General features: G+C 29.4%; 42 protein-coding genes, 5 tRNA genes and 1 pseudogene (1 of these 48 running past the window's edge). 32 read left to right on the top strand and 16 right to left on the bottom strand.

Annotated features, from left to right (window positions below; translation table 11 throughout):
* Positions 1-122 precede the first annotated feature (122 nt).
* Entirely contained in the window at positions 123-599 is a 477-nt protein-coding gene (gene ruvC / locus EL235_RS07845) for a crossover junction endodeoxyribonuclease RuvC (protein WP_039619511.1), read from the top strand.
* A gap of 2 nt (positions 600-601) precedes the next feature.
* Here ruvC and EL235_RS07840 read toward each other — a convergent pair whose 3' ends face one another.
* Positions 602-1,234, bottom strand: coding sequence for a hypothetical protein (locus EL235_RS07840; protein ID WP_039627286.1), 633 nt, complete (start codon positions 1,232-1,234; stop codon positions 602-604).
* Positions 1,235-1,354: 120 nt separating this feature from the next.
* Between EL235_RS07840 and EL235_RS07835 the strand changes: the two genes are divergently transcribed.
* From EL235_RS07835 to EL235_RS07810, 6 genes are all read left to right on the top strand, one after another.
* A complete protein-coding gene (locus EL235_RS07835; RefSeq protein ID WP_047208734.1) occupies positions 1,355-1,975 on the top strand; it encodes a DUF305 domain-containing protein in 621 nt (206 codons plus the stop codon).
* Positions 1,976-2,428: 453 nt separating this feature from the next.
* Positions 2,429-3,595 (top strand): DNA cytosine methyltransferase, encoded by a 1,167-nt coding sequence (locus EL235_RS07830; protein ID WP_114640748.1) that lies wholly within the window; start codon positions 2,429-2,431, stop codon positions 3,593-3,595.
* Positions 3,596-3,607: 12 nt separating this feature from the next.
* Entirely contained in the window at positions 3,608-5,077 is a 1,470-nt protein-coding gene (locus tag EL235_RS07825; protein ID WP_126341181.1) for a DNA cytosine methyltransferase, read from the top strand.
* A 55-nt stretch (positions 5,078-5,132) separates the two neighbouring features.
* Positions 5,133-5,759, top strand: coding sequence for a hypothetical protein (locus EL235_RS07820; protein ID WP_114640746.1), 627 nt, complete (start codon positions 5,133-5,135; stop codon positions 5,757-5,759).
* A complete protein-coding gene (locus EL235_RS07815) occupies positions 5,756-7,015 on the top strand; it encodes an McrB family protein (RefSeq protein ID WP_232017390.1) in 1,260 nt (419 codons plus the stop codon). The genes EL235_RS07820 and EL235_RS07815 overlap by 4 nt, the downstream gene beginning before the upstream one ends.
* A complete protein-coding gene (locus EL235_RS07810; RefSeq protein WP_126341180.1) occupies positions 7,008-8,213 on the top strand; it encodes an LlaJI family restriction endonuclease in 1,206 nt (401 codons plus the stop codon). Before EL235_RS07815 ends, EL235_RS07810 begins: the two co-directional genes overlap by 8 nt.
* Here the strand turns inward: EL235_RS07810 and EL235_RS07805 are convergent.
* The 4 genes from EL235_RS07805 to EL235_RS07790 form a co-directional block, all read right to left on the bottom strand.
* A complete protein-coding gene (locus EL235_RS07805; protein ID WP_232017389.1) occupies positions 8,194-8,331 on the bottom strand; it encodes a hypothetical protein in 138 nt (45 codons plus the stop codon). The genes EL235_RS07810 and EL235_RS07805 overlap by 20 nt on opposite strands.
* A 173-nt stretch (positions 8,332-8,504) precedes the next feature.
* Positions 8,505-8,580, bottom strand: a tRNA-Val gene (locus EL235_RS07800).
* A 45-nt stretch (positions 8,581-8,625) separates the two neighbouring features.
* Complete coding sequence (locus EL235_RS07795) at positions 8,626-9,816, bottom strand: replication-associated recombination protein A (protein WP_126341179.1); 1,191 nt, start codon at positions 9,814-9,816, stop codon at positions 8,626-8,628.
* Complete coding sequence (locus EL235_RS07790) at positions 9,813-10,988, bottom strand: YdgA family protein (RefSeq protein ID WP_126341178.1); 1,176 nt, start codon at positions 10,986-10,988, stop codon at positions 9,813-9,815. The genes EL235_RS07795 and EL235_RS07790 overlap by 4 nt, the downstream gene beginning before the upstream one ends.
* A gap of 131 nt (positions 10,989-11,119) precedes the next feature.
* Here EL235_RS07790 and glmM point away from each other — a divergent pair, with 131 nt between their 5' ends.
* The 3 genes from glmM to hemJ are packed head-to-tail and all read left to right on the top strand — an operon-like array spanning position 11,120 to position 13,348.
* Complete coding sequence (gene glmM, locus EL235_RS07785) at positions 11,120-12,457, top strand: phosphoglucosamine mutase (protein ID WP_114640743.1); 1,338 nt, start codon at positions 11,120-11,122, stop codon at positions 12,455-12,457.
* On the top strand, positions 12,450-12,905 hold the full coding sequence (lspA, locus tag EL235_RS07780) for a signal peptidase II (protein ID WP_114640742.1): 456 nt from the start codon (positions 12,450-12,452) through the stop codon (positions 12,903-12,905). The genes glmM and lspA overlap by 8 nt, the downstream gene beginning before the upstream one ends.
* Positions 12,899-13,348 (top strand): protoporphyrinogen oxidase HemJ, encoded by a 450-nt coding sequence (gene hemJ, locus EL235_RS07775; protein WP_039627278.1) that lies wholly within the window; start codon positions 12,899-12,901, stop codon positions 13,346-13,348. The genes lspA and hemJ overlap by 7 nt, the downstream gene beginning before the upstream one ends.
* Positions 13,349-13,372: 24 nt before the next feature.
* On the opposite strand, the gene EL235_RS07770 is transcribed toward hemJ, so the two are convergent.
* The gene (locus tag EL235_RS07770) at positions 13,373-14,710 is read right to left on the bottom strand and encodes a coproporphyrinogen III oxidase family protein (RefSeq protein ID WP_039627277.1); all 1,338 of its coding nucleotides are present in this window, start codon (positions 14,708-14,710) and stop codon (positions 13,373-13,375) included.
* Positions 14,711-14,784: 74 nt separating this feature from the next.
* Here EL235_RS07770 and EL235_RS07765 point away from each other — a divergent pair, with 74 nt between their 5' ends.
* A complete protein-coding gene (locus EL235_RS07765) occupies positions 14,785-14,976 on the top strand; it encodes a mini-MOMP protein (protein WP_039627274.1) in 192 nt (63 codons plus the stop codon).
* 16 nt (positions 14,977-14,992) lie between these two features.
* On the opposite strand, the gene EL235_RS07760 is transcribed toward EL235_RS07765, so the two are convergent.
* The 5 genes from EL235_RS07760 to ccoG form a co-directional block, all read right to left on the bottom strand.
* Entirely contained in the window at positions 14,993-16,435 is a 1,443-nt protein-coding gene (locus EL235_RS07760; protein ID WP_039627272.1) for a multidrug efflux system CmeABC, outer membrane lipoprotein CmeC, read from the bottom strand.
* On the bottom strand, positions 16,428-19,550 hold the full coding sequence (locus tag EL235_RS07755) for an efflux RND transporter permease subunit (protein ID WP_114640740.1): 3,123 nt from the start codon (positions 19,548-19,550) through the stop codon (positions 16,428-16,430). The genes EL235_RS07760 and EL235_RS07755 overlap by 8 nt, the downstream gene beginning before the upstream one ends.
* Entirely contained in the window at positions 19,550-20,647 is a 1,098-nt protein-coding gene (locus EL235_RS07750) for an efflux RND transporter periplasmic adaptor subunit (protein ID WP_039627268.1), read from the bottom strand. Before EL235_RS07750 ends, EL235_RS07755 begins: the two co-directional genes overlap by 1 nt.
* An 87-nt stretch (positions 20,648-20,734) precedes the next feature.
* Positions 20,735-21,358, bottom strand: coding sequence for a TetR/AcrR family transcriptional regulator (locus tag EL235_RS07745; RefSeq protein ID WP_039627266.1), 624 nt, complete (start codon positions 21,356-21,358; stop codon positions 20,735-20,737).
* A gap of 2 nt (positions 21,359-21,360) precedes the next feature.
* Positions 21,361-22,734: a cytochrome c oxidase accessory protein CcoG gene (ccoG, locus tag EL235_RS07740; RefSeq protein ID WP_039627264.1), complete on the bottom strand. Its 1,374-nt coding sequence runs from the start codon at positions 22,732-22,734 to the stop codon at positions 21,361-21,363.
* Between the two features lie 184 nt (positions 22,735-22,918).
* Here ccoG and rpsU point away from each other — a divergent pair, with 184 nt between their 5' ends.
* From rpsU to EL235_RS07695, 9 genes are all read left to right on the top strand, one after another.
* The gene (gene rpsU, locus EL235_RS07735; RefSeq protein WP_002780697.1) at positions 22,919-23,131 is read left to right on the top strand and encodes a 30S ribosomal protein S21; all 213 of its coding nucleotides are present in this window, start codon (positions 22,919-22,921) and stop codon (positions 23,129-23,131) included.
* A 43-nt stretch (positions 23,132-23,174) separates the two neighbouring features.
* On the top strand, positions 23,175-23,780 hold the full coding sequence (locus tag EL235_RS07730; RefSeq protein ID WP_126341177.1) for a LysE family transporter: 606 nt from the start codon (positions 23,175-23,177) through the stop codon (positions 23,778-23,780).
* A 75-nt stretch (positions 23,781-23,855) separates the two neighbouring features.
* A complete protein-coding gene (locus EL235_RS07725; RefSeq protein ID WP_039619476.1) occupies positions 23,856-24,473 on the top strand; it encodes a UPF0323 family lipoprotein in 618 nt (205 codons plus the stop codon).
* Positions 24,474-24,482: 9 nt separating this feature from the next.
* On the top strand, positions 24,483-25,655 hold the full coding sequence (locus EL235_RS07720; RefSeq protein WP_126341176.1) for a glutathionylspermidine synthase family protein: 1,173 nt from the start codon (positions 24,483-24,485) through the stop codon (positions 25,653-25,655).
* Positions 25,655-26,587 carry a D-2-hydroxyacid dehydrogenase gene (locus EL235_RS07715; protein WP_039627256.1) on the top strand — a complete coding sequence of 311 codons (933 nt, stop codon included), beginning with the start codon at positions 25,655-25,657 and terminating at the stop codon, positions 26,585-26,587. The genes EL235_RS07720 and EL235_RS07715 overlap by 1 nt, the downstream gene beginning before the upstream one ends.
* Positions 26,577-27,068, top strand: a complete 492-nt coding sequence (locus tag EL235_RS07710) for a YajQ family cyclic di-GMP-binding protein (RefSeq protein ID WP_039627253.1) — start codon at positions 26,577-26,579, stop codon at positions 27,066-27,068. Before EL235_RS07715 ends, EL235_RS07710 begins: the two co-directional genes overlap by 11 nt.
* Positions 27,065-27,544 carry a hypothetical protein gene (locus EL235_RS07705; RefSeq protein WP_039627252.1) on the top strand — a complete coding sequence of 160 codons (480 nt, stop codon included), beginning with the start codon at positions 27,065-27,067 and terminating at the stop codon, positions 27,542-27,544. Before EL235_RS07710 ends, EL235_RS07705 begins: the two co-directional genes overlap by 4 nt.
* Positions 27,545-27,552: 8 nt before the next feature.
* Positions 27,553-29,265, top strand: coding sequence for an ATP-binding protein (locus EL235_RS07700; protein WP_114640734.1), 1,713 nt, complete (start codon positions 27,553-27,555; stop codon positions 29,263-29,265).
* A gap of 62 nt (positions 29,266-29,327) precedes the next feature.
* Entirely contained in the window at positions 29,328-29,747 is a 420-nt protein-coding gene (locus EL235_RS07695) for a PepSY-like domain-containing protein (protein WP_126341175.1), read from the top strand.
* Between the two features lie 54 nt (positions 29,748-29,801).
* On the opposite strand, the gene EL235_RS08165 is transcribed toward EL235_RS07695, so the two are convergent.
* On the bottom strand, positions 29,802-30,242 hold the full coding sequence (locus tag EL235_RS08165; RefSeq protein WP_373994190.1) for a methyl-accepting chemotaxis protein: 441 nt from the start codon (positions 30,240-30,242) through the stop codon (positions 29,802-29,804).
* 705 nt (positions 30,243-30,947) lie between these two features.
* A pseudogene (locus tag EL235_RS08160) lies at positions 30,948-31,748 on the bottom strand (cache domain-containing protein); the annotation flags it as partial.
* A gap of 202 nt (positions 31,749-31,950) precedes the next feature.
* On the opposite strand from EL235_RS08160, the gene EL235_RS07685 reads away from it, so the two are divergent.
* The 4 genes from EL235_RS07685 (at position 31,951) to EL235_RS07670 (ending at position 32,334) form a co-directional block, all read left to right on the top strand.
* Positions 31,951-32,025: transfer RNA gene (locus EL235_RS07685), tRNA-Gly, on the top strand.
* 9 nt (positions 32,026-32,034) lie between these two features.
* Positions 32,035-32,123, top strand: a tRNA-Leu gene (locus EL235_RS07680).
* 16 nt (positions 32,124-32,139) lie between these two features.
* Positions 32,140-32,213: transfer RNA gene (locus EL235_RS07675), tRNA-Cys, on the top strand.
* Positions 32,214-32,246: 33 nt separating this feature from the next.
* Positions 32,247-32,334 (top strand) — tRNA-Ser (locus EL235_RS07670).
* Between the two features lie 75 nt (positions 32,335-32,409).
* Here EL235_RS07670 and ilvD read toward each other — a convergent pair.
* Positions 32,410-34,086 carry a dihydroxy-acid dehydratase gene (ilvD, locus tag EL235_RS07665; RefSeq protein ID WP_126341174.1) on the bottom strand — a complete coding sequence of 559 codons (1,677 nt, stop codon included), beginning with the start codon at positions 34,084-34,086 and terminating at the stop codon, positions 32,410-32,412.
* Between the two features lie 134 nt (positions 34,087-34,220).
* On the opposite strand from ilvD, the gene EL235_RS07660 reads away from it, so the two are divergent.
* The gene (locus EL235_RS07660) at positions 34,221-35,573 is read left to right on the top strand and encodes a Na+/H+ antiporter NhaC family protein (protein WP_126341173.1); all 1,353 of its coding nucleotides are present in this window, start codon (positions 34,221-34,223) and stop codon (positions 35,571-35,573) included.
* A gap of 207 nt (positions 35,574-35,780) precedes the next feature.
* Here EL235_RS07660 and EL235_RS07655 read toward each other — a convergent pair whose 3' ends face one another.
* Positions 35,781-36,383: a molybdenum cofactor guanylyltransferase gene (locus EL235_RS07655; protein WP_126341172.1), complete on the bottom strand. Its 603-nt coding sequence runs from the start codon at positions 36,381-36,383 to the stop codon at positions 35,781-35,783.
* 41 nt (positions 36,384-36,424) lie between these two features.
* Between EL235_RS07655 and EL235_RS07650 the strand changes: the two genes are divergently transcribed.
* The 7 genes from EL235_RS07650 to EL235_RS07620 are packed head-to-tail and all read left to right on the top strand — an operon-like array spanning position 36,425 to position 42,826.
* Positions 36,425-37,729: an NFACT RNA binding domain-containing protein gene (locus EL235_RS07650; RefSeq protein WP_126341171.1), complete on the top strand. Its 1,305-nt coding sequence runs from the start codon at positions 36,425-36,427 to the stop codon at positions 37,727-37,729.
* A gap of 2 nt (positions 37,730-37,731) precedes the next feature.
* Positions 37,732-38,052, top strand: a complete 321-nt coding sequence (locus tag EL235_RS07645) for a hypothetical protein (RefSeq protein ID WP_039627242.1) — start codon at positions 37,732-37,734, stop codon at positions 38,050-38,052.
* Between the two features lie 11 nt (positions 38,053-38,063).
* The gene (locus EL235_RS07640; RefSeq protein WP_114640729.1) at positions 38,064-38,792 is read left to right on the top strand and encodes a phosphatidate cytidylyltransferase; all 729 of its coding nucleotides are present in this window, start codon (positions 38,064-38,066) and stop codon (positions 38,790-38,792) included.
* Positions 38,789-39,868 (top strand): 1-deoxy-D-xylulose-5-phosphate reductoisomerase, encoded by a 1,080-nt coding sequence (dxr, locus tag EL235_RS07635; protein ID WP_039627238.1) that lies wholly within the window; start codon positions 38,789-38,791, stop codon positions 39,866-39,868. Before EL235_RS07640 ends, dxr begins: the two co-directional genes overlap by 4 nt.
* On the top strand, positions 39,865-41,253 hold the full coding sequence (gene pgp1, locus EL235_RS07630) for a peptidoglycan D,L-carboxypeptidase Pgp1 (RefSeq protein ID WP_126341170.1): 1,389 nt from the start codon (positions 39,865-39,867) through the stop codon (positions 41,251-41,253). Before dxr ends, pgp1 begins: the two co-directional genes overlap by 4 nt.
* Complete coding sequence (gene tsaD, locus EL235_RS07625) at positions 41,250-42,257, top strand: tRNA (adenosine(37)-N6)-threonylcarbamoyltransferase complex transferase subunit TsaD (RefSeq protein WP_126341169.1); 1,008 nt, start codon at positions 41,250-41,252, stop codon at positions 42,255-42,257. The genes pgp1 and tsaD overlap by 4 nt, the downstream gene beginning before the upstream one ends.
* On the top strand, positions 42,254-42,826 hold the full coding sequence (locus EL235_RS07620; protein ID WP_126341168.1) for a type II secretion system protein: 573 nt from the start codon (positions 42,254-42,256) through the stop codon (positions 42,824-42,826). Before tsaD ends, EL235_RS07620 begins: the two co-directional genes overlap by 4 nt.
* Here EL235_RS07620 and EL235_RS07615 read toward each other — a convergent pair.
* Positions 42,823-43,418, bottom strand: partial view of a ShlB/FhaC/HecB family hemolysin secretion/activation protein gene (locus EL235_RS07615; RefSeq protein WP_126341167.1) — the 3' end only. The gene runs 1,315 nt beyond the window's last position; only the last 596 of its 1,911 coding nucleotides appear in the window; its start codon lies off the right edge, out of view; it ends in the stop codon at positions 42,823-42,825. The two genes, EL235_RS07620 and EL235_RS07615, sit on opposite strands and share 4 nt — an antisense overlap.

The following is a 43,418-nucleotide window of genomic DNA, read 5'->3' as shown; positions in this document are numbered from 1 at the left end:
TATTTTTCTTATAAATTATGATGTAAAACTTAAAATTCTAGCTTATTTTTTATAAAAAATGGTTAAAATTATTCACATAAAAATTTAAATTTCACATCTATGTGAATAAAAAGGTGAAAAGTTTGAAAGTTTTAGGGATAGATCCTGGTTCTAGGTATTGTGGATATGCTATTGTAGAAAGGATTAATAATAAAAATCAACTCATAGAAGCAGGGCTTATCAAAATCAAACCTAATGATTTACAGTATCAAATCACAGAATTATGTGAAGGACTTGATCTAATCTTTAAAAATCATCAATTTGATGAGGTAGCTATAGAAGATATATTTTTTGCTTATAATCCAAAAACGGTTTTAAAGTTAGCACAATTTCGTGGAGCTTTGAGTTTAAAAATCTTACAAACTCATGGAGAATTTGCAGAATACACACCTTTGCAAGTAAAAAAAACCGTAACAGGTAAAGCAAAAGCTACTAAAGAACAAGTAGCTTTTATGGTGAAAAGATTGCTTGGAATTTCAAAAGATATTAAGCCACTTGATATTACTGATGCTATTGCGGTGGCTTTGACACATTTAGCAAATTTGAGAGTAAAAAAGTAATTTTATTTTCCACTACCTATGAAATAAATTTCAACATCATGTAAAAGTTTTTCACATACAGCTGAATCAGTGTTTTTTTCTACTACTAGGTTGATGTGATTTTTAGTATCTCTAAAGCTACCTGCAGATTTTGAATTTTTTAATTCTAATTTTTGATTATCTTTTAAATATTTGATAGTGATTACAAACTTATGTGCTGCACTTGCTTCGCCTAGATTAGTTTCTATTAAAACATTCATATTTGATGCTTTTGCTAGAGTTGCTTGGGTTTTATTGATCACTTCTTTCATTCTTCTATTGAGTTCTAAAATTCTTGAAATGAATTTATTATCTATACTTTCAAATGCGATTTTTAGTTTATTCATTATTTCTTGATTGGTTGGTTTATCAGGAGCTACATACACCATATAAAGGCCGTTTTTAATATCTACTTTAGTACTTTTTGTATCACGCCCACTACCAAAAATTTTAATATAAATGGCATTATCAAGATATACTCTATCTATCATAGGCCCATAAATTTCATATTCTCTTTTTCTTACGATTACTTCTCTTGCGGCTACTTGAATTTTTACTGAACAATCATGAATTATAGGTTCCATTTCTTTTTTTATCTCAAGTAGTTCTCTAAGCATTTTCCATCCTTGTGTATTTTTAAATAAATTATAACAAAAAAAAATTGAATTTTTTTGTTAATTTTAGTTTGTGATATTTTTATATATTTTTGATTTTAAATTAAAAATTTAAGGAAAAAAATGAAAATAAAAACTATAGTTTCAAGTTTAGTTTTAGCAAGTGCTTTATTTGCTGCAAATTCTCATCATGCTCATCATGGAGCTTCTGGAAGTATTTCATCACAAATCATGATGAGTATGCATGAACCTATGATGAAAAATCCTTTAGTACAAAGCAATGACATAGAAAGAGATTTTTTAGCTAATATGATCCCACATCATCAAGGTGCTATTGATTCATCTAAGCTTTTATTAGAGCATACAAAAAGTGAAGAGATGAAAAAAATCGCTCAAAATATCATCAAAGCTCAAGAAAAAGAAATCCAAGAATTTCAAGAAATTTTAGATAAAAATCTTTATACAAAAACTCAAATTGATGAAGAAACTTATAAAAAATTCGTTCAAGAAGAAAAAGAGTTAATGCAAAAAATGATGATTTTAATGAGCTCGGTTAAAGAAAGCAAAAACATCAATAAAGACTTTTTAGAAGCGATGATAGCACATCATCAAGGTGCGGTAGATGCTTCAAAACAAATTTTATTTTACTCTAAAGACAAAACTATCACTGATATTGCTAAAAAAATCATTTTAGACCAAGAAAAAGAAATTCAGGAATTTACAAATTTGTTAAAGTATATGTAAAAATAGGTAGTTTGGTAAAACTACCTAGATATCATTTTGCATTTTCATAGATCATATTAAACATTGTATTTGCTATTTTGTCTTTGAAATTATTAATTTAAATAACTTTTATAATAGTTTTCAATTAATTGATAATTACAAAACAAATAAATTATAAAATTGATATAATATAATAAATTTATATAGTTTATATTTTTTTATGATTTGTAATGTATAATCACAAAATAATAAAATATAAAATTTGAAATTAGCACAAATTATTTATAAAATTCATAAGTGTATTAAAGTAAGAGAACTAAAAATATTATAAAAAAATTGCAGAAAGTTTATATAGAGTATTTAGAGAAATTTATGAGTCACTTACTATGAAAGTGGTTTGATATATTATCATAATTAAAAGATGATGATATATTGCAAATTATTAAAGAATGAATAAATGGTAAGAATATAATAATGAAAAAAAGAACTTTTATAGATTTATTCGCGGGTGCTGGTGGAATGGCAGAGGGTTTTTATCAAGAGGGTTACACGGCTCTTACTCATATAGAATCTGATAAATATGCTTGTTTAACACTACAAGAAAGAATGAGATATTATGGATATTCTCAAAATGAAATTAATAAAATACAACCTACTGATATAACAGATAAAAATATTATAGAAATAATAGAGAATAATATCAATAAAACTACTGGTGTTGATATAATTGTAGGTGGTCCACCTTGTCAATCTTTTTCATCACAAGGCAAGGCAAGAGATCCATTTGGCATGAAAAAAGATCCAAGAAATTATTTATATGAAAATTATCTAAATATATTAAATTACTTTAAACCAAAATTTTTTGTATTTGAAAATGTTAGTGGTATATTATCTACGAAAATTAAAGGTAATTCTATAATAGAAAGCATATTTAATGGTATGAAAGAAAACTATAGAATTATTGAAGATAAAGATGTGATTTTGTTAAATGCAGTTGATTTTGGTGTTCCACAAGATAGAAAAAGAGTTATTATTATAGGTGCAAGAAAAGATTTAAATATTGAACCCAAGAATATTTATGATGATCTTAAAAAAATTACAAAAAAAATAGATAAGACAACTGTGAGAGATGCTATATCTGATTTACCAAAATTAAAACCATCAGAGGGAAAGAAAACTATAGTTTATAATCCAGTAAAAAAATCAAATTATTTAAAGTTAATTAGAACAAATGATTATAAACTCTTGCACGGACATATTGCTAGAAGTAATAATGAATTAGATAGAAAAAGATATCGCCTTATGGCAAAAAACAAATGGAATTTATTAGAATTATATGAAAATGAGCCAAATTTAGTACATACAAAAAAAAGGTTATTTAATAATAGTTATTGTGTTCAATATTATGATGCTCCATCAAAAACAATTATTGCACACTTGCATAAGGATGGTCATCAGTTTATTCATCCTGACTATACACAAGAGAGAAGTCTTACTCCAAGAGAAGCTGCAAGATTGCAGAGTTTTCCCGATGATTTTATTTTTCCATGTTCTATTACACAACAATTTAAACAAATTGGTAATGCCGTTCCACCTTTAATGTCTAAATATATAGCTATGATTTTAAAAAAATATTTATAAATGAGGTAAAAAATGTTTTTTAAAAATGTTGCAAACTTAAAAACAGCTCAAGAAAAAAAATATTTTTTGGAAAATATTGAAATAATTAACCGCTTTGCAGAAAAAACAAAAGAATTACATAATCTAAACACCATAGTATTAAAAAATGATGATATATATAAACAATTAGAATATATGGGAATTATCAAAGATGAATATGAAATTGATATTTTAAAAAAGATACTAAAAAAAGATTACAATAGATTGATGAGCAGTATTTCTATATATACAAGTAATAAAAACTTTTTTACAGATACTATTGATAAATTTTCAAACAAATATAGAAAATCTTTGCAGACAAAAAAAACAAATAAATCACCTGCAATTATTGATTTATTTTGCGGTGCAGGTGGTTTTAGTTATGGTTTTAGTAGAATGGGTTATAATATATTAATGGCAAATGATATTGATAAAGATGCTTTAAGAACTTATAGTTTTAATCATCCTGAAGTAAATTCATCTCGTATAATTAATGGTGATATAAGATTAATATCTCAAAATATACACAAATATGTAAAATCTCAAGTAGATATAATTATAGGTGGCCCACCTTGTCAATCTTTTAGTAGTGCTAATCAACAAAGAGTTATAGATGATCCTAGAAATGTTTTGTATAAATACTTTGCAAAATGTGTAAATAATTTAAAACCTAAATTTATAATAATGGAAAATGTGAAGGGTATGCTAAAAGTAGCAAATCAAGTAATAGAAGATTTCGACAAAATAGGTTATATGGTTAAATATAGGTTATATGATGCAACTAATTTTTCTGTTCCACAAAAAAGAATTAGGTTAATTTACATTGGTATTAACAAAGAGTATGCAAGAAAACAAAATTTAGATGTAGATATAATTATGAGTGATATTGAAAATGAAATAATAAAAAATAGAAAATTTGTCTTAAAGGATGCTTTGGATAATATCGATAGCTTGGTTTGTCCAGACAAAAAAAATCAAACAGAAACTGATGACGAATCTGGCTCAAAGATTTCTATTAATAGACATAAAAACAATGAATATTTAAATTTAATAAATGATAGTAATATTTGTTCATTTATATACAATCACAAGGCACGTTTTCAAAATGAAACAAATTTAAAGATATATTCACTATTAAAACAAGGGGAGGATTCTACAGCTGAAACAATAAAAGATATTATGCCTTATTCTATCAGAAGTCATATATTTAAGGACAAATATTTTAAACTGATAGAGAATGAGCCTAGTAGGACAATTACAGCACACTTAAAAATGGATTGTCACTCACACATCCATCCAACTCAGATTAGAGCTATTACACCACGAGAAGCTGCAAGAATTCAAAGTTTCCCTGATGATTATTTGTTTTTTGGACCATACCTAAAAACTTATATGCAAATAGGAAATGCCGTTCCCCCTTTAATGTCAAAGGTATTTGCAAAAGTATTTAAAAAGTATTTATAATAAAATAAGTGTTTTTTTATTAGAATACACAAAAATATATTTGTTTGGTTGACCGATGAATACACATTTTATTATTGCAACAAGACAATTAACTGGATATTCAGGTTCTGATTTATACATAAATCTTAGTTCTATAGATACAATTGAAAAGTTATTTAGCAAAGTAAGCAACTCTACAGCATTTACTATTAATGATAAAAAAACATCATATGATAGTAGAAATAGAATTGCATATTTTGAAATATTTGATCCAATTTTAGAAAAATATTTTCAAGTACACATAAAAGACAATAGACATAGAGATGGGCTATGGTTTAGATTAACTAATTATATAAAATATCAAAAAATCACACCAGGTCAATTTTTAGTATTAAGCCTAAATATTAATAAGTGTAATGCAGAAATATCAATATATAGTTTGGAGTTTTACAGATATATTCTTCAAAAACATGAAAAATACTATGTTTTAATGTCAGAAATAAATTCAAATGAAAATTATGATATAGTGGCTGAAAATTATTTAGCAAATTTTAATATATTAAGAACGGATACTTTTATAAATAAATGGCATGGCTCCTTTATTACTTATAAGGCTGATTCTTATTCAAAAAAATATATTGGCATTCCATATGATATTAATTTAAAATGCGATGAATTTAATGAGATTGGAGATATAATATGAATATATGGATTTATGCATTAAAGAATGACATAGAAATTAAAGATATAGAAAACTATAAAAATATTTTGGTAGGCGATATTATTTTTGGCTATATACAAATTATCGAAAGTGGAGGTTTTTTTATTGTAAAAAAACTTGTGAAGAAAGAAGATGGTCAAGTTGAAGAAAATGACATAGAATCAATCAAAGTAGATTTACCATATAGTATTATGTATTGTTGTAAGGGAGGTAGATTTTTATACAAACTACAGAAAAAAGAAATTAATTTCTTGTTAAATGAAAAAATACTTGATGATAGTAAAAATAAAGAAGAAATTGATGAAAACATAAGAGAAAAAGGTGGAGAAAATATCATCTTATATGGTGTGCCAGGTAGTGGTAAAAGTCATACTATAAAAACAAAGTATCCAAATAATGAGTATACCTTTGAAAAATTAGTTTTTCATCCTGACTATTCATATAGTGATTTCATAGGACAGATAATGCCTATTGTAAAAGATAAAATCGTAAGTTATGATTTTATACCTGGACCTTTTACAAATATTTTAAAAAAGGCATATAATGATCCAAGTGGAAAATATGTTTTAGTTATTGATGAAATAAATCGTGGCAACGCTCCTGCAATATTTGGTGAAGTTTTTCAACTACTTGATAGAGATAAGAATGGCAATAGCGATTATGCGATAAACAATGAAAATATAGCAAAGATAGTTTATGGTAAGGACAATATAGAAAAACCTATTAAAATCCCATCAAACTTATGGATAATTGCCACAATGAATACAAGTGATCAAAATGTCTTTACACTTGATACTGCTTTTCAGCGTAGATTTTCTATGCAGTTAGTTAAAAATTCTTTTGATAAAAAAATACAAGAGTTTGAAAGTGAAGAAAAATACAATGAATATAAAAATTTTATAGATAAGAAAATTTTAAATACTGATGTTTCTTGGCAAATATTCTGTAAAACCATAAATTCAGTAATCTCTGACAACGAAAATGATGTTAGCTCAATGGAAGACAAAAGACTTGGTGTATTTTTTGTAAGAAATGATGACCTAGAAAGTAAAGAAAAATTTGCTCACAAAGTTTTAAAATATCTTTGGGATGATGTTTTTAAATTTGACAAAGATAAACTTTTTAATAAAAATAAATACCACACACTAGAAGAAGTCATTGAAAGATTTGTTAATGAAGATGAAAAATCTCAATTTGATATTTTTATCGATGATGTTAAGGCTATGTTATATGTTTAATTTAAGGGAACATTGCTTTATGGACAATGAATTAGACGATAATTTTGTTGGTATTAGAAGTAAAGAAAATAAGCTTCAGATTTGCTTTCCACTAGGGATTAACTTAGATTGTGATGACAAGAATATAAGAACAGATATTAGAAAACTAATATCTGTTCTTATAAAATTTAACAAATCTCATACAAAATCTTATTTTGTAGATAATAAAAAAGAACAGATCGAGCAATCATTTCCACTTATTGCGTATAAAAATATCATAGAATATTTTCTTTCTCACGGTTACTATACCGAGCGAGAAAATATCTATCAAACCACTACAAAAGGTAAGATAAACTTTGCTAGAACGATTAATAAAAATCGCCCTAACATCCAAAATAATAATTCTGTAATTTATATGCAGTTTCAAGCTAAAAAAAATCAAGCCAATAAAAATGGGTTAATTACAGCTATAAATAGATATTGTGTTTATGAGGCATTTTGCAAATTTGGTTTTGCTTACAATTCATTTATGCCACCAAAATACAACTTACCAATAAATAAAAATCAATGTCTTTATGTTTTGCAAAGTAAATTAGATAATACATTTGATGATAAAAAACGATTACTTTTTAGTTCTATGAGAGATATGCTTTTACAAAGTGATAAATCTTTAAAAGAGAGCGAGTTTAAATTTGGAACAACGGCTTTTCATGCTATTTGGGAAAAGATGATAGATAGAGCATTTGGTACTACAGATAAGGATGAATATTTTCCAAAAACTCAGTGGAAATTAAAATATACAGATAATAAAGATAATAGCTCATTACAACCCGATATTATTATGATTAATGATGACAAAATTTATATATTAGATGCAAAATACTACAAATATGGTGTAAAATTAAAAGGATTGCCACAAAGTAGTGATATAATTAAACAGGTAGCTTATGGCGAATATGCAGAATATCGAACAAAAAATAAGAAAATATATAATGTTTTTTTGATGCCGTATAACAAACAAAATAATAATTTTGAAGTTAAAATAAATGGTATTTTTGAAAATATTGGAAAAGCTATTATGGAATGGAAAAACAGCAAAAGCTACACAGAAATTCAAGGCCTCTTAGTAGATACTAGATTTTTAATTTATAATTATGATAAGATTGGTTCTACACATAAAGAACAATTAATTACAGCAATTAGCGATATTGACCACTAGGATATACAAAAATATAAAGCTCTTTTGGATTACCTACAGCTTTTTTGTATCGTTTATCACTAGGTTTTAAATTTCTAATATCTTTATCTTGTAAGCTTTGTTTTGCTATGTTTGCCATTATTTTCCTTTAAAGAACCTTATTAGGTTTTAAGAACCCTAATAATGACCTTAATTAATTGAAAATAATTATAACACAAAAGAAATTAATTGAAATCAAAGATCGTTTAGTTTGTTTATATAGCATTTTGAAAGCATTTTTTGGAAATTAAAGAAATCGAAAGAAACAAAAAATGGTGGCTCCGATTGGACTTGAACCAACGACCACCACCATGTCAAGGTGGTGCTCTACCAACTGAGCTACGGAACCAAAAAATGAAAATTATATAAAAATATTTTTACATTGTGCTTAAAATCACTTTTTAACTTTTTTCATATCATTTAGCCATAAGTCTAGCTGCGCTTCAAAACCTATACCTTTGCTATGATAAAATTTCAAATCTTTTTCTAAGTATCTTTGCTTAACCCAGCCACCAAAATCGTGCGGATAAAGGTAGTTTTTTCTTTGAGGGTTGTTATTATCAAGATAAGGGAGTATTTTTAATGCGGGGTTGTTTTGCACATAATTTAGCGCTTCATTTATAGCAAGATAGCTTGAGTTTGACTTGGGCGAACTTGCTAAAAATACCACACATTGAGCTAAGATGATCCTAGCTTCAGGATAGCCTATGTTTTTTACTGCTATGAGTGTGCTTGTGGCTAGATTAAGTGCTTGTGGGTTTGCATTTGAGATATCTTCACTTGCAAATATCACTAATCTTCTAGCGATGAAATCCGCACTTTCTCCCCCATCAATCAACCTCGCAAGATAATACAAACTCGCATCTACATCACTCCCTCTTAAGCTTTTTATCATAGAACTAGCTAGTCTATAGTGTGTATCTTTACTTGAAGTGCCATCGCTTAAAACATTTGCTCTTAATTTTTTCAAAGTTTCAAGCGTGATATGAGTGCTATCTAAAGCCAAAGCAAACTCACATAAATTTAAAAAACTTCTTGCATCATTTGCACTAGAAGTGATTAAAAAGTCTTTAGCATCATCATCGATTTTGCATTGGAGTTTTTCTTGCACTTTTGTGGCAAGTTTTTCTAAGTCTTTATATTCTAAACCTTTAAATTCAAAAAGCATACTTCTGCTTCTTATGCCTGAAGTTAAAGTAAAATAAGGGTTTTCAGTGCTTGCACCTATGAAAAGGCATTTTTGATTTTCCAAAGGAATTAAAAGCATTTCTTGTTGGGTTTTTGAAAGCCTATGTACCTCATCGATAAAGATCAAAGGTTTGTATAAAGAATTTTCATAATTACTTAGTATTTTTCTAAGCTCTTCAAGTTTAAAATTTCCTCCATCAAACTCATAAAAGTCTAGTTTATACTCATACGCTATAGCCCTTGCAAAAGAAGTCTTTCCACAACCTGCTGGCCCAAAAAATACACTATGGGGGAGTTTTGAAACTTGTATGAATTTTTTAAAAATTTCTACTAAATTTTCTTGTCCTAAAACCTCATCTAAAGTTTTAGGACGAAAAGTTAAGCTTAAATTTGTCATTGTGGATTTATGGTAAGTCTTTCACCATTAATGATAGTTGTAACATCGCTTTTATTAGAATCATCATAGATAAAATCAAGCACATAAGAGCCATTATTATCTACAAAATAAGTATCAAAATTTGCAAAATCAGGCCAAATTTGACTAGGAAGAATTTCTGTGTTTGCATGTAATTGTGATTTTATATTATTTTCAGTGAAAATAGTTTGCCCATTTGCGTCAAATTTTTTACCTTCTTTTTCAAAGCTTAGGTTATTTAAGATGATTTGTGGGTTTGCTTTTAAAAACTGACTTGCTAAAAGCATCATAGAAAAAATATCAGTATTTGAGTTTTGCACTAAGCTATCATAAGCTTTTTTAGAAAGATTATTAAAATTCATATCTAAGTTAATATTATTTAGCATAAAGTTTTCATTTGCAAGGTTAAATTTAGCTAAATCTAGTTTTAAAACACTATCATAATCATTTTGAGCATTTTGAGCTGTTTTTGCAAAAATTTTTAATTTATCAAAGTTAAAAGCAATAGAACTTATAAAGTTAACACTATCAATGCTTATATTTTGCTCACTATTTCTGCTAGGACTAAAGATATCATTAAAACTTAATTTTTGTATAGGAAATTCAGAAATTTTGATATTTTTTGCTTCTAATTTTTCCTCATGAGATAGTTGTTCTAATAAAACATAACCTAGATTAAGCTCCATATTTTTTACAAATTCTTCAGAACCTGTAATCTTAAAAGATGTATTATTTAAAACTAAATTTGTATCATTGCGGGTGAAATTAATATCATTTATTTTTGCATTGATGTTAATGTCTCCACCTTTTGCACTAACTAAGATTTTAAAGATTTCTTCATTTGGGAAAATGCCTTTTAAGTCTTCATTTTCATTTAAAATAGAAATGATAGCATTATTGCTTGCAAAAAAATTATTAGAAAAATCCACATTCACTTTAAAACTATAAGGCAAGTCATTAAGTGTAGCTATAAAACTTCCTTTGGAGTTTAAAAGTCCTTTGGTATAGTTAGCATCTTCAACACTATAATATGCTGTATCTTGGCTCATTTGAGCAAATATTTTTCCATTGATTGAGTTAATGTAAGAAGCTGAGGTAAAAAATCCTATAACTAGTAAAACTACTACTACAACTCCTGCGATGATTTTTTTCATTCATTTTCCTTAAGTGAAATTTTAAAAATTATATATTTTTATTGCTAACTAATGCTTATAAAATTCTCACATTTATACATTACTTAACTTTTTTTCTTATAATTTCAATACTTAAAATCAAAGGTAAAAAAATGAAACTTTTTGGAACAGATGGAGTACGCGGTAAAGCGGGTGAATTTTTAGATTCATTTTTGGCTATGCGTTTGGCTATGGCTGCTGGAATTTATTTTAAAGACAAAGCTCTTACAAACAATATCTTAGTAGGAAAAGATACAAGAAGAAGCGGTTATATGATAGAAAATGCTATCGTTTCCGGACTTACTTCTATAGGTTATAATGTTATAGAAATAGGTCCTATGCCAACACCTGCTATTGCGTTTTTAACTGAAGATATGCGTTGTGATGCAGGGATTATGATATCAGCTTCACATAATCCTTACTATGATAATGGTATTAAATTTTTTGATGCCCATGGAAATAAACTTGATGAACAAGCAGAAGCGAAAATAGAAGAAATTTATTTTAACGATAAACTCATAGAAGAAGCAAGAACAACAAAATCACAAATCGGTCAGGCAAAAAGAATTGATGATGTGATAGGAAGATATATTGTTTCTATAAAAAATTCTTTTCCTAAAGAGCTGACTTTAAAATCTTTGCGCGTTGTTTTAGATGTGGCTCATGGAGCTTCTTATAAGGTAGCACCTACGGTTTTTAAAGAACTTGGTGCAGATGTGATTGTGATCAATGATAAACCAAATGGTTTAAATATCAATGAAAATTGCGGGGCTTTACATCCTTTAAATTTAGCTTTGGAAGTAAAGAAATTTAGAGCAGATGTGGGCTTTGCTTTTGATGGAGATGCGGATCGTTTGGTTGTTGTGGATGAAAAAGGCGAAGTAGCTCATGGAGATAGTCTTTTAGGTGTTTTAGCTTTATTTTTAAAAAAACAAGGCAAGCTAAAATCAAGCGTAGTTAGCACTATAATGAGTAATGGTGCTTTAAAAGAGTTTTTAACCAAACATAAAATCACACATGAAACTTGTAATGTAGGTGATAAATACGTACTTGAAAAACTCAAAGAATGTGGTGGAAATTTTGGTGGAGAGCAAAGTGGGCATATTATCTTTAGTGACTATGCAAAAACTGGAGATGGTTTGGTAGCTGCTTTACAATTTAGTGCTTTAATGCTTAGTGAGGCAAAAAGTGCAAGTGAAATTTTAAATCAAGTCAAGCCTTATCCACAACTTTTACATAATCTTAAAATTTCAGAGAAAAAAGACTTAAGTAAGCTTGCAGGCTTAGATGAATTGAAAAAAGATTTAGAAAAAAAAGGAATTGCTAGTTTGTTTAGGTATTCAGGTACAGAAAATTTAATACGCTTATTACTTGAAGCAAAAGACATTAAGCTTTTAGAAAAAGAAATGAAAGTTGTTGAAAGTTTTTTCATGAAAGCATTGAATGCTTAAAATCCTGTCTTTAAAATTTTGGCTTGTTTTTACTTTAGTCTTTATACTAGATCAAGCAAGCAAGTATTTGTTTTTACAAGGACTTGAGTATAAGGGTGAATTTTTTGATTTAGTTTTAACCTATAATACCGGTGTAGCCTTTTCGATGTTTGCATTTTTAGGAGAGTATTTAAAATATATACAGCTTGTTTTTATTTTGGCTTTGTTTGGGTATTTGCTTTATCAAAAAGACTTTTTTAAAACGCATTTGATTGCTTTTGCTATTATGCTATCTGCTGGGTGTTCTAATTTACTTGATCGCTTTGTGCATATAGGTGTAGTGGATTTTGTATTTTGGCATAAGTGGTTTGAATTTGCTGTGTTTAATTTAGCTGATGTGATGATAAACATTAGCGTAGCTTTGATTTTAATAAAAGAAATTTTTAATAAAAAAGGAGAAATATGTTAGATTTTTTGAATGAATGGTATTTATGGATTAAAATGGTACATTATTTGGCTTTTGTTTCATGGATGGCTGGAATGTTTTATTTACCAAGACTTTTTGTCTATCATACAGAACATAAAGACAATAAAGGCTTTGTGGAAGTGGTAAAAATTCAAGAAAGAAAATTGTATTTTTATATCCAAACTCCTGCTATGATAGCTACTGCAATTACTGGAAGCTTGATGATGATGGCCAATAAAGATGTATTAATGGTAGGTGGATATATGCATGCTAAATTAACTTGTGCTTTGCTTTTGATTATTTATCATTTGCAAAATTATTATTATTATAGACAACTTCAAAACGACACTTGTCAAAAAAGTGGGAAATTCTTTAGAGCTTATAATGAAATTCCAACGATATTATTTATAATCATCGCTATTATGATGGTGGTAAGACCATTTTAATAGAAAGCCTTTAAAAAAGGCTTTCTATCCTTTAAATTCCATACTTTTAAAATCAAGCGGATCAACATTTTCTTGCATGATATTAATGTGTTCTTTATCTTGTAAGCGTTTATCATCTCTAAATACAGCACGCACTAAATCCATACCTGTATAAAAATCTTTCATCAATACCATAAACAAATAACGTCCAAATTCACTTGTATATAAAGTATTGCCTTCTTTTTTTATAGCTCCGCTTAATTTAAGCCCTAAAAGCTCTATAAAAAGATCTTTTTCTAGATTACATTCTAAGGTTTTGTTAAATTTATCGATCTCGATTTTACCAGCAAACATTTCGGTTAAAAAGACATATTTGATGATTTCTTTTTTACTAAAATTAGCTTTAGCAATATTTGCATTTTGTTTTTCCTTGATGAGCTTAGAATAATCATTTAAATTAAAAGCATTAATTAAAAGCTCTCCATCTAAAAAGCTAAAAGCCCCACTTCCTACACCCAAATACTCATGATGGCTGCTTACATACTCATCATTAAAACTACTTTTTTCTAAAGAAAACGACCATGCATTATTTCTTTCATAATCTTTGAAAAAATCTATAATGATTTTATAAAATTCAAATTCATTATCTTTAAAACTTACTCCTAAGGTTTTTGCGATATTATCTTTAGTTAGATTTGATTTCATTAAAGGATAAGTTGTGATTTGTTGAGGTTTTAAACTTTTGGCTATTTCTAAATCATTGAGTAATTGCTCTTTGGTTTGAGAAGGAAAATTAAAAATCAAATCAATACTCATAATAGGAAGTACACCTATGGCTTTAGAAAGCTTTTCTTGAAGTTCTTTGCTTGAACCAAATTTATGATATCTTGCTACTTTTTTTAAGATATCATCATCAAAGCTTTGTATACCACAACTTAAACGATCTATAAGTCCTTTAAACATTTCTAACTTTTTAGGATTAATGTGATTTGGATCGGTTTCACAAGAAATTTCTTTGATGCTAAATAATTTTTTGCAAAGTTCTAAGGTTTTAGCAAGTTCTTCTTCGTTGATTAAAGTAGTACCACCACCTACATACATAGAAGTAAAATCAAACCCCTTGTCTTTAATTTGTTTGATTTCTTCCCTTAAACTTTCAAAATACCTTTTTGCTAAATCTTCATTGTAGTAGTATTTATGAAAACTGCAGTATGGGCAAAAAGTATGACAAAATGGTATATGAGCATATAGCATATAAGATTTTTTTGAATTAACTTTTTTTTCTTGTCCTTCTTTTAAAAGTTTAACATTAAAGCCATTTTCTAAAGATTTTTGCATAGCCTTGTGTGAGTAAGAAAGAGCTAGTTTTTGTAAAAAATTCATATTTTTCCTAAATTTTCATTTTGTAGTTATTTAAAAAGACTATAATTGTATCATATTTTTACAAAGGCTTTACAATGAAAAAGATTTTTATAGCATTTTTTGTATTTTTATTAGGACTTATAAGCGTATCAAATTCTGCACCTTTAGATGAAATTTTTCAAGATGTTAATGTTTCAGGCAGTATGCGTTATCGTTTTGAGCATAACAGTCCAAAAGATAGAGGAAATAATAATTTTAACCAAAGAATTCAAATTCAAATGCATTAACAACTAAGTTTTAAACTTAGTTGTTATAAAAGTTTTCCTTTAAGTTTTCTTCCATAGCTTTGATGTTTTCTTTTGATTCTTCTTTGGCATTAAATCCTCCACCAAAAGCTTTCATAACATCCACGATAGAATTTGCAAGCTCATAAGATGAGTTAGTATAAGAAAGTTTAGCATTTAAGTAATTTCTTTGATCTTGTAAAAAATCAGCTAAATTAATCACACCATTTTCATATCTTAAGGTAGAAATTTCATAAATTTTACTTTGAGCTAGAAATAAATTTTTATAATTTTGCTCATTTTCATAATAGCTTTGGCGGTTAAATAAAGCAAGTCTTATTTCCCCAAAAGCCGTTTTTAAGGTATTTTCATATTGCAAAAACGCTTCATCTTTGGTAAGTTTTGCAATATTAACATTATTCATAATCTCACCCCAATGAAAAATCGGCATTGCAAAATTTCCAGCTATATTCCAAGTATTGCTTCCATGTTTGACTAAAAGATCTAAATCATTACTTTGAAAACCCAAAAGTCCTGTTAAAGAAAGGTTTGGTAAAAATGCAGTTCTAGCTACTCCAACAAGATAATTTTTTTCTTCTAAAATTTTTAAACTAGCTTGCACATCAGGTCTTTGAAGTAAAATTTCACTGCCAATGCCCTCAGGTATGCTAAGTTCGTATTGTCCTATTTTTTTATACTCTATGCTATTATAAAGTATATCATCAATATCATTTGAAGTTAAGATTTTTAAAGCTTTGGTATTAGCTTCTTTTTGAATTTTAGCATTTGTGAGTAAAACTCTTGAATTTTCAAGCTCAGCTTTAAATTTGTTAAGCTCATACTCACTAATTACTCCAAGTTTAAAATGCTCTAACTTTAACTCATAAGTTTTTTGATAACTTTGGGTTGTTTCTTCTAAAATTTTTACTTGCTCGCTTAAGCTTGCTAGATTAAAATAAGTTTTTACTACATTAGAAATTAAACTTATTCTTGCGCTTTCGTAGTCAAACTCACTAGCTTGCAATTTTGCTTTTGAGGCACCATAAGTATCTCTGTATTTACCCCATAAATCTATTTCATAGCTTAAATTTAAACCCATATTAAAATCGTTACCATAAGCAAACTCATTGCTTTTATTGCTTGGAGCATTAATGCTAGTTTTTCCTCTTGCTCCACTAGCACTTGCATCAAGCTTAGGAAGCAAATCGCTTCTTGCTATACCTAAAGTTTCATAAGCTTTTTGTAAATTCATATATACAATTTGCAAGTCATTATTGTTTTTTAAAGCTTGATCGACTAAGGTATTTAAATAATTATCATCAAAAGCTTTCCACCATTGTTTATTAATGCTAATGTTTTGATCTAAACTTTTGGTGTAATTTACATCTTTGATTTCTAAATTTGGTTTTAAACTACAAGCTGTTATTAAAAAACAACTTGCAAAAATTATTAACTTATACATGTTTCTTACCTCTTTTTTTATCAAGCCATTGATTAAAACTTTCTAGTAAATAGAAAAATAAAGGTACAAAGAAAATAGCTATAGTGGAAGCTGCTATCATGCCCCCTATGACACCTGTACCTATTGCATGACGACTTGCACTTCCTGCTCCATAAGCAAAATATAAAGGTAAAATACCACAAATAAATGCTAATGAAGTCATTACAATAGGTCTAAATCTTAGTTTTGCTGCACTAATAGAAGCTTCAAAAATACTTTTTCCTTTTTTAAGATGTTCTTCCATAGCAAACTCAACAATCAAAATAGCGTTTTTAGCTGAAAGACCTATTAAAAGTAAAAGTCCTGTTTGAAAATATATATCATTTTCTAAGCCTCTAAGCCATACAAGAAGTAAAGAACCAAATACCGCAAAAGGTACAGCAGTGATTACTGCTAAAGGCATGAGCCATCTTTCATACTGAGCCGCTAGAATCAAAAATACAAATAAAAGTCCTAGCATAAATGCTATTTGTCCTGCGCCACTACTTGTAACTTCTTGATAAGCTGAACCTGCCCAAGCAATAGAATAATCCTCTCCTAAAGTTTCTTTAGCAACTTGTGCAATAGCATCAATGGCTTGTCCTGAGGTATAGCCTGGAGCAGGATCACCTTGTACTAGAGCTGATGGGAACATATTAAAGCGTTTTACATCATCAGGTCCAACACTTCTGTGAAGGGTTAAAACGCTATCTAGGGCTATCATAGAACCATCTTTTGCTCTTACGAAAATATTCTTTAATGCATTTTGTGTATTTCTAAAATCTCCTATAGCGCTAATATTTACACGATAATTTTTTCCAAGCATAGAAAAATCATTCACATAATAAGTTCCTATAGTAGCATTTAGCGTGCTAAATACATCTGCTAAATTTAAACCATAAAGTTTTACTTTGTCACGATCAATTTCTAATTTTAATTGTGGAAAATTAGTATCAAGTGTCGTTCTTACATTGTTAAGTTCAGGACGCTTGTTTGCTGCTTCAACTAATTTATTTACATCTGCTTGAATTTCATCATAGCTTTTACCACCACGATTTTGTGCATACATTTCAAAACCACCGGTTAAACTTAAACCTTGGATTGGTGGTGGATTAACAAAGAAAGTTTGGAAATTTGGATTTAAGAAATATTGTTTATTATACATTCCTGTTAAATCAAAACTACTAGTATCTCTATTGCTCCAATCTTTTAGATTTACAAACATTGCTCCAGCATTTTCTTTTAAAGATCCTGTAAAAAGATCATAACCTATAAGACCTACAACATTTGTTATATTTTCATTTTTACGTAATTCTTCCGCCATAGCATCCATTGATTGGGTGGTTCTATTAAGAGAAGATGCTGCAGGTAGATTAACAATAGTTAAAAAGTTTCCTTGATCTTCAGGCGGAACAAGTGAATTAGGTACAAGTTTGAAAAGTCCATATAAACCGCCTATTAGAATAAAAAATATTATAACAAAACGCACAGTTCTTTTGAGTATATAGGCCACCCCAGCACCAAAAACTTCAGTAGACCAATCAAAAATATGATTAAATTTTTTAACTAAATAAAATGGCTCTCCTTCATTTCTTCTTAAAAAAATTGCACATAAAGATGGAGTTAGTGTTAAAGCTACAAAACCTGAAATTGTAACGGAAATTGCTAGGGTTATAGCAAATTGTTTTTGAATTTCGCCCACAAAACCGGATATAAATGAAACAGGTATAAATACTGCGCAAAGTACAAGAACGATAGATACAACAGGTGCGGCAACTTCATCCATTGCTTTAATAGCTGCTTCTTTTATGCTTATATTAGGATCTTCATGCATAATTCTATCGATATTTTCAACCACAATAATCGCATCATCAACAACAATACCAATGGCGAGTACCAAAGCAAAAAGTGTAAGTAAGTTAATACTAAAACCTAAGACATATAATCCTGCAAAAGTTCCTAAAATAGAAACAGGCACAGCAATCATAGGTATGATGGTTGAACGGAAATTTTTTAAGAATAAATACATTACAATTACAACCAAAATAAGTGCTTCAAAAAAAGTTTTTACCACTTCCTTAATAGAAGCTTTAATAAATATAGTTGTATCATAAGGTACTTTATAAGTTAAACCTTCAGGAAAGTTTTTTGCTAGTTCTTCAAATTTTTTCTGTACTAATTCAGCTGTACTTACTGCATTTGCTCCAGTTTGTAAGAAAATCAAAATAGGAGTGGCATCATTTCCATTTAATCTACCTTTAAAAGTATATTCTCTTGAGCCCAAAGAAACTTCAGCTACATCTTTAAGTCTTAAAAAAGAACCATCGCTATTTGCTCTTATGATAATTTCTTCAAATTCTTTGGTGTTTTTTAACCGCCCTTGCATAGTGACTGAATACACATAAGGAGATCTTTCTACTACAGGTTCTTGGCCTATCTTGCCGGTGGCATATTGAGCATTTTGCTCACTAACTGCAGCAATCACATCAGTAGCAGTAACTTGATATTTATTTAATAAGTCAGGATTTAGCCAAATTCTCATAGAATAATTTCTTGAACCAATAGCTACAGCATTACCTACACCAGGAACTCTAGCAAGATCATCTAAGATATTTAATGCAGCATAATTATACACTTCAAGCGAATCCATAGAGCCATCAGGTGAGTATAAAGTAGCAACTTCTAAGATGCTTGAGCCAGTTTTTCTTACACTAACACCGGTTTTTTTAACATCTTCAGGTAGTTTTGCCATGGCAGCTGAAATTCTATTATTAACATCAACCGTTGCTTGGTCAGGATCTGTACCTATGTTAAAATACACGCTTAAACTCATATCGCCTGAAGAACTTGAGGTTGAATCCATATAAATCATATTTTCAACCCCATTGATTGCATCTTCAAGAGGGATAGCTACTGTTTGAGCTACTGTTTGAGCATCAGCACCTGAGTAATTTGCACTTACTTTTACAACAGGTGGAGTTAGAGAAGGGTATTGCTCTACGGGCAAAGAATAAAGACCTATAATCCCTGCTAAAGAAATGATAATAGCTACAACGGAAGCAAATACAGGTCTTTCTATGAAAAATTTAGAAAACATTATTTATTCTCCATTACGCTAACGCTTACGCCAGGACGGATTTTTTTGAAGTTATTTAAAATCACTTTATCACCATTTTTTAAGCCCTTATCAATGATTGCTTTATCAGAAGTTTGATAAATAACATTAACAACAGTTTTAACTACTTTTCCATCTACTAGAGTATAAACATAAGTAGCGCTATCATCTTGTAAAAGAGCAACTTGAGGAATTTCAAATCCATCTTTTTGAACAAAACCACTAACATGAACATTTGCAAAAGAACCAGGCATTAAACTTGAATTGTTATTATCAAAAATAGCTTTTGCTTTTACCCCACCACTATAAGTGTCTATAACGCTATCTATAAAATATAATTTTCCATTAAAAAGCTCCCCGCCAACATTAGCTTGCACTTGAATGTTTTCTAACTGCCAATTTCCACTTTGAATATTTTTATTCATATTAATTTTATCTACATCGGAAATATAAAAATCTGCAAAAATAGGATTAATGTTAGTAATGCGTACAAGCTCAGTAGAAGAAGCATTTACATAATCACCCACATCCATTAACGCATCGCCTAAAACCCCATCAAACGGAGCACTTACTACAGTATATTTTAAGTCTAATTTTGCATTGGCAAGTTTTGCTCTAGCACTTTCTAAATTAGCTTTTGTGGAGTTAAATTTAGCTAAACTTGCATCAAATTCTTTCTGCGAAATAGCATTTTTTTCTATTAGAATTTGATCTCTTTTGAAATTTTTTTCAGCATCATCAAAATTTGCTCTTGCAACTAAAGCTTCTCCATAAGCCATATTTACGCTTGCTTGATATTTATCAGGTTCTATAAGAAAAAGTTTAGCTCCTTTTTTAACAGCTTGACCACTTTTGAAATATTTTGCTTTGATTTCACCGCTTACTTTTGGCTTGATTATCACATCTAATTCAGTGCTTAATCTTGCGGGATAAGTAAATTCTAAAGGTAAATTAGAACTTTGCATAGTCATAATACTTACAGGTTGGGGAGGGAGTTGTTTAACTTGTGCATTTTTATCATCTGAACATGCTACAAAGATAAGTGAAGCACAAGCTAGAGTTAAAAGTTTTGTTTTCATTGGTTTCCTTAAAATTATTTATTTAGCTAAACAAAAAAGTAATTTATATTACAAAATTATATGCATAATTATTCTATCAATATATAGTTAATTAAAGTTAATAATCCCACTAATAAAAAGTTTTACGATTTTTGATGCATGCTCTTCTTGCTCTTTTTTATTCATTAGTACTTTGTTTCCAAAAATACTTTGCATAAAAAAAGTTCCTCTTAACATAGCACAAAATGTAACACTTAAAAATTCAGCATTGCTAGCTAAATGTTTATTTTCCATTTCAAATCTTTTTCGTAAAACATTTTCAACTTCTTTACGATTATTGCCTTTAAACCATGAGGAAAAATCAAATTTATCATTATAAATTTGAGAATATAAAAGTCTTACTATAGAAATGGTTTTTTTGTTATTGAAAATTTTTAAATAAGCTAAGGAATACTGGTATAAATATTCCTCTAAGCTTAATTCATTCGTGATTTTCATATTCTTTTTTAAATTAGCTAAAAAATGATTTTCAGCAAAATCATTTAGTATATCTTCAAATAAACCTTCTTTACTTTTAAAGTGTTCATAAACACTAGAAAAAGATCCCCCAGTTTGTTTGATAATGTCTTTGAGATTGGTTGCTTCATAACCATTTTTTAAAAATGATTCTGAAGCAATTTGTTTAATTTTCTCAAGTCTTGCTTGAGATTTAGAAGAAAGTTTTTTTTTCATTTTTAATATTTTTTGTGTTTTAAAACAGAATTTTTTGGATAGACAAAATTACTTTCTCTTGTAATAACAATATTTTTATCATCAAGCGCATAAGCTTTAATGGTTAAAGGTATTACTGTATCTTTTCTATCATTATTTGCTAGTTTTTTGGTAGCTTTTAAAACAACTATTTGTTTATCTTTTTCACCGGCTTTTAATTTAAAAGATTTTTTTGGCCTAATGATTTCTAAACCATCATCAATTCCTTGTAATTTCACATCAAAATAATACTCATGAGTTTTATTATCTGTATTTTGGAATAAAAATACATAAGCATTAGTGATTAATAAATCTCCATCATGTGTTTTTCTTACTTGATAAAGCTCGCTGGAGCGATTGATATTTAAAAGCATATTTTCTTTTTTACTTCCCATTAAAACTAAAGCCGCAAAAACACCACATAAAACTACTAAATACCCGATGGTTCTAAATCTAAAGTATCTTACTTTTTCTCTTGTTTCAATAGCTTTTGCACTAGTCCAATTAATCAAACTAGGGCGATCAAATTTAGCTTGAATTTTTGAACAAGCATCAGCACACTCAAGACAATTAATACACTCAAGTTGCATTCCTTGGCGTATATCTATATGAGTAGGGCAAATTTTTACACAGGCTTCACAGCCTATGCATTCACCTTGTGGAGGTTTTTGATAAAGTTTGGTATGTCCATCATAAATCACACCACCTCTTTTATCATCATAAATTACTTGAACGGTGTTATTATCAAACATTACAGATTGAATTCTTGCATAAGGACATACATAAACACAAAATTTTTCACCCAAATACACTATATCAAAAGTAAAGGCTAAAGAAGCACAAAATAAAATCCCCAAAAGCAATAAATGATCAGCAGGATTTTGAATATATACAAAAAAATCTTCAGGTGGTACAAAATACCATAAAAATGCACTCATCATTAATAGAGAAAAAAGATAAAAAATCACAATACTTAAAACTTTTTGGATAAAAAATCCATCAGTTTGTTTTTGTTTGTTTGCGGTGCTTTTGTGTATTTTAAATATTTTTGTTTGTAACAAATCTCTATAAATAACTCTAGCAATGGTTTGAGGACAGCTCCATGCACACCAAATTCTTCCTGCTAGAGTGGTAACAAAAAGTATAGTTAAAAACATACCCATGATAACAAAAGGCATTAAATAAAGTTCCTGGGTATCAAAAGCAATAAAAAATAAATTAAGTTTTTTATGGTCAAAACTTAATAAAAAGAAATGATTCCCATTGATTTTGACAAAAGGTAACGCTATGAAAATAATCATAGAAATGATATAAGCTATATACCTTTTTTTAGTATAATTGGTAACACAAGCACTCATTTTATTTTCCTTGAGAAATATTTTTTTAATTGTAGTACTAGAAAAATTAAACCAAACTTTGTCTTAATTAAGAATTTATGTTTAATTTTTATTTATGCAATTATTACAAAATAAAAATTTAATTTCAAGTAAAATTGTGATATAATATGTTTTTTAATTTTATTTAAGAAAGGTGGTGAGGGTCGTGCCAGGAATTAAGGTACATCCTAACGAGTCTTTTGATGAAGCGTATAGAAAATTCAAAAAACAAGTAGATAGAAATCTAGTTGTTACTGAAGTTCGCGCAAGAAGATTTTTTGAGCCTATGACTGAAATTCGTAAAAAACAAAAAATTTCAGCACGCAAAAAAATGCTTAAAAGACTTTATATGCTTAGACGCTACGAGTCAAGACTCTAATACCAAAAAAGCCGAGAAATCGGCTTTTCTTCATTGATTACTTATGTTTCTTTGGGTTTTAATCATTCATTTTTTTGGACTTATTTTGCCAGGACCTGATTTTTTCTTAGTAAGTTCTTATGCTTTAAGAGAAGGTATTAAGAGTGCTTTAAAAGCTAGCTTGGGTGTGAGTTTGGCTATGAGTTTGTGGATTATACTTTCTATACTTGGTTTGAGTGTTATTTTTCATCAATTTCCATTTTTACAGATTGCTTTATCAAGTTTTGGAGCTTGTTATCTTTTGTATTTAGCTTATGGGATTTATAAAAATGCAAAAATAGGTAAAATAAAAGTTCAAAAAACTCATATATCTGCATTTTTAAGTGGGATGATTACAAATTTATCTAATCCAAAAGTTATTTTTTATTTTGCTAGTGTTTTTGCAAGTTTTGATTTTGCCCAAATGCGATGGATGTTGATAGTTTTAATTTTTGTTTTGATTTTAGAAACCATAATTTATTTTTCTTTAGTTTCTTTACTATTTTCAAAACCTTTCATGGTAAGAATTTATCAAAAGAATTTAAAACTCATTGATTATTTAAGTGCTTTTATATTTTTTGTTTTTGCTATGTCTATTTTAAGTAGTAATTTAATGACTATGATAAATTAAAGCAATTAATTTTTATTAATACTTTTTTTGTTAAAATCTTATTTAAGTTAAACTTATTAAATTATAGGAAAGATTATGAAACACATTAAAACTATACTTAAGCTTAGTATGATAAGTGGTATTGCTGCTATAAGCGCAGGTGCTTTAAGTGCATGTAGTAGTAATGCAAGTGATTCTAATAATGCATTAAGCCAAGCAGCAAATACTCAAGGTGCTTTTGTTATCATCGAAGAAACTGCTCCAAATCAATACAAAATCAAAGATCAATTTCCAAGTGATGAAACTAGGGTTGTTTTAAAACAACTTGATGGAACTGAAAGAGTTTTAAGTAAAGAAGAAATGGATAAGCTAATCCAAGAAGAAGCTGCTAAAATAGACAATGGTACTTCAAATTTAACAAATCCAAATAACGCTCAAATGAGCAGCGGAGGACTTTCTTTAGGTGAAACATTGCTTGCAAGTGCAGCTGGTGCTATACTTGGTAGTTGGATAGGCTCTAAACTTTTTAATAATCAAAATTTCGCAAATCAACAAAGGGGAGCATTTTCAAATCAAAGTGCTTACCAAAGAAGTGTAAATAGTTTTAATAAAGCAAGCACAAGCGCCACTTCAGGCTCAAGTGCGAAAAAATCAGGATTTTTTGGCGGTGGTTCTAAAGCTACTTCAAGTTCTTCTAGCTCTTTTGGCTCTTAAGGGTGTAAAATGAATTTTTTAAAAGTAAATCCTTTAGAAAAATCTTACTTAGATCAAATTGGCTTTTCATGGCATACAGACAATGATGGAAGTGATTATTTAGATTCTAATTTAGTTTGTGTGAGAGAAAATGAAGCAAATGCATATTATGAAGCAGTGAATGAGCTTTATGATATGTTTGTAGCTGCTGCGCAAGAAGTGATTGATAATGATCGTTTTGATGAGCTTGGAATTCCTTTTAATTTAGTTGATGCGATTAAGATGAGTTGGGAAAATGATGTACATTGGCATTTATATGGCAGATTTGACTTAGCAGGTGGACTTGATGGTAAACCTATAAAACTAATAGAATTTAATGCTGATACTCCAACATCTTTATTTGAAAGTGCTATTTTACAATGGGCTATTTTAAAGCAAAATAACCTAGATGAAAGCTCACAATTTAATAATATATATGAAGCCTTAAAAGATAACTTTAAAAGACTTATCACTTTAGAAGAAGATGTAAGTGAGTTTGAAAAATATTATGAAGGTTGGAAGATATTATTTTCTTCAATCGCAGGTAGCGATGAGGATATGATCACAACCAAACTTTTAGCACACATTGCTAGCGAAGCAGGTTTTGAGAGTGAGTTTTCTTTTATAGATGAAGTAGAATTTTCACCTGAAGGTGTTTTTAAAAATGATGTAAATTTTGAATATTTTTTCAAACTCATTCCGTGGGAAAGTATAGCCATAGAAGAGGGTGAGCTTGCTATGCTTTTAACGCAAATCATGCAAAATCAAAAAGCAATCATTTTAAATCCTGCTTATACTTTACTGTTTCAAAGCAAAGGTATAATGAAAATTTTATGGGAACTTTATCCAAATCATCCTTTATTGCTTGAAACAAGTGATGAGCCTTTAGTGGGTAAAAAATGTGTTAAAAAGCCTGTTTTTGGTAGAGAAGGAGCAAATATTTCCATTATAGAAGCTAATGGAAATGTGAGTTTTGAAACAAAGGGAGATTACCAAAACAATCGCTTTATATATCAAGAATTTGCTGAGTTTAATCAAAATGAAAATGATTATTACCAAGCAGGAGTTTTCTTTGCTTATGAGGGTTGTGGATTAGGTTTTAGAAAAGGTGGTTTGGTGCTTGATAATTATTCTAAATTTGTAGGACATATAGTAAAAGATTAATGAAAATAGTGTGCTTAGATGCTGCTACCTTAGGTGGAGCGGATTTAACGGCTTTTGAAAGTTTTGGCGAGTTTGTAAGTTATGATTTAACTTCTAAAGATGAGGTTATTGCAAGAATAGCTAATGCACAAGTTGTGATGATAAATAAAATCATCATTGACAAAAAAGTGATAGATAACACCAATTTAAAGCTTATTTTACAACTTGGTACAGGGGTAAACAATATAGATGTAGCTTATGCAAATTCTAAAGGTATAGTGGTAAAAAATGCAGCTAGTTATTCCACAAAAAGCGTTTTGAGCCATACTTTTGCCTTGCTTTTTGCTTTTTTAAATCAAATTCCATATTATGATAAATGGAGCAAAGAGGGTAAATGGTGTGAGAGTAAAATGTTTTGTGATTTTAGTAAGACTTTGCATACTTTAACTGGTAAAAAACATGGCATTATAGGACTTGGAGCTATAGGTAAAGAAGTGGCTAAGGTTTCTCAAATGTTTGGTTCTAAAATTTGTTATTATTCTACCTCAGGAGCTAATAATAATGATGAATATGAAAAAGTAAACCTTGAAGAGCTTTTAAAAACTTGTGATGTAATTAGTATCCACGCACCTTTAAATGATAAGACAAAAAATTTATTAAGTAAAAAAGAGCTAATGCTTTTAAAAGATGAGGCTATTTTGATTAATGTAGGGCGTGGCGGAATCATCAATGAAGCAGATTTGGCTCAAGTTATGAATGAAAAAAATATCAAAGTAGGGCTTGATGTGCTTGAAATAGAACCTATGATTAAAAATCATCCTTTATTTGGTATTAAAAATAAAGAAAATTTAATCATTACTCCACATGTTGCATGGGCAAGTGAAGAGTCTATACAAAATTTAGTCCAAATTGTATTTAATAATCTTAAGGAGTTTATAGAAAATGGCAAGTGAACATAGTTTTGATATTAGCGGGGAAATTGATAAGCAAGAGCTAAAAAATGCTTTAGAGCAAGCTAAAAAAGAACTTGATAGCAGATATGATTTAAAAGGCATTAAAAGCGAAATAGAGCTAAATGAAAAAGAAAGTGTTTATAAACTTATTTGCTCTAGTGAAGCAAAGCTTGAAGTGTTAAAAGATATTGTTATTTCAAAGCTTATTAAAAGAGGAATAAACCCTAATGGCATTAAAGAGCTAAGCAGAGAAGGTGGGGCAAATTTTAGATTGAACTTGAAAGTTAATGACGCTATTGATGCTGATAGTGCTAAGAAGATTAACAAAGCTATAAAAGATAGTAAGCTAAAGGTGACTTCAAGTATTAGGGGTAATGAAATTCGCGTAGTTGGTAAGCAAATTGATGATCTGCAAAGCGTGATGAAAATAGTAAAAGAGTTAAATTTAGAACTTAATCTTAGTTTTAAAAATCTCAAATGAAAACTTTACTTCAAATAGTTTTTTTGTGTTTTGTGTGTGTTTTTTTAAGCTCTTGTGCTTTAAAAAGCAAAACACAAGCACAAAGTGCTTATATTATTTTAAAAACTCCAGAGTTTAAATTTGCTGATTATGGTTTTTTATATGAGGGAAAAAAATTTACAAGTTTAGAGCTTTATAGCACTTCTAAAGCCTTACTTGAATTAAAAATTAGCGATAAAATTTGTGTTAATGGTGTTTGTTATACAAAAATACTTTTTAATAAAAGATTTTTTAATAATGAATATTATGATGATTTTTTACAAGATTTAATTCTTAAAAAACCTATTTTTTATGGAAAAAACAAACAAATTACCTCTTGTGGTTTTACACAAAAGATTATAAGTAAAAATTATGATATTTTTTATGAGGTTTGTGATAAAAATATGAGTTTTAATGATAAAAAATCCAAAATCAAATTTAGCATGAAGTCAATATAAAGGAAAATATGAAAGATCTAAAACTTTTTCTTAATGATACTTTTAAAAGCAATATTTATAAAAACTTACAATGTAGTGAAGATGAAATTTTAATTTTAAAACATTTATGTAAAAATTATTTGCAAGCAAATGCAAGCATTAATGCTTATAACCTTCTTAGTGAAGTTTTTAAAAATGATGAATATGAGTATTTAGATCATTTAAAAGATCTTAAAAATCTTATAGAAAAAGGTTTTATTGTTCAAATTTTTTCTGATTTTAAAGCAAGTAAAAACTCAAGCTTGCTTTTAAATTTGCTACAATGTGAGTTAAGTTTAAGTGAAGTTTTCTTGCAAGTTTTAGAAAATAAAACTATACAAGATTATATGCAAGATCAAATTTATGAAGATCATATTGCATATTTAAAAGATGAATTTTTTAAAATCGAGCTTTATCAAAGATTGCGTTTTTTTGCTAAAAGCTCTCAAAGTAAGAATATTAAAAAAGATATAGCTATATTTGAAGCATACATTAAAGAGCGTTTAAAGAAAAGTAAAATTTCTAATGTTTTAGCAGAGATTTTTAAAGAATATGCTTTAAATGATAAAGAATGCTTGATATTTGTTAGTTTGTTAAAAGAAGAGTATTTGTTAAATACTGAAAATTCTTATAGTAGAGATTTTAATTTTTTGCTTCATTTAATCAGCGAGGATGAGGCTCAAAAGCAAGAAAATAAAGTCTTGCTAGAAGAAGATTCTAAGCTACTTAGTTTAAATCTTTTAGAATATGATGAATTTGTTAATTCTTTGGGTGATATAACTAAGATTTTTTATTTAAGTGATGATATTTTACAAAGAATTATTAATTTTAAAGAGCCAAAGAAGAATAAAAAAATTAAACTTCAAAATTTAGTCAAAGAGCAAGATATTTTTGAGCTAATCGAGCCAAATATCAATATAGATGATGTTATTATGCCTCAAAGTACTAAAGATCTATTAGAAAGTATATTAAAACAACAAGATAAAAAGGTTTTAGAAAGATTAAATAAATGGGGTATAAAAACTAATAAAAACATAGAAGCTAAGATAATTTTCTATGGTCCTGCCGGTACAGGTAAGACTATGAGTGCATTAAGTATGGCAAAAGCTATGAAAAAATCTATTTTGAGTTTTGATTGCTCGAAAATTTTAAGTAAATATGTGGGCGAGAGTGAGCAAAATGTAAGAAAGATTTTTGATGCTTATAAAGAGCTTTGTCAAACAAGTAAGCAAAGTCCTATTTTGCTTTTAAATGAGGCGGATCAGTTTTTAAGTACTAGGGTGGAAAGTAGTGCTGGTGCTGATAAAATGCATAATCAAATGCAAAATATTTTTTTAGAGCAAATTGAGCGCTTTAGTGGAGTTATCATAGCTACAACGAATTTTTTAGAAAGTTTAGATGTGGCTTTTTCAAGAAGGTTTGAGTATAAAATCGAATTTAAAAAGCCAAATTATGAACAACGTTTAATGATATGGCAAAAGGCTTTACCTAAGAATGCTAAATTTGATGATAGTTTTGATTTAAAAAATTTAGCTTCATATGAACTAAGTGGAGCACAAATTGTCATGGTGGTAAAAAATACCGCTTTAAAAGCAGCTATTTCTAAAGATGGTGTTTTTAAAATAAGTGATTTTTTACAAACCATAGAAAAAGAAATGGAATCTTCGTTTGATAAAAACAAAATAGTTGGTTTTAAAAATTAAATTCACATAAATTTCACAAGCTCTTTATATCATTCTTTCAGCTTTTATTTAAAGGAGAAAAAATGAAAATGAAATTAATGTTAGCTGGTTTGGTTTGTGCAAGTTCTATGTTTGCAGATATTGTTGTTAGTCCAAGTGCTTTGCCTCAAAAGGCTCAAGAGTTTTTAAATACTCATTTTAAAGGTGTAAATGTAGGTTATGTAAAACAGGATGTGGATTCTTACGAAGTAAATCTGGTTGATGGAACAGAAATCGACTTTATTGTTAATGGCGACTGGAAGGAAGTTGATGGAAAATATAAAGCAATTCCAATGGGATTTATCCCAAAAGAAGTTATTGTAAAAGTACAAGCAGCACAACCAAATGCAGCTATTGTAGAAGTAGATAAAAAAATCAATGGTTATAAATTCAGAACAAACAATATGATGGAAATTTATACAGATTTTAAAGGCAATATTTTAGGTCAAAAATTTAACGATTAACTCACCTAAATCTCACATCAGACAAAGTTAAACCCTTAATGGGTTTAACTTCTCTTAAAACTTCTTCTTCCTAGCATCTTCTAAGATATCATTAGCTATTTTATTTACATTATCAGATATAGTAGCACTATCTTTTGCTATTTTTAAGTTCTCTTGGGTTACATGATCAATTTGAGCTACAGCATCATTAATTTGAGTAATACCTGTAGTTTGTTCTTTAATACTCTCACCCATTTCATTAATAGATTGAACCAAGATATTAGTATTTGCTTCAATCTCACCTAAAGACTTTTGAGTTCTTTCTGCTAGATTTCTAACTTCATCAGCAACAACAGCAAAACCTCTACCATGTTCACCTGCACGCGCAGCTTCAATAGCAGCATTTAATGCAAGTAGATTAATTTGATCAGCAATATCTCCTATAATAGAAGTAACATTTTTAATCTCTTCACTTTGAGCAATTACTTCACTAGTTTTATGAGATACATTTTGCATAGAAGAAGTAATCTCTTCTAATGCTGCTGCTGTTTCTTCTAAAGAAGAAGCTTGGCTAGATGATGAATCTGTTAAGTCTTTAACAGCGCTTTGTAATTTTCCACTCTCATCTGCTAATAAGGAAGCAAATTCAGATGATTGTCTTAGCATAGCTACTATTTCTTGACCTAATACATTAGTTGTTACTTCAACTCCACCTTTAGCGTTTTTAACTTCAGTAGTAAAGTCTAATGCTTTATAGCTATCAAATACACGATTAATTTCATTCATATTAGAACCTACTTTTTGTTCTAAAACACTAAGCATATCGTTTAATACATTTTTTAATTCTATCAATTGAGGATTAGCAGGAATTGCTGTTATTCTTGCTGTTAAATTACCATTTTCTATTTCTTTAGCTGTATCAACTGATTGTTCTACTGCTTTAGCATCTTGTTCTAATGCGTTTTTAGTTTTAGTGATGTTTTCATTGATGGCTTTAGCCATAGCACCAAGTTCATCATTAGTTTTAACATTAATCATAGCTGAGTCTTTTGTTTTATGATTGATAAAATCAAAGAAAGAGTTAAGACCAGTAGTAATAACTGCTATAGGTTTTAAATTTTTCATAATAGTAAATCTTATTAAAATCAAAGCTATGGCTATTGCTATTAGAGCAATAATAATTTGTTGGAATAAAACCTTATTGACCGCATCTGTGTATATAGACTCATCTGTAATAGAACAAACAATATATTTATCATTTAAGCTTTGATTACAAGTCACGACTTGAGTTTTACCTTGCTGATCTTTAGCGTAAAATAAAGTTTCTTGTTTGTTTGGATTAATTAAATCAGGGTTTGCTTTTACGGCATTAGCTATATTAATACTTAAATCGTTTTTAGTAAGCATTCTATCTTTTTCTTCATGAAAAATTATTACACCTTCTTTATCATACACAGCAGCATAAGAGCTATTTGAATGACCTATAACTAAAACATCTTTGGCAAATTTTTCAAGATTATAGTCTCCACCTACTACAGCTATTAATTTGCCATTATTATAAATTGGAGCTGTATAAGAAATAGTGATTGAATCATCTTCTATGCTTTTATATGGGTCTGATACAGTTAGTGTTTTTGCTTGTTGAGACTCTTGATACCAAGGTCTAGTTCTGGCATCAAATCCTGATGCTTCCGGGCTACGAATAATTTTGTTAGATTGATATAATTTACCGTCTTTTTCAAAACCTACATAGGTTACATCAAAATCTGCAGAAGATCTAATTGTTTCTAATATGTCGAACAATTCTTCAGTGCTAGGGTTTGGATTCTTTTCTATAAAATTAACAATAGATAAAATAGCAGATCTCTTGCTACTAGAGTAGATTTTATATGCCTCATTGACATCAAACATAGTTTTTTTCTGAATTTCTTCCAAATAGTAAGCTGTGGTTTTTTTAGATTCATAATAGTTAATTATATTAACAACTATTAATATAATGGCTATTAAAAAGCAAACGATCATAGTTAGCTTATTGGATAAACTGTTAAATTTAAACATTTTGCTCTCCTCATGTAATTTCAGCCTAGTATTCTACTGCTGAAAAGATTAGAAAAAAATAAAATTTTAATTTTTTATATTCTAAATAATATTTTATCAATATAAAATCAAAAATACGTTTTTATGTATATTTAAGTTTTAAATTGTATAATTTCAATTTATTTTAGCGGGAATAGCTCAGGGGTAGAGCACAACCTTGCCAAGGTTGGGGTCGCGAGTTCGAATCTCGTTTCCCGCTCCATTATCACCCGCCCGGGTGGTGGAATTGGTAGACACAAGGGACTTAAAATCCCTCGGAATTTTTCTTCCGTGCCGGTTCAAGTCCGGCCTCGGGCACCACTTTATGGTAACTCAAGGCGACATAGCCAAGCGGTAAGGCATGGGCCTGCAAAGCCTTGATCTCCGGTTCGAATCCGGATGTCGCCTCCAATGCGATGTTAATACTTGATATTTTTATTCTTTCGGGAGATGGCTGAGTGGTCGAAAGCGGCGGTCTTGAAAACCGTTGAGGGTCACACCTCCAGGGGTTCGAATCCCTTTCTCCCGGCCACTTTAACATAATTTTTCATATTTTTGTTTTCACATTTAAAAGATATTTCTTAATTTCTTAAAGAAATTAAGAAAATTATTCTAAATCTAAAACTCCGCCTTTACTAGCATTGCTCACAAGTTTTTGATACATTTTAAGCCATCTTGAATTTACTTGTTTATAAGGCATTTTAAAGTTTGCTTTGCGTTTGCTAATTTCATCTTGGGTTAAATTTACATTAATGCTGTAAGTATCCACATCAATTTCTATCTCATCGCCATCTTCTAAAAGCGCTATAAGCCCACCTTCTGCAGCTTCAGGAGAAATGTGACCTATGCTAAGCCCTCTTGTAGCTCCGCTAAAACGACCATCTGTTATAAGTGCAACTTTAGCCCCAAGCCCCATACCTGTGAGCAATGAAGTCGGGCTAAGCATTTCTTGCATACCAGGTCCACCTTTTGGTCCTTCATAGCGTATCACACATACATCGCCTTCTTTAACTTTGCCTTTTATAATGCCTTTAATAGCTTCTTCTTGAGAGTTAAAACAAACCGCTTTTCCTTTGAATTTACGCTCACCCATAATACCTGCAGTTTTTATCACACAGCCTTGCTTGGCTAAATTCCCAAAAAGTATAGCAAGCCCACCTACATTTGAATAGGCATTGTCTATTTTTCTTATAATATTTTCATCTTTAATGCTAGCAGTTTCAATGCGTTCTTTTAAAGTTTTTCCACTAATATCAAGAGTATCAAGTTCTAAAATATGGCCTGGTTTTTTAGCTATTTCAGCCATTACTGCGCTTACCCCACCTGCTTTGTGTATATCTTCCATATAAACAGTATTTAAAGATGGAGCGATTTTGGCTATATGAGCCACATTAGCACTGATGTGATTGAGTTCTTTTATATCTAAATTTACACCCGCTTCATAGGCAATAGCAAGCATATGTAAAATAGTATTTGAGCTTCCGCCCATAGCCATATCAACAACTAAAGCATTGTTAATGGACTTTTTAGTAATGATATTACGAATTTTAAAACGCTCATCTAGTGCAATTTCACAAATTCTACGCGCAGCTTTTCTTAAAAGCTCTTCTCTTTCTTTACTAAGTGCTAAAATAGTTCCATTTCCTTCTAGTGCTATACCCATAGCCTCGCATAAAGTATTCATAGAATTTGCAGTAAACATGCCCGAGCATGATCCCCCGCTAGGACAAGCTTTACATTCTATATCTTTTAAATCATCTTCATTGATTTTTTTAGCCTCATAAGCACCTACTGCTTCAAAAACAGAACTTAGACTGATTTTTTCTCCATGTTTATTTACTCCAGCTCTCATAGGCCCACCACTAACAAAAATAGTCGGCACATTAACTCTTAAAGCTCCCATGAGCATACCTGGAGTGATTTTATCGCAATTTGGGATACAAATTAGTGCATCAAGTTGGTGCGCATTCATCACTGTTTCAATAGAGTTTGCAATGATTTCACGACTTGGCAAAGAATAAAGCATACCATCATGCCCCATAGCTATACCATCATCCACACCTATGGTGTTAAATTCAAAAGGAATGCAACCATTTTTACGGATTTCATCTTTAATGATTTTTGCATATTCATTTAAGAAAAAATGCCCAGGGATGATATCTATATAGCTATTTGCCACACCTATAAAAGGCTTGTTAAAATCCTCATCATTTAAGCCACATGCTCTAAGCAAAGAGCGATTTGGTGCTTTTAAATGTCCTTTTTTGATCGCGTCACTTCTCATTTGTATCCTTTTTTAAAGTAAAAACTATCATTTTATGCTTTTATTTTGCAATTTTTGCTTAAATTTTTTAAACTTAAATGGTATTTTAAAGAAAATTATTTAAAATGTGAAATTATTTTGATTTAAGGAATGTAATGCTTTTAACTAATCCGGTATTTATAGGCGTTGTATTAATGACGCTTTTGTGTTTTTTTAGGTTTAATGTTTTGCTTAGTGTTTTGCTTTCTGGGCTTTTTGTGGGTGTTTGGTCTAAATTTATGAATGTAGAGCATTTAACTTTGATGGAGTTTTTTACTCAACTTCCGCAAGCTATGATGGATTCTATGAAAGTTTTAATCGATGGCATGCAAGGAAATTTACAAACAGCACTAAGTTATATTTTACTTGGAGCAGTGGCTGCTGCTATATCAAAAACTAATCTAACAGCATATTTGATTAAAATAGTTTCGCATTATATTTCACATAAAAAATACTTACTTATACTTTCTTTGGCACTTATTGCATGTTTTTCACAAAATTTAATCCCTATCCACGTGGCTTTTGTGCCTTTACTGATTCCACCTTTATTAAAACTTTTTAATAAGTTAAAAATAGACCGCAGAGCTATAGCTTGTGCATTAACTTTTGGACTTACAACTCCTTATATGGTGATACCTTTGGGATTTGGGCTTATTTTTCAAACTTTGCTTGTGGATAATTTAAATTCAAATGGGGTGCAAATTAGCTTAGGAGAAGTTTCTCAAACTATGGCTTTTGCGGCTATTTGTATGCTAGTTGGTTTGTTTTTGGCTGTGTTTGTATTTTATTCTAAGCCAAGAGAATATCAAGAAGAGCAAATTAGTAAAATGGATTTTGAAAATTTAAAAATGAACAAAAAAGAATGGGGTGTTTTAGCTGGTCTTTTGCTGACTTTGATTTTGCAAATTTTAACGCACAATTTACCTTTATCTGGACTTTTGGGTTTTATATTGATGGTAATTTTGGGCGGAGTGGAGTATAACAAGGTTAATCTAGTCTTTGATGATGGACTTAAAATCATGGGTTATATAGCCTTTGTAATGCTTGTTGCTTCAGGGTATGGAGAGGTTTTAAAGCAAAGTGGAGGTATAGCTGAGTTAGTAAAAGTAAGTGTGCCTTTTATGGAGCAAAGTCACTTTTTGGCTATTTTTATCATGCTGGCTATAGGTCTTTTAATCACCATAGGCATAGGTAGTTCTTTTGGGACTATTCCTATTATTGCTGCTTTATTTTGTCCTATATGCATAGAGCTTGGTTTTTCACCTGCTGCGATTATTTTTATCATTGGTGTTGCTGGAGCTTTAGGTGATGCAGGATCGCCTGCTAGTGAAACGACTTTAGGAGTGAGTGTAGGGCTTAATGCGGATAAGCAAGGCGATCACATCAAAGATACCTGTATACCAACCTTTTTGTGTTTTAATGGCTCTTTGCTTGTTTTAGGTAGTGCAATAGCCTTTTTTTTGCTTTGATATATTAATAAATTTGTATTCTAGAGTTTTTAAATATAGGGTTTAATAAAATTCTTATTTTATTAAGATACTGAGTATAAACCATTATAGCGGAGAAGATGTTTATTATTTTTTGTTGCTAATAAATTAAATATTATTATGCTTGGTTGAAATTATGCAAAATTTCATGAGAGATTAATAAAATTCACATTTCAAAACCCGAATTTATTAAATATTATGTAGGTAAGGTGTAGAGTAATACTTTTCATGAAGCCACTTTTTATAATCATTAAAGTAATTTAAATTTAAAAACTCATTTTCGTTTTCAAATTCTACAAATTCTGCTTTCATTGTATCACAAAAAAGGGCTAGTTTGTGGTTATTTTCTTGTAAAAATTGCAAAGTTTTTTCAAAAATTCTACTATGATAAAATCCACATAAATAATGTTTGTGTTTTTTTGTGCTTACTAAGAGTATATTTTGTGCTTTTAGATGATGAAAAAGCGTATAAATACTTCTTTTGCTTATGTTTGGAGTATCTACACTAAGGATAAATACATAAGTATTTTGAAAATGTTTAAGTATAGAATTTAAAGCAATAAGTGGGGAGTAGTTGTTTAAATCCTCATCTAAAATAAGAGCTAAGTTTTTTTGATGAAATTTATCTTTTTTGGTGCTAATAAAAACTTGATTAAAAATTTTTGACATTTTTTCATATTGATAAAGAGTTAAGTTTTTATCATCTACTTGTAACAAGCTTTTATCTTCTCCCATACGTGAAGACTTTCCGCCACATAAAATCACACAAGGATAGGGAATTTTTTCACTCATAAAAACCTCATAAATTCATCAAAATATTTTATAATACATTTATGAAATATACAGATTTAATACAAATAAAAGATTATTTTAAACAATTTCAAAGACTAAATTATCTCAAACGCCTTGATGATAATATCTTAGAGCTTAGCTTAGATCATCAAGCTTTTATACTAGACTTAACGCGTGGAAAAAGCGGAATTTACCAAGATAAACTCCAAGCAAAAGTCTATAATGCACCTTTTGATTTTATGTTAAAAAAATATTTTTCTAATGCAAGGATTTTAAATTTGGAAGTATTAGAAAATAATAGAATTTTGTCTTTTGAAGTTTTATCAGAAAAATCTTACAAAGCTTATGGGGCTAAGATTTATTTTGAATTTACAGGAAAAAACACTAATGTAATCATCACAGACACTAATGATATTATCATAGAAGCTTTGCGCCATATAGATAAAAGCTACCGTATTGTAAAAATAGGCGAAAAACTCCAAGCTTTAAAAGCTTATGAGATCAAAGAAGAATTTGTAAAGATTGATGATTTTAATGCATATTTTAAAGAAAGTGCTAAAAAGTTACAGCAAGATCGCTTAAAAGATATTAAAGAAAATAAACTTTTAAATGTAGATAAAAAAATCTTTACTCTTAAAGAAAGTATAGAAAATTTAGAACAAGAAAGCGATTTGTTAAAAAAAGCTCAAGAGTTAAGCCAAAAAGCAGATGTTTTATTTGCTAATTTAAATTCTTTAAAAGATTATCAAAGAGAATTTATTTTGCAAGATTTTAATGCAAATGAGCTTGCTTTTAAACTCGAAGATACTCCTAAAAATAGTGCGAATGAATTTTACAAAATGGCTAAAAAGCTAAAACAAAAGGCTAAAAATATTAATATAGAAAGAGAAATTTTAAGCGAAAAACTTGATTTTTTAATCAATTTAAAAGACTTAATTACTAAAAGCACTTCTTTGCGAGAATTAGAAGTTTTAATGCCTAAAAAAAATAAAAAAACTAAAAAAGAAGAGCTAAATGCAGGGGTTAGTTGTTTTTATTTTGATGAGTTTAAAATCAGCGTAGGGCGCAATGAAAAAGCTAATGAATACTTGTTAAAAATAGCTAAAAAAGATGATATCTGGCTACATGTGAAAGATTATCCTAGTGCACATGTAATCATTACTTCAAATAAATTAAAAATAAGTCAATTAGTGCTAGAATTTGCAGCAAAACTTTGTGTGGAATTTTCCAAGCTAAGCTCTGGAGCTTATTTGGTCGATTATACGAGTAAGAATTTTGTTAAAGTGAGAGAGAAGGCTTTTGTAAATTATACAAATTATAAGACTATAAGCATTTTAAAGGAGTAAGTATGCCTATAAGTCCCATAGGTGGTATTCATTTTGCCAACCAAAATGCACCAATACATTCAGCACAAGCAAGTAATGAGTTAGCAAAAGATTCTTTTGCAACTTTAGTAAATATGAGTGAGTTTCAAGCAAAAGAAAAGGCAGTTGAGAAACTTGAAAAAGTTAATCAAACTCATGAAGTAAGTGATGAAGTAAAAGAAAGACAAGAGGAAGAAAAGAAGCATTCTAGACATCATCAAGAACAAGAAGAAAAAGACGAACATGAAGATGAAGAGCAAGAAGTAGTTAAAAAAAGCTCTCACTTGCTTGATTTAAGTATATAGAAAGGATAAAAATGTTTTCAAAGACAAGAATTCTTAGTGCTATTGTGATGATAGCTGTGGTAGCTGTTGTTGCTTTAGTGGATAATTTTTTGATTAATTTTGCAATTTTTGGTGTTTTATTGTTTTTGGCATTTAATGAAGCAAAAGCTATGTTTAAAAGTAAATATGCAAGTGTTTTTGTAGCTTTGTGTATTTTTACAATAGGAGCATTTTTAGATAAACCTTTCTTTATAGGCCTTATGGCTTTGATTTTGATTTTGGGATATTTAGTTTATAAAAAAAGTGAAAATTTAAATGAACTTATGCCTTATATATATCCTACTTTGCCTATTTTAATGCTTTATCAGGTGTTAAGCTATGAGGGTATGTTTGTATTGTTTTGGCTTATAGTGATTGTGGTTGCTTGTGATAGTGGGGCGTATTTTATAGGAAAACTAATTGGTGAGAGAGCTTTTTCTCCAACAAGCCCAAATAAAACTTTAGAAGGTGTTGTAGGTGGCATAGTTTGTGCAGGGATTTTAGGAACTATCATAGGCTCTTTTGAATTTAGCTTGGTAAAAAGTATTTATATATCTTTAATCGTAGCTGTTTTTGCTGTGATAGGGGATTTGCTTGAGAGTTATTTTAAAAGACAAGCAGGCATTAAAGATAGTGGTAATTTAATCCCAGGACATGGTGGAGTTTTAGATAGAATTGATGCTGTTATTATTGCAGCATTTGCAATGGCAACTTTGGTATGATCGTTCTTGGAAGTACGGGAAGTATAGGGGTTAATACTCTTTTTATCGCTAAAGAAAAAAACATAAGCATAGAAGCTTTATCTTGTGGTAAAAATATCAAGCTTTTAAATGAGCAAATAGCTCTTTTTAAACCTAAATTTGTATGTATCCAAGATGAAAAAGATAAAACCTTGGTTGATCATGATAAGATTTTTTGTGGCCAAGAGGGCTTAAAAGCGATGATAGCTGAGTGTAAAAGCTCTTTGGTGGTAAATGCTATAGTAGGTTTTGCGGGGTTAAACTCAAGTCTTATGGCGCAAAAACTTGGTAAAACCTTAGCCTTAGCAAACAAAGAAAGCTTAGTGGTGGCAGGGAAATTTTTTGACACTTCTAAAATTAAAGCCATAGATAGCGAGCATGCAGCGTTAAAGTGCTTGATAGATAAAAGAAAAAACATTAAAAAGCTTTTCATTACAGCAAGTGGTGGAGCTTTTTATAAATATAAAATCAAAGATTTAAAAAATGTTAGCGTAAAAGAAGCCCTCAAGCATCCTAACTGGAGCATGGGGGCTAAGATCACTATAGATAGTGCTAGTATGTGTAATAAGCTTTTTGAAGTCATCGAAGCTTTTCATCTTTATGGTGTTAAACAAATAGATGCTTTAATAGAAAGAAAATCTTTGGTGCATGCTTTGTGCGAGTTTAAAGATGGTGGTATAAGTGCGTATTTTTCTCATGCAAATATGCGTTTATCTATCGCTCAAGCGATTTTAAATAAACATAGTAAAAGTTTTATAGAAAATTTAGATTTATTAACTATGTCAAGTTTAAAATTTGAAAAAATTAGTTTAAAAAAATACCCTATATTTTCACTTAAAGATGAACTTTTAAAAGAGCCTGATTTAGGTGTGATTATTAATAGTGCAAATGAATATATGGTGCATCAATTTTTAGCTCAAAAAGCACAATTTTTAGATATAGCTAGGGGAATTTTTAAATCACTGGATCACTTTGGAGTGCCAAAGATCAACCAAATTGAAGATGTATTTGAGTACGATAAGCAAGTAAGGCTTTATTTAGATAAGGAAATGAAGTGAGATTATTTTTAAGTATTTTAGCTTTTGTAAATGTTGTTTTTGCTTTAGAATTTAGTGTTAAGGAAAATGGAAAAAGCTTAGATGATAATAATACGGTTTTAATTCTTGGAGGTATGCAAGGAGATGAACCAGGTGGCTTTCATGCTGCTAGTTTGCTTTTAAGTGATTATAATATCACTAAAGGCAAAATCATTGTTGCACCAAATTTAGCTTTTGAAAGTATTATAGCTAGAAACAGAGGAAATTTTGGTGATTTAAATAGAAAGTTTGCTTATATAGATGAAAATGATCCAGATTTTCATACCATAGAGCGTATAAAAAAGTTGATTTTAGATCCTGAAGTCAATATGGTTATAAATTTACATGATGGAAGCGGTTTTTATAGGCCACAATACGAAAGCAAAGATAAAAATCCAAATCGCTGGGGTAATACTAGCATTATTGATCAAAGTGAAGTAAATTCTACAAAATACGCAGACTTAGAAAATATAGCTAAAGAAGCGGTGGAAAATATCAACAAAGCTTTGGTAAAAGAAGAACATCAATATCATTTAAAAAATACCAAAACCCAAGAAAGCAATGATAAAGATATGTTAAAGGCTTTAACTTATTTTGTTGTATCAAATCACAAAGCAGCTTTTGCAAATGAAGCAAGTAAAAATCTACCAACTCATTTAAGGGTGTATTATCATCTTTTAGCAGTGGAGTACTATTTAAAAAAAGCAAATATAGAATTTCAAAGAACTTTTGAGTTAACTCCAAATGGGGTTTATAGGGCTATTGAAAAGCCTTTAGAGGTAAGACTTTTTAATGATAAAATCTTGCTTTATCTTGATAAGCCAGCTAATGCTATAAATTTTTTACCTTTTCCTATTAACCAAACTTTAAATTATGAGGCAAGTAATGAGATTACAGCTGTTGTTTTAAATTCAAATTCATTTTCGATAAATTATGGAAATCGTTTGCAAACTAGACTATACCCTGAATATTTTGAATTTTCAAATGCTCTAGATGGTATTGAGTTGATAGTAGATGGTAAAAGTATAAAGACTAATTTTGCTCAAAAGATCATGGTAAAAAATAACTTTAAAGTTCCTTCTATTGCAGGTGTAAGGGTAAATATTATAGGTTTTGATAAAGGCAGTGATGAAAGTGACATAGAAATTAGTAAAAATCAAATGCAAAGCCGTTATTCTTTAGATAAAAAAAGAAAAATTTATAGAGTGGAATTTTATGAATTAAAAAATGCTAATTTAGCAGATCAAGCCTTAGAAAAAAAGACAAATTTTAAAGAAATTAAAAAAGCAAACATACCTATAAAAGCCATAGAAAAAGCAGAGCAAAAAGACAAATTTATTGGTATGATTTTGGTAGAATTTCAATGAAAAATTTAATTCTTGCCATAGAAAGCTCGTGTGATGATAGTTCTATTGCTATCATTGACAAAAATACTTTTGAGTATATTTTTCATACAAAAATTTCACAAGAAAATGCTCATAGTATTTATGGAGGGGTAGTGCCTGAGCTTGCTGCGAGATTGCATAGCGAAGCTTTACCTAAAATCTTAGAAAAATGCCAAAAATACTTTGACAAACTTTGTGCTATAGCAGTTACGAATGAACCTGGTCTTAGTGTGAGTTTGATAGGCGGTGTTGCTATGGCTAAAATGCTTGCCATTAGTTTAAATTTACCACTCATAGCTACTAATCACCTAAAAGGGCATATCTACTCTATGTTTTTAGATAAAAAAGCTAGTTTTGATATGGGTGTGTTACTTGTAAGTGGTGGGCATACTATGGTGCTTTTTATCGATGGGCAAGGTAAAATCACAGAATTAGCAAGAACAACTGATGATAGCTTTGGAGAAAGTTTTGATAAAGTAGCAAAGATGATGGATCTTGGTTATCCTGGTGGGGCTATCATAGAAAATTTAGCCAAAAATGCAAAAGAAAGTGATTTAGAATTTAGTATACCTTTGCTTCATTCTAAAGACTTAGCTTATAGCTTTTCAGGACTTAAAAATCAAGTACGTTTGGAAATTTTAAAAGAAGAGTTAAGCTTAGAGCGTAAAAGCAAAATTGCCTTTGCATTTCAAAAAGCAGCTATAGCTCATATTTTAAACAAATTAGAAAAAATTTTTAAAGAACATAGATTTAAACGCTTTGGTATAGTAGGTGGAGCTAGTGCAAATTTAAGTTTAAGAAGTCAAATAGAGCATTTATGTCAAAGCTATCAATGCGAGCTTTTGCTAGCTCCACTTGAATATTGTTCAGACAATGCTTTGATGATAGCAAGAGCAGCTTGTGAAGCTTATGAGCGTAAAGAATTTGTAAGTATTGAAGATGATCTTATAAGTCCTAAAGTCAAAAATTTACAAGGTGTGTTATGAAAAAGGCATTTACTATTATAGAGCTTGTGTTTGTGGTAATTATACTTGGAGTTTTGGCTGCGGTTGCTTTGCCAAAATTTAGTACAAGTAAAGATGAGGCAAGCACAGCTCAAGCTTTGGGAAATTTAAAAACTTTTATCAATGATGTAAGTTCTTATGTGTTAAAAAATGAAAGTCTTTCAAGTATAGCTTTGATGAGTAATGTAGTAAATATAAAAAATGAAGATTTATCAAATTTACAAAATTCCACCAAAGAGCTAGATTTTAGCGTGGGAAATGATGAGCAGTGTTTTAAAGTGCTTTTTGTAGATAAAGAAAGCGTTTTGCTTTTGGCGTTTATGGCAGATAATGCTCAAAAAAGCAAAGCCCAAAATATAGCAGATTTAAAAAATCAAGCTTTAAAAGACCCTAAAAATCAAAGTATAAAAACTCAACTAGATGAAGCTTTAAATGCTTTTGGTCAAAGTGAATTTACAAGCACTTCAAAGTCTAAGGCTTGTCAAAGTTTAGTTCATTCTAAAGCTTTTAAAGACTTAGTTACTAGGGTATATTTTTTAAGTGGTGGTTAAAAATACACCCCACCACTTAAATATAATTTCATTCTATGATCATCATCATATTTGTATTGATGAACTGCTCTTGCTGCATCAAGCTTTATATAATATGCATTATTCTTATTATAAAGTATTTGCAAACCTACTGCATCTAAAAAATGCTCATCTGCTAATCTACTTCCTGAAGCTTTTTCATACCAAGCATAACCTACATCATAAAAAGGAGTAAAATAAAAATTCGTATTTGGTATATTTATTCTTATACCAAAGTTAGCTACTATGGTATTATCTCCATCACCTTCACCATTATCATAAGCTCTTACTCCATAAGCTCCACCTAAAGATGAACTCTCAGAAGAATCTAATTCAAAATTCCCTAATACCTTTTGATAGTTTATATTTAAAGTATGCGTAATGTATTCATTAATACTATAATAATTATTCACACTAGCATTGAGTTTTCTAAACCAGCCAAAGCCATTACCATCACTTTTAGATGTATTTCCAAATATAGTAGTGCCATCATCATTAACCTTACCTACACTTACCTTAGCACTATAACTTAAAGTATTATTCTCAAAGCCTCTAAATAAACCTTCTAAACCTA

The sequence above is a fragment of the Campylobacter lari genome (genome assembly GCF_900638335.1).
In the GTDB taxonomy this organism is placed as follows: domain Bacteria; phylum Campylobacterota; class Campylobacteria; order Campylobacterales; family Campylobacteraceae; genus Campylobacter_D; species Campylobacter_D lari_E.
This window is presented reverse-complemented; position numbering and strand designations above follow the sequence as displayed.

Bases quoted from the DNA above. Each gene is read 5' to 3' on its own strand.
- EL235_RS07805 (WP_232017389.1), bottom strand. From the start codon at position 8,331: ATGGCAAACATAGCAAAACAAAGCTTACAAGATAAAGATATTAGAAAT.
- EL235_RS07835 (WP_047208734.1), top strand. From the start codon at position 1,355: ATGAAAATAAAAACTATAGTTTCAAGTTTAGTTTTAGCAAGTGCTTTA.
- EL235_RS07770 (WP_039627277.1), bottom strand. From the start codon at position 14,710: ATGAATTTTTTACAAAAACTAGCTCTTTCTTACTCACACAAGGCTATG.
- EL235_RS07725 (WP_039619476.1), top strand. From the start codon at position 23,856: ATGAAACACATTAAAACTATACTTAAGCTTAGTATGATAAGTGGTATT.
- EL235_RS07645 (WP_039627242.1), top strand. From the start codon at position 37,732: ATGCCTATAAGTCCCATAGGTGGTATTCATTTTGCCAACCAAAATGCA.
- EL235_RS07795 (WP_126341179.1), bottom strand. From the start codon at position 9,816: ATGACAAATTTAAGCTTAACTTTTCGTCCTAAAACTTTAGATGAGGTT.
- dxr (WP_039627238.1), top strand. From the start codon at position 38,789: ATGATCGTTCTTGGAAGTACGGGAAGTATAGGGGTTAATACTCTTTTT.
- EL235_RS07695 (WP_126341175.1), top strand. From the start codon at position 29,328: ATGAAAATGAAATTAATGTTAGCTGGTTTGGTTTGTGCAAGTTCTATG.
- EL235_RS07750 (WP_039627268.1), bottom strand. From the start codon at position 20,647: ATGAAAACAAAACTTTTAACTCTAGCTTGTGCTTCACTTATCTTTGTA.
- EL235_RS07810 (WP_126341180.1), top strand. From the start codon at position 7,008: ATGTTTAATTTAAGGGAACATTGCTTTATGGACAATGAATTAGACGAT.
- EL235_RS07820 (WP_114640746.1), top strand. From the start codon at position 5,133: ATGAATACACATTTTATTATTGCAACAAGACAATTAACTGGATATTCA.
- EL235_RS07815 (WP_232017390.1), top strand. From the start codon at position 5,756: ATGAATATATGGATTTATGCATTAAAGAATGACATAGAAATTAAAGAT.
- ilvD (WP_126341174.1), bottom strand. From the start codon at position 34,086: ATGAGAAGTGACGCGATCAAAAAAGGACATTTAAAAGCACCAAATCGC.
- glmM (WP_114640743.1), top strand. From the start codon at position 11,120: ATGAAACTTTTTGGAACAGATGGAGTACGCGGTAAAGCGGGTGAATTT.
- EL235_RS07720 (WP_126341176.1), top strand. From the start codon at position 24,483: ATGAATTTTTTAAAAGTAAATCCTTTAGAAAAATCTTACTTAGATCAA.
- EL235_RS07710 (WP_039627253.1), top strand. From the start codon at position 26,577: ATGGCAAGTGAACATAGTTTTGATATTAGCGGGGAAATTGATAAGCAA.
- EL235_RS07620 (WP_126341168.1), top strand. From the start codon at position 42,254: ATGAAAAAGGCATTTACTATTATAGAGCTTGTGTTTGTGGTAATTATA.
- EL235_RS07730 (WP_126341177.1), top strand. From the start codon at position 23,175: ATGTTTCTTTGGGTTTTAATCATTCATTTTTTTGGACTTATTTTGCCA.
- EL235_RS07755 (WP_114640740.1), bottom strand. From the start codon at position 19,550: ATGTTTTCTAAATTTTTCATAGAAAGACCTGTATTTGCTTCCGTTGTA.
- hemJ (WP_039627278.1), top strand. From the start codon at position 12,899: ATGTTAGATTTTTTGAATGAATGGTATTTATGGATTAAAATGGTACAT.
- lspA (WP_114640742.1), top strand. From the start codon at position 12,450: ATGCTTAAAATCCTGTCTTTAAAATTTTGGCTTGTTTTTACTTTAGTC.
- EL235_RS07840 (WP_039627286.1), bottom strand. From the start codon at position 1,234: ATGCTTAGAGAACTACTTGAGATAAAAAAAGAAATGGAACCTATAATT.
- EL235_RS07700 (WP_114640734.1), top strand. From the start codon at position 27,553: ATGAAAGATCTAAAACTTTTTCTTAATGATACTTTTAAAAGCAATATT.
- tsaD (WP_126341169.1), top strand. From the start codon at position 41,250: ATGAAAAATTTAATTCTTGCCATAGAAAGCTCGTGTGATGATAGTTCT.
- EL235_RS07765 (WP_039627274.1), top strand. From the start codon at position 14,785: ATGAAAAAGATTTTTATAGCATTTTTTGTATTTTTATTAGGACTTATA.
- EL235_RS07660 (WP_126341173.1), top strand. From the start codon at position 34,221: ATGCTTTTAACTAATCCGGTATTTATAGGCGTTGTATTAATGACGCTT.
- EL235_RS07715 (WP_039627256.1), top strand. From the start codon at position 25,655: ATGAAAATAGTGTGCTTAGATGCTGCTACCTTAGGTGGAGCGGATTTA.
- EL235_RS07650 (WP_126341171.1), top strand. From the start codon at position 36,425: ATGAAATATACAGATTTAATACAAATAAAAGATTATTTTAAACAATTT.
- EL235_RS07830 (WP_114640748.1), top strand. From the start codon at position 2,429: ATGAAAAAAAGAACTTTTATAGATTTATTCGCGGGTGCTGGTGGAATG.
- EL235_RS07745 (WP_039627266.1), bottom strand. From the start codon at position 21,358: ATGAAAAAAAAACTTTCTTCTAAATCTCAAGCAAGACTTGAGAAAATT.
- EL235_RS07705 (WP_039627252.1), top strand. From the start codon at position 27,065: ATGAAAACTTTACTTCAAATAGTTTTTTTGTGTTTTGTGTGTGTTTTT.
- EL235_RS07655 (WP_126341172.1), bottom strand. From the start codon at position 36,383: ATGAGTGAAAAAATTCCCTATCCTTGTGTGATTTTATGTGGCGGAAAG.
- EL235_RS07790 (WP_126341178.1), bottom strand. From the start codon at position 10,988: ATGAAAAAAATCATCGCAGGAGTTGTAGTAGTAGTTTTACTAGTTATA.
- ccoG (WP_039627264.1), bottom strand. From the start codon at position 22,734: ATGAGTGCTTGTGTTACCAATTATACTAAAAAAAGGTATATAGCTTAT.
- EL235_RS07760 (WP_039627272.1), bottom strand. From the start codon at position 16,435: ATGTATAAGTTAATAATTTTTGCAAGTTGTTTTTTAATAACAGCTTGT.
- EL235_RS07825 (WP_126341181.1), top strand. From the start codon at position 3,608: ATGTTTTTTAAAAATGTTGCAAACTTAAAAACAGCTCAAGAAAAAAAA.
- EL235_RS07640 (WP_114640729.1), top strand. From the start codon at position 38,064: ATGTTTTCAAAGACAAGAATTCTTAGTGCTATTGTGATGATAGCTGTG.
- EL235_RS08165 (WP_373994190.1), bottom strand. From the start codon at position 30,242: ATGCAAAATGTATCTCATAAAACTAGTGAAGTAATTGCTCAAAGTGAA.